We start from the raw sequence: 57,671 nt of genomic DNA, 5'->3' as shown, positions 1-57,671 counted from the left end.
ATTCATCTTGTCATTGTAGTATCCCATCTTGGCTCCGCACCAAGGGCAATTGTTCACGATGAATTGATTGTCTTTCTTGTTTCTACCCTGAAGTTTGTTCAATTGCTTGATTGCATCTTTGTTTCTATTTGGCGTGGTCGCCGACCCTACCCAAATGCCTATAGAAAAAGGGATTTTACCCAGATCTTTCTCATGTCGTCTTCTGATATATTCCAATGCGCACATGAGTCTGGATGACCTTTGGAACTGGTCTGCCGTCAACAGACGTAAGGTATATCGCATGATGACGTCCACTCCAGCGTCATCAGGATTCTTAAGTCTTCTATATATCATCTGGAAAGCGGCCACTCCCAGATAGGCTTCCGTTTTTCCTCCGCCGGTTGGGAACCAGATGAGGTCGACTATATTTCTCGACTCGCCGGTCTCGTTCACGAACGAATCGAGAGACATGAGAATGAACGCGATTTGAAAAGCTCTCCAAGAGTTATCACTCTCAGCGAGTCTATGTAGACTGTTTTTTTCTACATCGATTTCCTCATCAAACACCAGGGAACTCTTGTCGATCACACCATCTCGTTTTTCTTTGCCGTTTCTCTGTTGTAGCAAGATTGCGAGGTTAGCCAACTGAAAAGCTTTAAGTGCCTGTGGTTCTTCTAGGATATCTAGTCCTTTCAGCATACGGTCGTGACTTTCAGTACACAGCTTTAGATGTTTTTTTGCAACAGGTTTCAAGTGTGCGGGTATCAGGTCTAGCTCTCTTTCTTTAGATATGATCCAATTCTGATATCCTTTGATTAGCGATTCTAATATTTTTTTAGGGTTTCTGTTTGCTGTGATCCCAGCCAGGTCCGCCATCAGTATCTTCAACTCAACCATTTTCCCATCGACCATGACTTGTATGTCTGGTGTCATGCTCATCGCTTGGTACTCTGGTAAGAATGTCGTTTTCAAAGAAGTGACACTCTCGACATTTTGGTCCCAATGAACCGAACACCCATGTCCAAAAGCATAGTTCCCATTCTTCCTGTACAGTAACTCCATCGATAATTCTTCAGACTCAAGCTCGATGTCGGGAATTTTTTTCGAGGTCAGGTCATATCTGCTCGGATAAGTTGAGAATCCGCGACCTTCCTTCACACAGACCTCCATCATTGCCTGGAACAATATCAGTTGTTCCTTCCTATGATACGTCTCGTTCGATTCATTTTGACCGATTGCTTTTTCGGACCTATTGGTCAAACTGATTGTGGTGATGTATTTTCCACCGACATCCCTTATGACGATTTGGATTTGCATTTTGAAACGGTTGACCTCTTGCGATGTGGCATCATACATGCGAACATCGCGTATCAAGGTCCCCTGCTTCAGAGCCGTTGCGATATCAACATCTTCCCCCCCTCGAAGTGAAGACCTTAGCCACAACGTGCTGTTTTTGTCCTTATCTTCCACCCTAATGTTTTGAGGGTCGTATGTCCCTCCGGTGACATTTACATGGATGGTCTCGACGTCCTTATCCAAACAAAAAGTGATTCCCATAGAAGAGGGCATGTAATCATTTTTCTGAGGAAGCAACTCCATTTCGCCCTCTTCCTCGGTGATTGATTCCTCGTCATCTGCATGAAAAGATACATCCTCTTCTTTACTGGTGGCGGCATCTTCCTCTTTTTCTTTATCTAGAAGTAACGTTTCTAGTGACTCCATTTCATTTTCAGAAATTCCTAGCGGAAACAACAATCCGCTCACATAACGTTGTGTTGGGGTTTGAAATTGTAGGATTTCCTCTTTGAGGCCTCCCTTTTTCCAATATAATGGAGCGTCCATCTTTGGAACGATTGCGTTCCCGATTGGATTGAACTCATGCCAATGCTCCATTATAGTCGAGGGCCCAATCATTTCTTCTCTTACACCGTCTATAATGGATTCTCTGTTCTTCAGTGATTGTTCAAGTTGAATTCCCATGGTATCCCCCTTATCCCTCTATATAAGTTTATACAGTTTCATAAGCTGGCTTGTTGCCACCTCTCTGACTTCATTATCGATGTATATGACCCTTTCTATGTTAAAGGTGACATCAGTGAACTCTTCAGACTCGAAGGTATGGAACCCCCTCTCCTTCACGATTTCTATCATCTCAGGGGAGATGGCGTCCATGATGCTCTTAGAAATCAATCTGCCAGCTTTTAGGTGTGCGCTTCGGATTTCCTTCGTCGCAATCAGAGTCTCCTCTATTTCTGCTTCGTCATATTTCAAAGCTGGCAATAGTTTCTCGATGGCCCTAGGTGCAATGGTCTCTTCTTTAATCCATGTCTTTATTATGATTGGATTGGCATAAGTGATTGAGTGTTTTGTTCGTAACAAGTAAGAAAACCGATCCACCCCATATTCTTTTATTGACTCTATGAGTCGCTCTTTCCATTTAAGCTGCAAGTCCCTGAACTCATCTCTTCTGTCTTTCAGGAAAAATTCATCCGCAACCTCACCTATTAGTTTGCTCTCGCTTTTGTTTCGAACTATGATGTAAGAGCCTTCATCTATACTTTCTACCTTGGTATCGTTCACTTCCCCTTCAGATGTCAGTGTTTTCATCTTCACATCCCTTGGAATAAAGATGAAATGGTTGTTCTCAAGATATACCACCATCGCTTCAATCAATTCCGGATCCTCATCCTGATTTTCCTTTTGAGCCTTCATTATAAAGCGATTTAGCAGTTCTGAAGGTTCCATAGTAGGTGGCATCAACAATGTTTTCTTCCTCATTGAAGGCTGTTCAATCTCAACATCTTCATACACCGTACTAATCGAACGATCCTCCCCAAACCTGTTGAGGGTTTCGCGTTTCACAAACGAATTGTCATAGAAGTCATAGGTGATGAAAGTAACCGATTCCGATTTGAACGTATTGGTCGCGTACATGCCACAATGATTTGGACTTCCTATGTAAATGACTTTATCGTAGTCTTCCGTGTCGACCCTGAAGCCGTTTTCAGTAAAGAAACTAACTGATGTTGTGAGTCTTAAATGACTTGCCACTCTGTATCGTTCTTCTTCAATCAACGATTTTTTGGTGACGACGGCCACACTCATATCCCTCATCTCGAATCTTTGGTCATTGATTGAATCAATAACCCTTTCGATGAGTGGATTCCCCTCTGTCTCCAAGACACTTTTCAAACTATTTCCGACCTTCTTCAGATGGGCATCAAATAGTGAAGGATAAGACTTATGGGCCAGGGACAGGGATGCGCGCAATTCGTCCTTATCTTCACTCCTCAAGATTTCATTGTAATCCAAAAGACCTGTCGTGATTTTATATAAGATTTTTCGAAAAAGAAACACCAAATCCGTTACATCTTCATGACCTTGATAATTGGCAACCACTTCGGATTTAAGTTCCCTGATACTCATCGCCAATCGTGTGACCGGATCAGAAGAAACCTCTTCCACCTTTATACTAATGTCTGTTTTTCTGTACAGTCTGTTAACTTCTGAAATCATACCGTCACCTCCACACTATCAATTCGATACCCCTAGGTAAGTCTACTCTTTTTTCATTCAGATAACGTCTCATGTGGTCGGTCATATATTCGTGGCCTCCATGGACCATCTCTCGTTCGACCTCGTTCAGTAACTCATCAATTCTGCTCTCGTTTTCGGTTCTGCTAAAAATAGTAATGGAAGGATTGCTTTTGAAATGATGCCTTTGTCTCAAGTAACTATCACATCCCCAATAAATAACTGGCACACTCTCCATCACTTTGAAATCAATGTCTCGTTTTTGAGAAGAAATCACCTTACCATTGGTAAAACTGTTCTCGTCATCAGTATATAAGAAGTCCTTCGGACTCCCGTATACATCGTCCGTATAAAAGAGATGTTCATTCATTTGATTGTGAACCTTTTTAAGATTTCCTATCATATAAAAGGCGTCTTCTGAATAAGAAGAGGAGTTGAGGAGATTTTCTAGGGGGTATATTTTCTTTAGAAGTCCGTTTCCTTTTATTCCGAGTGTCTTTTTGTCGCTCACTTTTCTTGAGCGCTTTACTATCCCCTCATCTCCGTTCGTCAATATTATGCGATCGGACCACTGCCTCTCTGGGATGCCAAACTTCATGCCCTCTATCAAAACATGTAACATCATCTCATTTTCAGTCACGGGACTAGTACCGACCTCAATGACGGACACATTCGTCGGTTTCCCATCTTTTAAGTAGATAATACGGTGCCCTTCTTGAAGGCTCAGAATTTTCTCTTTGACTGACTCTCTATCCTCATTCAGCTCAAAATTCCCATCAGCGATTCCGATGGCAATCAATAGCGGTATGTAATCATTGTTGGGAAGGGAGATCAACATACGGGTCGGCTTACCTTGTGAACGGGTATGTTCCTTTAAATATCTTCCAATCGAAAGAGAAAAGACGACCCAGTCAGGGAGTTTAACGATGCCTTCATTCAAATGTAGTTTCAGTTTGTTCTCAACCATGAAATTCATCCTAACTTTTTATCATTGCTATTTAATAAATTTTACCATATAAACTGAATTTAAATGATTGATTCCGAACAAATATCGTTAATGGAAAAGTGTGCGCCGGCGCACACTTTTCCATTAACGGTATTTGAAATAAAATTAATTTTTGATTTTGAATTTTTATCTCAAGGACCTGTGCTATATTTAGTTGAGAAGAGGTGATTAACATGGAGAACCACTCATCCTCCAACGGCCGCACCCAGCAACTCATTATCTCGCAAGCGGTCAATACGATCAAGCGACACGGTATGGAAGAAATCCTCCATAGCGTATCCATTTTCGACATCAATGAATTTGTCGCATCACTTTATCAAGCACACTACGCGCTTGAGAATATCGAAAGTGCCTATAAAAAGATTCGCTATTATTCCTTTATGAAATTAAAACGTCGGTGGGTCAAAACAGCCGTCCGGAATTACCAAGAGTCCCGAGGGTACAATAAAGAATTACGAGCCAAGCACGATATGATCTCAGCATATGTAAAAGTCGCAGGGCTCGAAGGACTGTACAAAGAGTTTCACGTGAAAACGATTGAAGACTATATGACTCTCTGCATCACCGAGATTGAGGACTGGGCAGAAGACCCAAACCAGTTAATCCATACTTATCCGTATTGGTCCCAAAAGACCCTCAACCAAAAAACAACGACGTTGAAAACAGATGTGCTCATGATATTAGGGGAAGTCGCCAAGGAAATCGATTCAACCAAGCGTGTTGCCCACCATTCACCGACACTTGCTGTTGATATCCCGTTTTTCGGGATGTCTGATCGCATCAAAAATAAAACCGAGCAACTTGATGAAAAACTCAATGACGCGTCACAGCTAAATCTTGAACTGCTAAATTATGACTCCGTCGTACCAAAATATAAAGAGGGCGTCCCACAGAATCTTTCCGTTCTAGTCAGTAAAGAGTTTATCCAAGAGTTAAATGGTAAAGTGCCTGACCTGGACGCGAAAGACTTCGAGGCCTTCACAGAGATCTTGTCTTACCGTGACATCTCGTTTCAGACGAGTCGTAAAATCATCTTCCCGCTCGTTCAATTGGTTGAAAAGCTCTATGCCAACAAGAGCGGCAAAAGTTATGATTTAACGACAAAGCGTCTCATGAAGCTCGGCTATTACCGAGTTGCAGGTCACAATGATGAAGGGGACTTCTTCGTCCGTGGACTCTTTTCTTCGGTCACAATCAAGAATGCGACAACACTCGCGGATAGCCAGGTCATCGTCACAGTAACCGAAGAGGTGTATGACGATCTACTCAAGCAGCAAATCGTCAGTATCTATGGCGAACAGATCGAACAGTTGAAAGGGAGTTTTGCGTATCACCTGGCCTTCGTTCTTCAAAAAGAACGTATTGCGTCGATTCAGACAGGGGAGCAAAGCCCGGTACGTCGACACTGGCGTCAATTCACTTATTCGATTCGTTTCAACAAATCTCGCAAGTCAGAGAACCTACGCGAGCTTGAGACAAACTTAGACCGTATTAAAGAACATGAATTCATTTTGAAAGACTGGCACCGTTCCGGCGACTACTATTTCTTCACCTTTTATCCACTCGAGTCATGGGAACTATTAAATCATACCGATACTTTGCTACTTTAAATAGAAATGAAAAGAAAGAGGCCTTCGATATAACGGGCTTCTTTCTTTTTGTACTTAATCTTCGTTATATGTTTCACATGGAACGTTTTTTAGTGAGCGATTATTCAATATAGGTGAACGCCAGTACTTAACTACAAGTTAGAGCCTCCCAAATTACAATTACGTGATGTGGCCAAATATTTTTTCGTAAATTAGTTGAATGAACTCCTCGTACTAAAATGACACTTTTGTTTTTATTTAGAGAGAAACATTCCTAGCAAATTGTCCGCTTTTGGTGAAACTGGTCGTACAAATACGTACTGGAACGACATTTTAATTGAATTTAGTCGCAAATCATTGTACCGAAACGACATACCACTTAATTTGGTCGCAATTCATCGTACCGAAACGACATTTGATTAGTTTTTGTCGCAATTTGTCGTACTGGAACGACACTTTTCAACTTTTTGATGAAAAATTAAAAAAAATTAAAGTGTCTGTCCCTTAAAAATGGTCGCAATTCATCGTACTGAAGCCGCATTTTTAATTGTTTTTGTCGTGAATCGTCGTACTGAAACGACATTCTTATTAAAATGGTCGCAAATCGTCGTACTGAATCAACATGTTGAATACTTTTTGTATGAAATTTCTACTCTGAATCACTCTAAAATGGCTTTATTAAGCAATCCCTCCTAATTTGGTCGCAAATCGTCGTACTGAAATGACACATTTTTATAGTTCTAGAATGGCTTAACATCAACGTTTTATCAAATTTGGTCGCAATTCATCGTACCAAACCCACACTTTGACACTATCTCGAAAGAACAAGATACTGAAACTAGCATATTTTAGGATAGAGGAGGTGTAAGGTACGTGGCTTACAGAAACCGTCACATTTTAGTTGCAAACAAATTACTCGTCGCGATGAGTGGATTGACTCGTTGGACGAAACGAGCTGATCACTATCGATATGAACAGCATCACTATAACATCCCTACATGCTTTACTTCTTTTAAATGGACAAAGTCACGGATTCGCCATGTCCTAACACTTCTTTCTTATGCAGATGATCAAGGTAAGATTGAATTTATAGAAGATAAAGAGCTTGCTTCTTTCGCTCATACGTCTGTCCGTTCCTTACATAACAACTTGAAAACATTTGAGAGCCATGGCTTGTTACGACTTGTCCGGCATTTCCCTGGAGTACTCTCGATTGAACTAACCGATTATCTTGAGAATTATCGTGACCTTTATGTTGACGGGGCCTCTGTCGTTTCGAAGACCGGGTACACGTCTATTTGGCATGATCTTCTTTCCGAACTTCTCACGCTTGATAACGTGAACGCTTTGCGTCTTGCGTTACGTGCACTCGTACAAGTTGAGAAAGATATCCATGTTCAATCACGTGACCAAGCCATCCTTACCTATGACGAGATTAAAGGCTTCTTGCCTAAATATTGTGGCCACAAACTTGCCATTCAAAAGATGATGGATCGTTTGAAGTTCCTTCAAGTGTCCCTTGTAGAAGGCAGCCGTCATTTCTTAAATGTGGTGAAGCAAAATCTCACGCTTAAAAAACGCGTTCAAGATATTACACGTCCAGTCCTCGTTGAATTGACATTAGACAAGTCTCAAGACAGTAAAGTGATCCGAGAAGAAGAGCGTTCAGATGCTCAAATTGCTTGGTTCGAGTTGCGTAAGCGCGTTGGTGAGTTCTTCGATTTCGATGCACTAAAAGTAAGCCGTGAATCTCTCTACTCAATGAGTGATACGTTCGGTGCATCAGCGTTCCGTGAAGTCTTGGCTGACTTGAAACAAGCGTTTCTTCACCATCGTGAAGACTTAATTCATTCAAGTGAGAATCAACTCTTCTTCAATGAGCCGATTCTTTATCTTCATCAACAACTAAAACATAAAGTGGAAAAATTGACGATCGCATGATGGTCTTTTTGGCATGCCTCATTTTGAAAAATTGTATGAAAACATCCCGAATCTATATCCATTGTTGATTCATTCGATCAAAAGGCATCGTATATGACCTGTGTTTCATCAGGTCATTTTTATATTTTGCGTTTTTGGAAAAAAATCAAATATGATTGATTTAATTTCAAATATATAGCGAATAAAATTGGCTGTTGAATATGATTTATCAAAAAAGAAATGAAAAAAAAATAGTCCCTTTGAATAAAAGAAACTATAGCTGACATATTTACAATCTTCTAAATCTCTCGAAAACGTTGGTGTCAAAAGGATTTTCGGACTTTCATTTTTCCTAATTCTTTTAATCTATCTTTAATTCTTATTCATTCTATTTAATCTTTTTTATTCATAAGAATATGGTTTTGTATTCTTCTCTTAATCGATTAGATCTGAGCGTTTGATTACATGTACATTCTCTAACGACTTAAATCATAGTAATCGTTCAAGAAACCGTCCATTCAATATCATGAAGATGTCACATCCCTGATGACTTAATCCTATATACCCCTCATACAATAAAGTATATATCATCTTCTAGGAGGTCTTTCCTATGAAACGAATTATTCGCTATGTAGTTGATTATGTATTCGCTGGTTTTGACAATATTAAAAGTATGGACATTGGACATATCGTGATGAGATTACAGATTTAGAACTTAAAAACGCAGGAGAAGATATTGAGAATCTCGTATTTACGGGTCAAATGTTAGATGAAATTTTTTGCAACTGAAATTTTCTATCAGTACATGACACAAATACTCGGTGCCCCTTGTGTCACAACCAATGCGATATTCGAACATTTACATAACGAAGATGACGGTGTCTATACACTAGGATCGCTCTCTGTTTCGCTGATGGAACCAACCTATCAATTTGACATGGAATGTATACATCATTAGAGCTACACGATTGTCTTCGCTTTTATTTGATTCATCTTATCTATCCATGTTTCCATGTTCGGTGTTTTTAACTTTAATTATGTATGGCCAGAAATTGTGTGTTCTTCTAGTATCCACATATCCTTATGAGGGCTTAGCTCAAGTTGCTATGTATTATTCATTCACTAATTTCAAATTCGAAGACTATAACCCAAGGTTGTAGTCTTTTTCTATTTCAAATAGTAAAACACTCTTGAGGTGAGAGTCGAAAGTATACATTTCGACGTCGAAATGTATACAAATCAGATGATAAATTTAAGAGTATAAAACACGTATACAAACTATTTTTAATTTGTATACAAATTATTTATTTGAATATGTCAGTTGTTCATTATTTTTAGTTGTTCCATAAAATAGAGTGTGGCATTATAAGAACTAGAAAGGGGAGAGGACATGAATATATTAACGTTTTACATTTCGAAAGGTGGATCTGGTAAAACTACCTGTTCCTTGAACATGGCCTATGCATTAGGAGAGTTAGGGGAACGTGTTCTTCTCATTGATTTAGATCCTCAGGGTTCTCTTAGCAAACTAATGTTAAAAGAATCCGATACGATCAAATACATGACCATGTTTGATGTACATACACGAAATTTAGATATTAAAGATATTTTGTTTGATGACGAAACGTATCATGTCAGTCTTCTTCCTTCAAATGAACGAAATGCAAGGTTGATCAATCTACTTTCTGAGCAAGATAAGCTCTTCCTATTAAAAGATATGATTGCACCGCTCGAAGATGAATTTGATTGGGTCATCTTAGATTCAGTTCCTTCGATCAACGAACTCTCAAAAGTTGTCTTGTCGACTGCCAATACGACCATTATTCCATTTATGCCGAAAAAGCTTGTCTTTGATCAGCTAGGAAGTACCATTCGAACCGTTCAAAAGGTGAAAAAGTTCTATAATCCTAATTTAGAGATTGCAGGGGTCTTGCCTGTGGCGATGGACCATACGTTAAAAGCCGATAAAGAATACTTCGAAGCAATGGAACAAATTGCGTTGACTGAATCATTGACTATTTTACCTGTCATCAAACGATCGACATTTATTGAAAAAGCAGCGGATAGCGGAAAAAGTGTCATTCAATACCGCTCCAGAGAATCAAAACAGTTATCTGAACCGTTTCGAGAGTTGGCACACATGATCCGAACAGCCAAAGGTGATTCTGTATGAAGGCCAGAAATCGTAACATTCATAAAATCAAACCGAGTGAGCAACACCCTTATCAGAGCGGTTTAACGAATATCAGTTCACTGGTTCAAAAGCTGCCAATTTCAAAGGAAGTTGAAGACCTCGTTCACGAAATCAATGAACTCGCCAAAGTACAAACCATTTCCGTATTTGAGATTGGCAAACGTCTAGTGATCGCCCGTTCTGAGATGCATGATAAAAAAGAGTGGGGGACGTTTTTAGAAGCGGTCTCCATGTCCGCTTCACTTGCCTCACGATATATAAAAGCCTATGAGACGCTGCATCCACTCGAGTCATCGCTAACAAGTCTACCAGCATCCAAAATTTTTGAACTGATGTATCTCGATAATGTCGATGAGGTCGTCGAGCAAGGCCTATATATTAATGGTGAAAGAAGACCGGTCAAAGAACTCACGGTCAAACAGATCCGTGATCTTCGAAAAGGGAACACCAATACACCCCTTAAAGTGAAACCTTTTCAGCAAGAGAAAAAGTCATCTTCGATCTTGTCCGCGCGTATTCCAAGTGATCTTTCGGAACAATTTCAACAGTATGCCCATGCACATAATCGTAGTGTCAGTGAGTTACTAGCTGAAATGATTGAACGAACTGTATCAGACAATATAATTGAAGCCACAGATGAACAAGGAGAACAGTCATGAAGAAAATCGCATTGTACAATCGTAAAGGTGGAGTTGGAAAATCAACGACGACCATCAATTTAGCTCATGCCTACGCACGGGATGGCTTACGTGTACTCGTGATTGATGCCGATGATCAGGCGTCTTCAACGAATGGATTAGGTCTGACGAACGACTACGAAGGAAAAGTGCTATTGGATTGTCTACTCGAAGACAACGATCCATTTTATACACCGATTGAACAAGTCATCGTCACTTGTGAATATGAGACTGGAACGATTTACTTAGTTCCGACAAGACGGTCTGCTTCACCGAGTGATTTAACGAGTCAAATTGGTTATGAGTATCGACTCAGTGAAGAGTTGGCCAAACTAGATGAACTATTTGATATTTGTTTAATTGATTGTCCTGGTTCGACGTCAGCGTTGAATCCTTATGCGCGCTGCGCTCTTGTCGCACAAGATCGAATTATCATGCCTGTACAAATGCAAAAGTTTTCGATGGATGCGGTATACTCGGCTCCTGAAGAGTTAGAGGAGATGAAGCGATTCCGAGAAGATATTCATATCGCAGCCTTTATCCCGACAATGGTCAGCGCACGCTCTAAAGGGGATACGACGACGGTAGAGGAACTTGAGGAACTCGGGAAAGAGGTCGGGATTCCTGTCCTTACAACAATCCCGTATGCTGTTAAGGTGCAAACTCTACAACGTGAATCTAGACCTGTGATCGATCATAAAAGTCCCGCAACGGATGCTTATTTACAACTTGCCCAGGAGGTACTTTCTTTATGAGTCGCCCTCGTAAAAAACATACGCCTAAAATTTCGACATTCAGTGCTAATTTACCGGTGAAACAAGGAACACAATCTAGTGAAGATCGTACCGATCAAGTGGAAGCGGTCAAAGAATTTTCTGCAACAACGACCATCACGAATCCGTATCAATCCTTACCAGCAACCGGGCTTTCTCGTATTATTACAAAAAAATTGCCCGAAGACATGGAGGGCATTGTTCAATACTATAATCATATTGATGCGATTCAGGCGACAAGTTTTGTCGAAAAGTGTCGTATTCTTGCGCATGCAAATAGCCTGTTCCGTGATCCGGAAACAAAAAAGGAATTTAAACAAGAAGAGGGAAATTGGAAAGACTTCTTAGCGAAGATTGGGATGTCTCATTCCCAAGTGAATCGCTTTGTTTCTTTTTGGAATACGTTTGGTCCGAATATTTTAGAAAAAACGATTGAACAAGATTTCAGTGCGACCAAGTTAGCGGAACTCTTATCATGGCCGGAAGACCCAAAGCTCGCATTACTTGAGAGTAAGAAATATTACACAGCAAATGGGGACAAAACAGTTTATGAAATGACACGTGAAGAATTACGTGAAGTGAAGCGTATGTTGATCGAGCGTCAAGAGCAGCGCGTCATTGAAGCTGATTCTCCCACTGTGAAACCTATGAAAGTCCATATTCGATTTTCAGATTTAATGGACCCACTGTATGTCGGATTAACACAAGCTGCTAAAAAAGAGCATGTGTCTGAAGATGAAATTATTCGTCGGGCTCTCAATGCCTATTTGAATACAAAATAAGCAAGACGTAGACCCGATATGTTGACGGGGCTTACGTAAGGTTTTGTGAATCGGGGGGCAATCATGTCTTATTCCAATCAGTACAAAGATGTTGAGGATATCATCGACACCCTGCTCGTCCTTGATACGTTTTGTGCCGCGAAAAAAATTAGCGTCGAATTTGTTGTAGTAGGTGCTTCAGGTATCCTTCTCTTCATTGAAATGATGAGTAAGGAAATGGAGTATCGACCAACTCGAGATATAGATATTCGAGTAACAGAGGGTGTCGTGACAACAGAATTGAAAGATGCACTTCAAGAATATGAAATTGAAATTGTCGAGGGTGTGATTCAATTCCCTCCACGTGAAGATTTTCAGGAAGAAGAATTTCGACATAAGATCGAAGGGTTATTTGAAGCAATTGATGTGTATATCCCAGACATTGAACTGTTGGCGTGTACGAAAATCTTTTCTTCTCGTCAGAAGGACCTGGAAGATCTCGAGAACACCAATTTGTTGAAGCTCTGCGATAAAAACAAACTCCTCGAGCTTGTAGAGGAGTACAAGTCAAACATGACCTGGAACGACCCGTTTTGTAATGTACATGACTTAAGTCGAATTTTTCAGGAAAAGGGTATATAATAAAGAAAATAAACGAAGAGGAGGGTGACCGATGACAAAGAGGAAACATGAGCGACTTTATCAAGAACTATTGCGTGAACAAGATCGTATGCAATTTGGTGGGACAAGTTATCGTCAAGAGACAGCTCAACTGGCGCTTGTTCTGAGTCATGATGTTAAGGTCCCCGAATCGCTTTGTAATCGAGTGGAGGCACGCAACTTTGTCGGCTCTTTGGCTAAAGAGTTATCAGAGGACCGGGTAGAGGATGTGGCTAAAATGCTCAGCATGGCTGCACGCCGAGCCTATACCAATCCTGAAAGTGCGTTCTCTATCGATATGAAAGTAAGGTTGGAAGAAAAGCGTAAAAGATTTAAGTCTCGTGGAATAAGAGCTAAATCCTAACGCTTTAAGAGTTCAATTGAATTCCTAATCTAAATAACCCTATAGGTAAAGAAAAGGTATCTCATTTATTTCGAAATGAGATACCTTTTTTAATGATTGGTAATTTAAAATTCCTCCTTATGACTAGGGAAAATTGGATTTTATATTGATTTAAATAAATAATCAAGTTTTTAAAGCTAATAGGACTAGTTAGAAAGTAAGAGGATTTTAGCCTGAAAGAAAAAAAGAATAAAGGGTATAAAATACTAAAAAAGGTAAAAAGCAAAAAAATAATTAAAAATAATGGTTTATTATGCTAAATTTATGTTGTAAGGAAAATAATAAGGAGATGGTAAAAATGAAGAAAACGAAAAAAAAATTTTTAACAATGTCTGCCCTTGCTCTTGGAGTTACAACTTTAAGTAGTGTAACAGCATTTGCGGAACAGAACAGTTACATAGAAGATGCTACTGCCGCAGCAGAAGAAAATTCTCAACCAAGTTTACTCCCTAAACATGGAGTAGAAGGAGCGGCCAGTGGTTTTGAACCTATGGCGAACAATTCGCGCTCTACTACATCTTACACAGGTGGGACATTAAAAAGTAATACTTGGTTAAGTAGCCTTCACTCAGGGGGACTAATTGATTATCAAGTATCTGCAAACTATACAAAGACAGATCATCAATATATTCAAACTAAATGGCATGCAACTATCGAAGCAATAAGTACAAGTAGTACGGCTAAAGTTACACTTTCTACTACTGGCGGATCGGTTGAAGCTTCTACCACATCTACAGATACTATTAAGAGTACGTCATCAAAGTATTACCAAAATACAAAATCACAAAAAGACGCATCGTATAGATCTAATTTAGCTGTCCAAGGAAAATGGAAAAAAGTAACTTTGACAAATGAAGCCTCTGTTTGGGGAAATAAAGTTGTAAAGAAAGCTGCAATCAATAGTCAAGTTTCTGTTTCTAAATAATAAGTAATTAAAAATTTATGTGATGCCATAGGCTTAAAACTTATGGCATCACTTTATAAATGCTGAGAACAATTTTTAATTGATTGATATGAGGAAAAAATGAACACTAAAAAACGAGTTTATTTTATAATTTTTATACTAATAGTTCTAAGTTTTTGTACCTTGAATTATTTTAATACATCGTATAGATCTAATATGGTTATGCCACTTGAATTAGAACTTATTGATTATGACAAAAAATCACCAAACGAAAGTTCTTCTAAAGAAAAAAAAATATACTCTTTTCTCAATAAGATGGTATCTTCTGCAGGATTTGTTTCTACACGTATTGATACGTTCAATGAAAGTATCGATCAAACATATTATTATATAAAGATTTTAGAGTTATTAGATTCTCCTGTAAATGAAGAAATAACCAATAATTTTATTAAACAAACTTTAAATAAAGTGAAAGAAGATCCTTCAAACTATATTTATTTAGACATAATAAAAGAATATAAAAGCAATTCTATTAATGATATTCATCAAATGATAAATAATGATTTGCAACAACAATTTACATGTAAAAATTGTTTGACTGAAGCAAATCCTTACTTGATATATTATGGTTCTATAAGTACTAATGATGCTGTTAGTGCAGAAGCGACCAAAATTATAGGAGATTTTATTTTGAATGAAAGTGATTCAGAAACTTTGCTTTACTATTTAAAATGGTATTTTGATTTAGTAAATATGAATGCTCCACTGCATACGAATCATAAAAATATTCGTGATATCGGATATGAAATAATAGATAATATTGACATCGGAAATATTACTGATTCAGAAACACTTTATTATGCATTTTCATTGAGCGTTATTCTACATAAGCAGTTTAATCCAGATTCGATTATAAAAAAAATAAATGCTCAGAAAATTGATTATACATTTGATTTACGTGTTATGTATTACAACCTAAAGTTAGTTGAGTTATCTGGTGATCAACTCGAAGTAAAAACAAGAAAATCATATTTACAATATCTTTATTCAACTCAAAAAAATGCTACGTCACTTTATCCCTTAGTAGTCTTCGAAGAAAACAACTTAATTGAAATGTTTCAATGGGAAATAATAATGACACACTTAAGAGCCAAAAATATCAGCTCACTTACACCACTCTTAACAGAGCATTTAAAAAACACTAATTTACCTGAGTCCCAGGTGGAGATTTTTTATCAAACGCTATTAGCAGTTGAACAAAATATTGAAATGCCAGGTATAAAATCTAGAAATATATTGAAGAAAGTATCTGGTGAAAATAATATCACTGAAAACTATTATTTATTTCAAGCAGCATATTTACAAGGCTATCGTTTGACATCTCATCAACAAAGCCGTTTAAAAAAAGAGATTAACCAAGCCTTTCAAAACAACGATTATCGCTCTATTATGGCAGGAATAGATTTAGATTATATTTTTAACCAAGACAAAATTCATCATAGAAAGTTGTGGAACAGATTACAGACAGGCATAGAAAATCATCAAGAAAATATGACGTGTGAAGAATTTTTTATGTACCAAATGTTAAAAAATCGAAATGGAGAAAAAATTAGAGAAGAAGAAATAAATTCCTTTTATGAGATGCAGGAAATTGAGAATATAGTCTTATTGAAAGGTGATTATAATATTTTAAGTGTCGAAACTATGTATCAATATCTTCTATTACTGCGACTTACTAAATAAAATACGAAAGGATGAATCAAAGACATATGAATAGCTCTATATCAAAAAATGAAAATAATGTAACAATTTTTTCTAAAAAATATAAATATTTTATTATTTTTGGGTTAATGGGAGCTTTTCTAGGATGGTTAGATCAATATGCAAGTGGTTCTTCATGGATTAGCTTTGATACTACACTTGAGTTTTGGCTTTTCCTTGTAACATTAATTGCAATTTTTAGTACTTCACGTAGAAAAGCTTCGATGTATACAGTAACTTTACTTGTATCCTCGGTATTAGCATACTATTTGATGTATTATTTGAATTTAGGATTTTTTCCTTATCAATTTTTTTGGCTCTGGTTGATCATCGGTCTTTTTTCATTCATTTATGGCTTTATTATTTGGGGTGCTGGCCAAAGAGGGGTAGCGGGTGCCGTTTTGGCTTCAATACCAACGGCATATTTATTAAAAAAAGGTTACTATTTCTTGCCGGATCTTTTATTTAATCCTGAAGCAACTCAAATACGTATTAATTACTTTGGAATTGATATCCACAGTGGATTTAGTTTTGTAGCTGCGGTTGTTCTATATTCAATATTTTTTAAAATAACAGATCGACGAATAATTTTAACTGTTTCAACAATTATAATATTCTTTATTTTTAAAGAAACTAGTATACTTTCATTTCTTCCTTTTTAAATGTACAAAGAAAAAGTACCTGCTTCATTCGTGTCGTAATGAAGCAGGTACTTTTTGTGTTGATTTAAGAATTATGGTTTCGTTCCCGAAGAACAGCAAGCTCCACCTGTTCTTGTAGTCGATGTTCAAACGTTTCTTTCTCGCGTCGAAGAAGTTGCACTTCTAAGTGAAGTTTTTGATTCTCCTCTTCGAGTTGATCACTTCGACGTGATTTGCTTTTTAATTCATCCACCGCATCCATTAAATTTTGGTTTTGGCGATTTAATTGTTTTTGACTCTCTTCTAACTTTCGAATAGTCCCTTCCAAATCAAAAATCGTCTTTTTATGAACCTTCAACTCTTCTTTCGCTGATTGTTTCTCCAACTCCAGTGTGTTTAGTAAGTTTTGTTTATCTGTATGTATTTGGTCCAATTGCTGTTGAAGTTGTTCTAGCTCTTCCTGATGTTGCATGACTTTTTCTTCATATTCTCGATGAAGGTCTTCACTTTCCTTCACAACACTGTCTTCGAGTTCTCGTATCGTTTCGGTATATTGAATTGTCATACGTTGAGTTTCTTTTTGTTGCTTCTCTAAGCGAAGCGCTCGTTCTTGAAAGAGTGAAGTAATCTGATTAAGTGTAGTTTCAAGTACACCATTTTCTTCATCGATTAATGGGTCTGGTGATTGTTTATCAGCCAATTGAATAAATTCTTCGAACAATTGATTCGTCGTTAGTTGTCGTTCTTGCATTAAACGTTGAATATGTTCTGTCACTTCTTCAGAGACACGAAATGATTTTACTTTTGTTTCGTTTGAGGTCATATCCTATTCACTCCAGGTCATTTTTTTTAGTATACCATACCGCATGTATCCCATTATAAACTCGAAATGCTATGAACCAAAGGTGAGAAAAGGGTTTACCTAGTAAAAAAGGTAAAATTATACTTATAGTTAATCTGAAGGCTACATATAAAATGATTAAGTTGAATTATAAAAAGAACGGATCACGATTGTTTCATATTTCATCTCCATTATGTCCCCACTGAAAATCGCGTTATTCAGCACTCTGTTTATCGTCTTAAACACCAGCTTTACAAAATTCCTGCGTCATCATAACATTGCTGAGTTACTTCTTATTCCATTTTCTCATTGGTTAGTTCATCGTCACTAAGGAAAATATCAATCACTATAATGCCTGACAACATCCACAACCCTATTGCGAGTACACGAACCCACGGTTTAACAAACTTTTTTCTCTTTGCCCCTTTGGCATTCGACATACCTCATATACCGTTATTTTACATATATAAGTCTGCTACAAGTTCAAAACGATGCGGAGAATCTAATATAATACCAAAGGCGCACCAAAAGACAACCTTCTCTTTTGGTGGGGCGTCCGATCTCAATCGTTTCCGAGACCGGTATATGAGATTCCAATTACTAGAAGAAGATAGGGAGCCGCCTCCCTGCCTTGTCGTCATTTCACTAGAGAGACGCAGATTTTGAAAAGCTCCTCACGCTTGGGGCATTCTCCGGAGTTTAATTCAACAAGTCAAACTAGCCATAAATCACTTATTACCCCTCTGAAGCAGGAGTTCTCGCAGTGATTGGATAATTCTTTAGAGAGGTTTCATCGCGGCCTAGATTCGATGCGAACCATATGGAATGTCATTAGAGGTTAAAAAAATTGTGGAGGCGATACATATGCTCTTTTCACAGCGAAACAACCCAAAAGATATCGAATTACTCCCATATGACGGTTACTTATCGGAACGCCTCAGAATACAAATTCATCACTTTTTGAATTCTGTATATAAAGTGTATTCAAATGGGAGTGATCTTTTCTCTAAAGCGCACACTTCTCCTGAAGTTGAAAAAGTGTTCAAAGAAATTAATACTCATATTTGTGCTGAACATGGGTTATTTAATTTTTCACAGGCTCCGGGTCTCATCCGTCACCACTATAACCCTATAAATGCTTCACAAGACTTTATTCGAATGTGTGAAGTGGGGGATTGGGTGGTTGACATACTCGAATTGTTAGTAAGGTCCTCTCTCATATTAGGTTTATCTAATCAACAAGATATTGAAAAACTAAATCATAGATTTCGAGAAAATGGAGTGGGTTTAGAGTTTGTAGAAGATCGCTTCGTCAAAATTAACTCCACCATCCTCCACATCGAGGCTGTCAAGCCCGCGCTGATCCTCATGCACAGTACAGGATTCTCAGGTCCCCTTGATGAGTATCTGGAGGCACATGAGCAGTATCGGAACGGAGACAACAAGGCCGCCATCACTTCTGCCGCCAAGGCGTTCGAGAGCACGATGAAAACCATTTGCCAAGCAAAAGGGTGGTCGACAGGTAAAGGGACGGCCGTCGCACTCATAAAAACGCTTTTCGACAACCAGTTCCTACCGAACTATTACCAGACCCAGCTTAACTCGCTAAGAACAACATTGGAGGGTCTTCCGACCGTCCGAAATAATAACACGGGACATGGGCAAGGGGCGAACGTTATTAATACGCCGGACTATTTGACCCAATATGCCCTCAACCTCGCAGGTGCTAACATCACTCTCTTGATTCAAATCTACAATGAAGCACAGAAATAACCCTCACCTGTTCTTTCGCTCTGTGCTTCTCAACGAAGGTCACTACTGTTCCTTTCCTTTGAGGTAAATGGAAGGATAATACTCCAAGACATGAAGAGGGGAGAGTATATTTCGTATCTGCGTTCATCCGAACTTCGCCTCCGGTTTGAAGTTCAAGATTCCGACATGTCCGTGGCGGAATCGGAGGTCTTAGACATCGGAGAGTAGCAGATATCGCACCCATCCATCCTAACTTGTTGTAAACGGTTCCGACGTACGGAGTCGTACATAGGTCCTCAAAACGGATCGCCTCGATGCACGCCATTCATTCGTGGATGCGCCCGTCACTGAGCAGTACCCGTACTTCAATCCCGTCTCGCTTCTCCTTGGAGCTGTAGGCGAGATGAACGAGCCCAAGTCGGAGGAGGAAGATGGTCGTCCCGGAGCTCATATCGACGGATGCCGGCAATAGCTCTACCAGACCCCATTCTTCCTGCGAACACAGTCGCAACCAGTCAGGCAGGTTCAACCCGGTGACGGGGAAGCTCATGACGTCCTTTCTTTCTGTCTCACTGTCTCATGTACTTGTAGGAGGTGGATTGCGAGATACCAAGCGTTTTCGAGATATCGAAGACGGCCATCTCTGCCTCGTAAATCAACATAGTTCGAGTCATGACCTCCGAATCAATCGGCTTCCTGTCCCCAATCCGTCCTATCACCCTCGCTGCGCTCAGTCCGGCGTTCGTTCTCGGATCAGTTCGCGTTCCATCTCGGTCAGTCCGGCCATCAGCGTGAAAAAGAGCTTGTCCGCGGGCGTTGAGGTGTCGACTCCCAAGGTGAGGATATGGAGGTGACTCCCGCTCATTCAGTTCGTCGAGCTGCAACTTCAGGTTCTGCTCGATAGTTGACCTGCGGACATATTCGATTCTCGTCATCACATGATCCCATCCCTTGGGTTTGTCTGTTTCCCGTCAATCATACTAAAAAAGAGGCATTGATTAAAAGATGGGTTTATGGACATGCTCCCGAAAAATAAATGGGCGTCACCCCACCCTTCGTGAATCGGGTGATTCATTCACAAATATGTCTTTTAAACGTTCGTTTAAAAGACAAAACTAGATAACTTTCGAATTGACCAATATTTTAAAATTATTTTTAGATCATAGCCTCATTCTACTATTTAATTGGTTATAATTTGAATATAAAAAGGTGAGGAGTGGTTCCCTTGGGAGCGAATGTAGAATATTTTAAAAAAAGGTTAACTGAGGAAATAGGAGAAGTAGCAAGTAATCAAGTGTTAAAGACGGCTTCAGAAATTTTTGACTACGCGCCTAAAGAAGATCAGCCTGAGAGAGTTTTAGGATTATTATATGGATTAGTACAAAGCGGAAAAACAAATATAATAAATATGACAACAGCTATAGCAATCGATAAGTCATTTAAATTGTCCATCATTTTAACTGATAGAAACAATACGCTACAAACCCAAACTGTCGGAAGATCGGAAGATGCTTTATCCACACCTTATATAAAGAAAATTTCAGAATTAGAAAAAGACGACATGGGTTTACTAGATATATATGTGAAGACTGATGGACTAGTCATAATATCTAAAAAAGATCCGAGGGACTTGGAACAATTAAATCTAGTTTTATCGAAACTTAGTGATATTGCAAATGTTCCAACATTGATTATTGATGATGAAGCAGATGCAATTGGATTGAATACAAAACAACGAAATGAAGATTCAGAACATAAAGTGAGTACTATTAATGCTGCATTAGTAAATTTACGAGAAGTTTTTTCAAGTCATCTTATGTTACAAGTAACGGCTACACCTCAAGCTATTGTTCTTCAAAATGACGTTGATGGTGGTTTTCATCCTGAATTTGTAGTTTTGTCTAAAGCAGGAGAGGGATATGTTGGTATTGATGAGTTCTTTTCCGAAATCAATTCATTGAACTATATTCGAAACGTGAATCTAGAAGAAGTTCAAGAATTGAAAGAAATATTTGATGAAGATGTTTCGATTTTGCCTGATGGACTACTATCTTCACTAAATACTTTTATTGTAGCTGGGGCTATTAAAATCCTTGAAGAACCAGATTCTCAAAATAATCAATTCACTTATTTAAGTCACATAAGCCATTCTCAACAAGTGCATGAAACACTTCGAGTAATGATAAAAGCTTATATAAGGGATTTAACTCATGCTTTGAAAATACCAACGGAGCATAAAACTAGAACTGATATACTAAGTGGTTTAAATAGTGCATATGAAGACGTAGTAGGAACATGTTCTAGTGTTCCTGTTTTTTCAAAAATATTAGAAGCTATAGACCAAAATATTGCTTCACATGATGTTTTAGTTGTAAATTCAAGCCCGAACGGTGTTCGTGAATTAAATTTTAATAAAAAGTTTAATTTTGTTATTGGAGGAAATCGCTTGAACCGAGGTATTACATTACCTCGATTATTAGTAACTTACTATGGAAGATCTTCTAGTCGACCACAAGTCGATACTTTATTTCAACATGCTCGTATGTGCGGATATAGATCTAAAGACTTAAATGTTACCCGAATCTTTATTCCTCAAGAGTTGGCTTCTATTTTTGCAACAATTAGTGACCATGATAGTAGACAACGAGAGCTTATTGAATCAGGTGAGTTTAAAAGCATATTATATTTAGAACACGACGTAGTGAAACCAACTAGACCAAACGTCATTCCTACCACTGTTGGGATCTATAAACCAGGAAAATCAACTTTCCCTAGAATTCCAGAGTTTAATAAAAGTAAGATAGAGCTTATTACAAATTATATTGACACTAAGTTACACGGATTTCCTCATAAACAAGTAATATCAATAGATATATCCTTAGTATCTGATATTTTATCGAGAATACCATTAATTTCTACAGGAAGTTGGAACGAAAAAGTCATTTGTTCGTATTTAAATACGTATTACATTCAAAAATATTCGAATGAAAAAGTTAATTTGATTATTACTGAAGCGAATGTCGGATTGGCTTCTAGTAGGGGAAGCCAAGCTTTGGGGTCAATACTAAGTCCAGCTACCCAAGATTTAGCTACTTCATCTGATCCGTCAATTCCATTGGTCATCTTAACTAGGAACCCTGGGGTGAAATCAGAGTGGGATGACACACCATTTTGGATTCCTTGGTTCCGTTTTCCTGTGGGGGAATCTCACGTCCTATTCAATGTTGAAAACTTTTAATCATGATTTTAAAATTTACGAAAAAGGAGCCGTCTTATTTAATAAGAGGGCTCCTTTTTCGCACTTTGTTGAAGAACTGAATTTTAAAAACGATGCTACATTTAATAAGAATTACTATAAACAATTTAATAAAACTTACCCGCTCTTACTTTGTTAGTAAAGCATCTTTAATAGCGACAGCTTTTTTCCCTTTTAAATTGTTGAGTTGAAGTTTAGGAGTAGGTTCAACTGATTCATATTCTATACCAGCAAAGGTCTTCAAAATCGCCTCGAAAACAATTTGAGCTCCTGCAGGGGGAACGGCCATGCCGATTTGTTTGCGTACCTGTTCTTTGCTCCCAATAAATACGAAATCATCCGGGAATGTTTGGAGGCGGGCCCGCTCACGGTTTGTCAAAGCACGTTCTTCTTCCCAATGATACATATGCGTACCGCCACCACCGCTACCAGTCACCGTATACGCTGGACGGTTCGGGTCTAATCGTTTATAAATCGAGCTCAGACGTGCACCTTTGACGTTTAATCGCAAATGTTCTGGAATCCCTAAGTACCAAGCATTTTCGCCAGGTGGAATATGTCCAAGCATCTCCACCACTTTACTAGAATGTTTGGTCAGTTCGTTATTCATCGCATCTTCTGGAATCGGAGGGTTCAAGATTGCTTCACTTGCTGTTTTGACATTGTCGAGTGTGTTAAGTGGCGCCGGAACTTTAAATTCGATTCCTTGCTCTGCCAAATCTTTGCGAATCCCAACGATGATGATCCGGTGACGAGCCTGAGGGACGCCATAAAGTTCAAATTTATAGAGGTGAGGCGTCAATACATAGCCGCACTCTTCAAGCTCAGTCAAAATCTGAATGAACGCTTTACCTTCGTTGGCACTTTGAAGACCACCGACGTTCTCTGCGACGAAAAATTTTGGTTGATACTCGTTCAGTACTTTAACTCCATAAGAATAGAGAGGGCCGAATGTACCGTTCAATCCATGCTTTTCACCTACTTGGCTGTAGTCATTACATGGGAATCCGAATGCGAAGCAATCGATGTCACCCAGGACAGACTTGTCTCCGATTGGAAGTTGTTCGACGGGCCCATGATGGACGGAATTATCATCAATATCATCACAGATGTTGAAACGGAATGTTTTACAAGCTTGCTCATCGTAGTCGTTTGACCATTCATGTACAATCCGATACTCCTCGTTTGTCTCTGGATGAATCACGTGTGCATTTTTCGCACCAAGAGAAAGGCCACCTGGACCGTTAAAAAGTTCACCTTTTTTAAATATCATAATAAAACTCCTCACTATTAATGCTAATAAAAACGAAAGTATGTTCTTGCTTACTCATAAGCCTATTCTACATCTCTTTTTAACAAATAGCAGCCCTAAAGCTCAAATTACAAAAACTATAAAATACAGAAGGTTATCAAAGTAAAAACATTCAATGTCGAATGATTTTACTTTGATGGCTTATTGTAATCTGGATTTAGCAACGGATACCTAAGAGGGGGAGGAACAATTGAAAGATAAGCGCCTTAGAAACTTAAGAGAGTTATGTGAAATGTACCTCTGTTCGAGTTTCATCACAGAAGAAATCATAAGTGCGTTCAAAGAACATTTGGCACAAAAAGATATCAGAAGGATCTTATCGGAGAAGACAGGGCGAGAACTCAATTCGATTTATCGAGACGAACGTGCCGGGAACGTCTTCAATGCGATCACGTTGATTCGATACTGGAAGGCGGCGCTAGAAATGAAAAAAGAGTTGATCAATGGAACCATGTCTTCTTTTACAAAAAACAGTGATCCATCAAATATCTCGATTCTCGACATCGAGGAAATCATTAGAAAATATGCAGAGACTATCGAATCGGTATCTGAACTCGATGGTGAAATTGAGTTTGATGAGGCAGTCAAAAATCATTTTGATGTCATCTATCGAGTCGTCGAATATTATGACAAAAATCCATTGCCAGGAAACCGAATGGTCAAAAAACAACTATTGATTGAATTGAATGAACGACCAGACATACGAGAACGTAAAAATAAAATGAGAACCGAAAGGATGAAACGATATGGCTGAACGTAAAGTATGGTTTATCACACGACCGGAGAGGGATCCTCAATTCCACTCGGAGGCTGTCACTGCATTGAAAGAGGCGACAGACAATTTTACGAAGAAATGGGAAGGGAACCGAGAACTGCACAAGCACTATGAATCGGTCCTCGCTGCACATGGATTAAAGCGTAACAACGTGAGCAACGACGGGTCAGGTGGACGTACGTGGTGCGCGATGTTAAAGACGTTCTCGTACTGTTACATCGACAAAGAAGGATTCGTAAAACCGACTAAGGTAGGGAAAGCTTTAGTGGATGGAGTCCAACCGTATGAAAATGTTAAGAAACAAATCCTTACGCTTCAAATCCCGAATGCCTATTTCATGGAAAAAGGTTTCCGCCCGAAATTCGAAGAGGGATTCCGTATTCGCCCGGCGCGCTTTCTAATCAAACTCGTACAGCGAGCAGATCTTGAGTATCGTCTATCTAAAGAAGAAATCACGTATTTTGTATTAACTGCACAAAAAGATTCACAGGAACAAGAGGTTGTCTCAAAAATCCTATCGTTCCGAAGTGCGTCTCCAAAACAAAAAGAAGCAATGAAGCAAGAGGTGGCGGTTCACTACGATCATCGTGCCCGGAATGATAAGGCCGCTCGCGATTACTATCAGGCTCATTCAGACGTTGCACACACATTCATGTTGCTATGTGAGTATACAGGACTAGTTGAATATGAGAGAGGAACGTCGATTCTGAAAACAGATCTGTCTTTGGTCGAGGCAGCGATGAAGAGTATCGCTTACTATGATACGCGTTACCCGTTTAACACTCGTTACCTCATATCAGTGGAACGGATGGCCCAGAACAGCGGTCTAGACATTGACAGCTACAAATCAAATGAGTTTGGTGACATCAAACCTGCCAATAACTCGGCTAAAATGGCCAAAAAAATTGAAGCCGCTTTAAGTAAAATCCCTACTCCCACAGAATGGACAGATGAAGAGCTTCTATCTTATCTCGAACCTATCTTCGGGAAACGCGATGCACTGAAAGCTGTGAGTGCGGTTCGAGCCGGACAAGGAACGATGAACCACCTTTCTGAAGATTTTGTAGAGAGATATCTAGGGGACATGACGCACAATGAATTTGAACGAACGACCACTGACATCTTGAAGGCGATCGGTTTCGAGACAATCTATCAGCCTAAAATTCAGGGTAAGCAAACAGAAATCGAAATTCTAATTCGTTCAGGTTCCATTCATGGCATCATCGACACCAAACATTACCCGAATGGATTTGGCTTAACGCAACAGCTCGCGAATTACATGGCATCAGAGTACATTCAAAACTATATGACATATGACGAGAGTAAGCTTGAGTTTTATGGATATGTCACCTCTGGAGGCTTCACGGGTGACAAAAAATTAAAGTCAATCACGTCTCTTGCGGAAAAATTAACAGGTGAAACGATCGAAGGATTAATGATCACGCGTGAGGTGTTGATTGGTTTTCTAGATTATTGTTTGGAGAATCAAATCCCTCGAGAAGAACGGGTCCGTTTATTTATTGAGAATGCTAAAAACAAAGGATTCAATGATTTAAAGCAATTCGTATAAATCAAAATACAAATCCAGTTATATAAGTGAATCGTGCCGCGAAGGGAAGAACAATTGTGTTCTTCCCTTCTATTTTTGGAAAGTCGAGGAGCGACACTTCGTTTCGTAACGCAGACTTCGAACAACCGCCAGGGCGTTAGTCCATCGATTGTTCCACGTGAATGATTGCCTCGAATGGAACATGGATGACTCCGTCACGCTGATTAGCCAGCTCGACGGTCCGCTCCATGTAGTCAGTTCGATGCACGAACCCTCTGAATCGGTTTATCTCCCGCTTCTCCACATACTTCACCTCAACTATGTCCCCACTGAAAATCGCATCGTTTAACACGTTCTCATAAACCGATAGGACCTGTTCGTCGACGTTAGGCATCTCAATTTTTTGAATTTCTTTATAGTATTTCGTCAGCAGGGCTCTGTGTTCGGGCATGAGAAATGGGACCCATTTCAATTCGCCCCGGTCGCGATACATCGTCATCAAAATTCTCCTTTCATATAAACGAACATTTGTTCTTATTTTATACCCGTTTTATCTCGTTTGAACAGCCTTTTTCTTTATCGGTGATCCGTGCGTCCTGTTTCCGTACTCTAGCTCGCTGGTCGTCGGTGCAAGGGACGTCAAAAAAAATGACGCGCCCTTCGGTCTGTCTTCCTTCGCTTTTGGCTCAAAGCAAGGCTTTTCGCTCGTTGGCTACGGAAGCCTGGTCCTACGTTTGCTCTACGCATTTTTTTGAGGCTCTCCCTGCGGTCGCCCTTGCACCGTCTCCCGACGCTCGCTTCGTTCCCGTCAACAGGACGCACAACGGTGTTCGTTCTGAGGACAGCTTATCCGAAAGGGGACAAACCAACATGGAACTTTCGTCAATCATCGAGGTCATCCGTATCAAGCAAGAGGTTCGAGAGGAAATGGTCGCGCTCGAGCACGCCATCATCCAATCACCCGACAACGCCCGACAAATCGGGGCATCTTTCATCGGGGATGATGACCGTGAAGTGTTCCTCGTCATCATGCTCAACACGAAGAATCGGGTCATCGGTGTTCATCGGGCGCACGTCGGGAGCGTCAACTCGAGCGTCGTCCATCCGCGGGAAATCTTCAAATGCGCCATCTTGAACAATGCCTCTTGTATCATCGCCTGTCACCAACACCCGAGCGGGGACCCGAGCCCGAGCCGAGAGGACATACTCGTCTCAGAGCGCTTACATGAGGCGGGCGACCTCATCGGCATCCCGGTGCTCGACCATCTCATCCTCGGTGCGGACGAGTCATATGTCAGCATGAAACAGCGAGGTTATATGGGTTGAATGGAAAGGGGCGGGGCCGGGGGACCGGTCCTAATCCTTCCGGTAAGGGCAAGGAGGAAAAACATACGTTTTTCTTTTACAAGATTGGCTACTCGCTTTGCTCTCGCATGGATCCAGAATTCGGATCCGGGAGAAGGAATGTTTTCGCGTGACGAGAACAAATGATTTTTGTGAGAAGTCAAAGGCATAAAGAAATCCCGGTGCTCTGTTTTTTCATGAATGTGTATTTGCGATGTTTGGATTAATGAAAAATGAGTGCTTGTTTGGTGAAAATGGTCGTTGTTCCTACGTAAGCCCTGGGCTTGTTTCAAACAAGCCCAGGGCTTATATGAAATAAGCCGAGATGTCGAGTGGTCCGATTCGAGGTATCGTTGAGCTATCAACAGGAGAGGATGATTCAAATGAATCACACATTGGACCAACAAACGATTGAAGAGATGAAAGCGGTATTGCTTAAAAGACTTCCTGAACGGATGGACATCAATCCTGAGGCATTTGAGTTAGTAAGCATGGATATCCTTTGTGAGGTGAAAGAAGGAGAACGATTAAAACAAATGACGGTCTTCTTTAATACAAACACGCTTCAAGTACATAACTGATTGTTTCAAAATGTATACATGTATACTTGTAGATTTGTATACGTGTATACATTTATTTTTCTCACGTGAGTCTTTAACGAAGCGTGAATCACATAAGTATCGGGAATCGGTCTATAAAAACTGAAAGGGATGAGGTGTGATGGACGAGCGGCTACTTGATGACTATGCGTTCGATGGATTAGATCCGTTCGTCCAGACCGTGTTCTCTGAATTGATGGAGCGTCCCGATTGGATGCGCGTCGTCGACAAGGAACATTGCGTCGAAAAGGTCGTCCGGTTCGATGAAGGACGAAACTCTCCCTATTTCCGTGTATTGATCTATCTGGATGCAGAAGAGCGTCCAATCAAGATTGTATATCTATATGGGACATGGGTGGTGGGGAATGGAGGCGTCAGTTTTGTGGTCTCAGAGCTCTCCAAGGGTGTATTCGAATATGAAGTGATGCATGTCCATTGGCTCATCAAGTATCGGTTCGAGGATTGGGGTGTGTCCGAGAATGGGGCATGGGAGAAGGAATGGTGATCCGGGCTCATGCGTGAGCGTCTAGCGCCTCTTGGCGAAGTCGCTCATCGCACCGCTGCCCCCCTGACGGTCCGATAACAAGAGCTGCTGGCTTACCGCCGCATCTCTATGTTCCTGGGCCTTTCTGACGGGAGGCACGGAGCGTAAGGATAACGTCAAAAGCAAGAGCGTGGGCGCGTCTAGCGTCACGCAAGGAGCACCATTCGACTGAATGATGTTTTTTATTTGGAATCAATTAGCTATTAATTTTTTGAAACTATTGAATTTTAGAAAAAACCATAAGAATTATGGGAATACGAAAAAATACAGCAATATGTTGTTTACGCCACAATTTTATAGCAGTTAGTTTTTTAAATTTTCATTTTATGATATGTGATCGAACGGATAAAAAGTTGAATAAATCAGCTGTCTGTATATTGAGAGTCGTTAGACATTTTGTTAATTGAACGATTTCATTAAGGGACGAAATGTAGTCGATGTGTAGGCACTAAAAATTGCTAATGAGATAGATTTATTAGCAACCCATCCAAATAATTACCAACGTTGACTTATTTTATTTAAAATGAAAAAGTATTTAGTGAGAAATTTGAAATATAAACAAAATAAATATGTAAAAGTAGTTGAAAATAAAGTTTTTTAATGTTATTTTTTTACATGTAATAAATAACATATAACATAAAGGGAGAGATTTTAAATGTTTTTCAAAAAAGGTTTAGTTGCAGCTATAGCTGTAACAGCACTTGTAGTTCCTACAACAGGTTATGCAGCTAATGATAACGGAGAAGATAAATTGCCTGATAGTGCAAGACTTTTACCTTCTTCAGGAGAATATAGCCCTATTCCTGAAGCTTCTTCTTTAAGAGCTATGGCAACTACAGCGTCTTCAAGTTGTTATCCTACATACAGATTCAACATTAAACTAAATAAAGGAATTTTTGGGTGGGGAGAAAAATCTGCGTTTGCGACTTCAGAAGCGTTTGAAACATGCAATGGTGTTATTAAAAAAAATAATATTACCTTAGTCTATGCAAGAGCGAAGCTTTATAAAAATGGTGCTTTTTTAAATGACAAAAAAGATACTACTAACTATGGAAGTTATGCAGGTGCTAAAGCAATATTTACTGGTAAAAACGAGAATGGTCTTGAAAGCTATGGTGAGCATAAATTTAAAGAGAGTGGATACATGGAACATAACTTCAATACTTATGATAAATAATAATATTAAAATATAAAGCAAATAAGATACAACGTTAAGTGTTGTATCTTATTTGCTTTATAGGAGTGACTATAAAATGAGGACTAAAAATAAATTTCGCTTCCTGAAAGGGCTATTTTTCTCAACGGTTATCTTGCTCATCGCATTGATAATATTAGAAATAAAATATGTGGATGAAAAAAAATCTCCAGAGTTGGATAAAGAAATTAGAGAGCACTTAATTGTCTCTCAATTTAATGAAGAATTAAAAGATATGAATGATTATAAAGTCGGTAGGGCTAGTAATTATTCTTATGTTCCAGGCGCTAATGCTGGAACATCTTTGGGATTAGTGGATAAATCATATCAATCTTTAGATGAGAGAAGGAACTTTGAAACTTCCTCTGGTGATCATCAAGGTACGATAGCTATAGTAAATCAAAATAAAACAAATGAAACTTATTTAATTCTACCACTCATAAATTATCAACAAACTCCAATCAAGTTCAATGATACAAGAAAAGATAGTTTAAAAATTGAGTTAGCGCCTGGAGAAATTGGATTTGTACCTTTTAAAGTTCAAGAACTAAAAAAAGGTTTGAATGATTTACTTTTTTTAGTTGTACCTAATCCATATGATGATAATTTATCTGAAGAATATCGATTATCGACTTCAGGATTTAATATTTTAAGCATCAGATCGACTGTTGAGTGCTTGAGAATAGAGTCAGAAGAAAAAACAGAAATAAACCTTGAGAGGATTAATGAAGTTTCCAGTATACCTCTAGAATTTGAAGGAATTTTTTTAACAAAAAAAAGTTTGATGAATCCTTGGATAACTGAAAATATTGCTATTGATGATGACACTTCTCGAATATTCTATAAAATGAATCTCAATGTTCCTTTAAATCAAGAGTTTATAGCTTTATCTTTTTTAAATTGGGAACAAGTTTCTATTAGTTCGAAAAGAAAAATCGTATATAGTGAACACTTATATAACCCAACATCTGTTGTTGAAGGGGAAATTGCAACCAAGCAATTGATGGATAGAAAGGTGAATAATTTTTCTGCTATACTTATAAAGTCACCATTTAAAAAAGTGAATCCACTTAGTGAAGAATTTATGCTAGAGTTTTCTGCCAGAGTAGCATTAACTACAAATTAGTAATGAAGGGATGAGAAAATATGAATAAGAAATGGATTATAACTTTTCTGGTAACATTTTTTATAATTATAATGATATCTGGTTTTTTTGTAAGCTATCCACTCGCACTAGGCTTAGAGATTTTTGAATGGATTACGAAATTCATTTTGCCTTGGTTATTTTTACACTATGTAATTAAAGTTAGTGATTATTTTTTAAAAAAGTGATTACTGAATTCATTTTTAGATAGTATTACTGAAACTAATCCTGGTTCATTTTTAATACTTTAAGATAATGTTTTATTGATATTGTATGTCAACATTCTAATCTTTGATTATTCTACATTTTTAGAAAACGTTTTAATTAGATTGTTTAGGCACTTCAAAAATATAAAAGAGTGAGTTAGCATAGAACTTTGAATAGTCCTTTGAATAGTCCTATGCTAATAAAAACTAGATTAATCGTTCTATATTTAATAATGCAGTTCTTGACGAAAGTTTTTTTCTTCTTCGAGCAACACATTATGCCAACTATCTTCAAGATTTTTGAGGGTTGGTTTTTCAACCTTATTGTTCTTTTCTAAATCATGTAAAGGATGCACGGTTCTTTCAGGGTCGAAGTGACCACTGATCAAAGGTTGAGTTGGTAGCGCGACAGTGTAGGCAACGAGTGCATCTTCATTGAAGTCATGACTATTTGCAATACCGAACTGTTGAAACCCGAATCCTTTACCATGAATATACATGAGCGGCTCATCGACACGATCCATCTCCAGGTTCGTCTCGAGAGCCGCTTTTGCGTTTAGATAGGATCCCACTTCTTCAGGAAACACACGCTGTACGGCGTGAACCCGTTCGTAGAGTGTCAGGTCGGTGTCTTTCCATCCCATACGCCGATCTAGCTGCTCGATATATTCGAGTGGGGTCTGTTCCTTTTCTGGCTCCAACGTGCGCACCTTTTCTAAGTGTAACTCGATATGATTAAGAAAGGTTGAGGATGTCTGATGGACCTCCTGCAACAGTTGTTCCTTGTCGATTAGCTCTTTGTTTTTCGTCCAACCGGCCAAGTAAGAGAGCGAGAAGTCGTCCGTCGGGAACCCGAGTTGATGTGAGACGACGTAGGCGACCATCTCGGCCTGGAATTCCTTCTCGGGTGCCGTGAGAGGTTGGTCCCGTTCGAGATTCCGCTCTTGGTTGTGTAGCTCCGCGTGAGCGAGCTCATGGATTAAGACGCTGATGTCCTCAATCGGTGTGTTCCGCGGGTTTAAGGCGATTGCATGCAACTCCGGATAGTAACACCCCTTCGCTGTTCCGATCTCGTCGAGCGGTTCCTCCAATAGCGTCACATTTCGGGCATCCGCGAGCGTCGTCAAGGCGTCACGGATGTCTTGCTCGTTCTCGAACCCTCCGTCCCGGTGATACCGTTTGAAGATGTCCGAGACCTCGATCCCTTTTTCGCGCGCATCGGTCTGCGTGTATTCGAACACGTGACCGATTTTGAAATACATCATCTTGCGTGACGGGATGCGACCTTGTTTCACGCCTTCCTTGATCGACTTCTGTGCCTTGCTGAGCGGTACCCATTCATCTTTGTGCAAGGCATACGTCACCGGGTTAGGGATGAATACCTTGATGCCACGCTCGCCTTTTTGGACCTGTGCGCCTTGCTTTTCCCAGAACGGATAAGAGCCGACTGCGACCGCGCCGGGGAACTGGGACTTGATCAAGATCGCGTTTCGCATCGAGTATTGATGGAACTTTCCGAGGAACTGCAGATGTTCCCGAATCTTCTCAGGACTCTCGAAGTAGCTGTCGATCTGTTTTCCCGTTTGTTCCGTCAAGGCCTCGAGCTCGGCCTTCCGTTCTTCGTTCGTCTTCATCTTAGCCATCTTGTCAGACTCCTTCCTTCAACAAGTCGGTGACAGATTCTTCAGTATCCGTAAACTCGTTCAGTTCACGTTCGAGTTGTGGCGATGATTCCGGGATGTCGAGTAACAGCCGTGTCCGCTTGAAATTGACGGGAAGCAAGACAATCTCGTCTTGCGCGATGGCGGTCAAAAGTTGGTGCTCGGAAACGGACACCGGAATGTCGTACCGTTTTCCATAAATAAGGACCGAGACAGTTTTCTGTTGAAGCGTCAACAGTTGTCCCATCGTAAAGGGACGGTCAAGTGGTCGCATAAGGTTCATCCTCTCTCAAAAGTTAGTGTGTCCTTCTTCTGTTTTTGGTGTTCGATACGTTCCTGGACGACACGTTCCGCCGTCTCGAGGAACGTTGGATTGAACTGGTCCGTCGTCATGATGTCCTCGATGCCCTCGGTCTGCATCAGCGCCTGCAAAAGCTCTGTCAGGATCTGTCCTTGACGATCGGAACGGTTCGCGGCGAGCCGGATCCGCTCGAGTTCCGTCGACACCTGCTCGTTCATTAACTCCTCGATATGACGCGAGACCTGAGTGCTGATCGAGCGGGTGAGGAACTGCATGTCCCACTTCTCGTCAGCCAATTGTTTATGTTCTTCTGCGATATGATCGATGACCTGACCGAGATGGCCGAAACGTTTGTCGTCGGCGAACTCTTCTAAATACGTGACCGTCTCCGGTTTCAAGCGAAGGCGGATCTGTCTCAACTCTTCCATCGTCCTCCCTCACTTTCCATATTCGATGTCCCGTTCCAACTGTTCGAAAGCGCGTTGGTTCTTCAAATGTTCGAACTCGTCATTCATGTGCCTTTCGATCCGGTAGAGTGATTCGTTGAATATCTTTTTTTGGTTGAACGCACGTCGGACCGGATGTTTGGGGTCTCCATTTTTCTCAACTATCGTTTGTTCTTTTGACAAGTCTCGCATCTCAGAGAGTATGGCGTTCCCCATCCGGGTGTAGAGGTCCTGTCGCTTTGTCATCCGGTACCAATCGGCCTTCTCCGTGTCGCCGTAGCTGCGACGATGGAACGACACCTCCTGTTCAAGCCGTTCGTTGAAGGTTTGAAACTCTGCTTTGAAGTGAATGTCGATATAGCGGTCGGTCAGACGATTGAGCGATTCACGGAGCGGTTGCATCCCGTTCATGTTGTAGCGCCACTGTCGTTTGTCTTCCGGCAACCGTTCATAGATGTCCTTGAACTGACGCACAAGATCGGGATGCAGGACACGGTTCGGGAGCGTTGGAATCTTCCGGTTCCGTTTATGGGCGATCAGTTCGTCTCTTATGAACGCATTCAGTTTCTCCTGTTCTTTCGTCCGGTCGGCGAGGGAATGGATGACCTTCGACTTCATCAGCTCGATCGATTTCGGTTTGCGTTTGCCGCGCTCGCGCATGTGGCTCGTCTCGACGATGGCGACATGCACGTGGATGTTGTCGGTGTTGTAATGCACGGCACCGGTCCAATAGGCATGGACCATCTTCTCTTTTTGGAGCATCGCCTCGACCGCGTTCCGCGTCGCCTGGATCAACCGTTTCTCGTCGACGAGGTCATCGTGGAGCACCCCGGTCTCGCGTAGCCAGGCGTTGTCGAACGAGATGACGTCCTGCCAGAGAATGCTCCCGTTCTCTTGCGCATGCTTGAAGATGTCGCGGACGGCGCGACGTTTTTCGTCGTTCAACCGATCGTCCTCGCGCGTGAACAGACCGCTCGATTTCGTCTTATCTTCCATATAGTCGTGATACGTCTCAAACTGTTCGCGGCTGTCTTTCGCGTCCGGACGATTGATGTAGTCGAGGTACGTCGTGTAGCGACGCGATTTCTTTTTCGTGCCCGGCACCTTGAACTTCGACTTGATGACGACACCCGGCGTCTCACGCATCCTGCATCACCTCACTCAACAAACGGGTCACTTCGGCGAGCTCGTCCGCACTCCGTTTCAAGTGGAGCGTGTTCGCCTCGAGCTGTCGTTCGAGCCGCTCGACCTGCGTCGATTGGATGCCGTTCGCGCACCAGGAGGCGAGCAATTCTTTCAAATATTGTTGCCGGGAGCGGTTGTGTTCCTTCGCCCATTCATCGATCTGCTTCACGATGACGGGGTCGATGTCTCGGAGTAACAGATCCATTTGACTGACCACCTTTCTAGAGGCTACATATTGCCGACGTCCTAAAAGTTCGTTCAAAGAGCATAAGGGGAAACTGCTATCACTTGTCGTGATAGCCCAGGCAGAGCCTGGGGTTTCCGTGATATCACCAAAAGTCCGAAAACGGCACGAAATGTGCCAGTTAAATCAGCGATTTGGCACGAGATGTGCCACTTAAATCGATAGTTCCAGGAGCCGGACGCGCAGTTTATCGTGCTTTTCTTCGAGCGCTACGACCGACTGTTCGAGCTTTTCAAGTTCTAGTGTGAGCTCGTCACGCTTCCGGCCGAGGTCGAAAATCTCGTTCTCCTGTTCGACCTGTTCGTCGAGCGAGAGGTAGGGAAGTTCGCCTTCGAGTTCCTCTTTGTCACGGTCGAGTCGCTCGATTTTTTGCCGTTGTGCTTCGACTGACTGCTGTGCTGTTTCCAAATGCCGTTCGGTCTCCGCGAGCTCGTCCTCGACGAACAGTCTTGTGAAAGTTGTCTCGTCAGATGAGGTGTGGCTCGCCTGTTCGATGGTCCGACGGTCGGTATAGAGTGACGTCAAAAGACTGTTCTCTTGTTCCTCGGGTGTGAGTGCATCGACTGATTGTGACTCATCCAATCCGTAGATTCGGACGGCGAGTTGGTCGAAGTCGTTCGGCACATCCTTCAATTCGAGCACGTACTGGTCGTTCCGTTCATACAGCAAATCAACTTCCTTTTCAGAATCTGGACGTGCCCTATAGACATAGCGGAAGAGATGATTGTTCGTGTTACCTGGTGCGTCATCGAGTGAGAGGCGGACGCGCATCGTCCGCTTTTCCGTGTCATAACCCCAGGCATGAAGCGTCACGGTCTCCCCGTTCGAGAGACGGATTGCCTCGTTGATTGGCGTCTCATTGACCGGTGCCTCCTCGGCGAAGAAGAAAGACGAGATACCGAAGAAGAGGAAACCGACGACAAAGAACACACCGAGTCCGAGGTAGAACCGGGAGACGTTCTGGGTGAGGCGTCGTCGCGTTTTCGGTCGCATCTAGATCCCTCCTTCCGGTGTCAGGTCTGCCATCGCGGTGACGACCAAGCGTCCGTCGATGGACTCGAACGTCAGGGCCAACAGTTCTTGCGTTGCCTCTTCATAACCCGTCTCGGTGATCACCAGGTCCTGTGCGAACCGGACGAGACAATCTTCTCCGGAGACAGAAGGGAACACCTCGATGTCGCGGACGGTCGTCTCGAACGTGCCGACATCGCTCCCGTCAGCGGCGAAGAGCATGGCCGCGAGTTCTTCCGACATGACGTCTTTCGCTTGTCGTTTTTGGGTCGTGTAACTGTCCTTCGTGATGGTAAAGGCGTACTCGACGAAGCGTGTCGCCTGTGTCGTCAGCTCCTTCATCCGTTCCGTCTCCGTCGATGTGTCGGTCGGGGTTGCCGACCCAGGGGACGTGATGGTCTCGGTATGAGTCTTGTTATCAATCGAAGTGCTCGCCACGGGTGGAGTTTGCTGATAGAAAAAGACGTTCGCTGCGAACGAAATGAGGAGCAAAACCCCAAACAGATAAGAGAGATGTTTGCTGTTAAAATCCATGCACAATCCTCCTTCTGGTGTTCGAGTAATAAAAAAAGCACTTCAACATGGTAATGTCGAGTGCTGGTGAAGTAAATTTTTATTTGGTTTACTTACAGTGTTTTTGAATGATATAAGATGCTCGTTCATCCATATTGGTTGGCAGGTCGTGGAGCGAGAAGTATCGAATCTCCAATCCTTCTTCTTCTTGATTTAATAATTCACCTACAGTTTCTTTTACGCGAAACACATGGATGACGTTATAAATTTCATCGCCATTTGGATACTGGAAGTAGAAGTCTTTTCCGGACAAGACATCTATGAGTTCCAGTGTATTCGCAATTAATCCCGTTTCTTCAAACAGTTCACGGCTTGCGTTTTCCTCTATCGTTTCCCCAATTTCCATGGCTCCGCCAGGAAGTCCCCACTTCAATGTATCTGATCGAAGCTGCATTAATACTTGGTTTTTATTGTTCATTGAAACCACTGATGCACCAATCATGATGAAAGGTCTCGATCCAATCAAATTACGCATGCTCTTGACATAGTCGGCCATTCAAAATCTCCTTAACCAATTCGTTTTATTTAGGTTGATAGTATCATATACGGTAGATTCAAATAACTTTATTGAAACAAAGGTCCAGGATCAATATGACCGGACCATTCACCCGTCTTGATCTCGAAATGCAGATGGTTCCCGCTCGATCGGCCGGTCGTGCCGCAGTACCCGAGCGCTTGCCCAGCGTCGATCTGTTGACCCGTTTGGACGCCAAGACGACTCAGGTGCGCGTACGCCGTGATGTAGTTGTCGTGCCGGACTTGGACGAGATTGCCGTACGGTCCGCGGTTCCCGCTAAAGATGACGGTGCCGCTCTTGACCGCGTGAATCGTGTCGGACGGGGTGCAACTGAAGTCGATGCCGGTGTGGTTGTCACGTTGTCCGAAGACGACGCGCCACCCGAAACGCGATGTCACGTTGAGCGGGATGGCGAGCGGGGAATGTAACCCCGACAACAGTTCTTTCGTGATGACCCCGTCGGCGACGACGACCGGCGCGAGGTATTTCAACACCGCATCGACATACTCGATGTCCCCGTAACAGGCGCCGTGCTGGACCGCACTCGGGCGATGACAACGATAGATACCGGTGTGTTTCACGCGCTGGTACATCATCTGCGAGAACGAGATGGCGAGCTCTTTCGAGTAGCGTCCGCCGTTCTCCTGAACATAATCGATGAATCCGCCGCCGAAGTTGTAACTCTGTAACGTGAGCTGCACGTCGCGGTTCGTCCGTTCGAAAACGGAGGCGAAATGTTCGACGCCGTAGACGATGCTCTCCTCGGGGGAGGTGATGCATCCGATCCGTCCACACTTCGATTCGCTCGCCTGCATCGGGTCGTTCCCGCGTCCGCCACTCTCCTGCATCATGAGCGCGAGTACGAGGTTTGTCTGTTCGACCAGCCCGTGCTTCGTCAGTTCCGATTCGACGAGACCACGATATTGAAGCACCTGGTCTCTCACCTGTAGACCTCCTGCGGTATTGAACGTGACGTCGGTCGGTTGTTCGTTCTGGACACCTGTGAGCGTGTCGAGGATTCCGACGACGAGGATGACCAGGAACAAGACGAGTGCCGCGATGCCGAGCAGGATGAGTCGCCACTTGAGCGTCGCGAGTTGCCATTTCGCTGTGACGGCGAAGCGCGCCGTCCGTTTCGCGGCCGCCCACATCAGGCACCTCCACCGAACAGGGCGAGCTCCTCGGGTGCGACATCGACGTCAAAGATGAGGTTCTGTACGCCCGAGATGCTGAGGACGACACGCCCCGTCTCGAGCGAGGGGATGATGCGCATCTCGGAGTTCGAGAGCTGTCCGTCGAACACCGTCTGGATGATTGGGATGCTCTCCGCGTCCTGTTCGCCGATGATCTTATATTGGGTGAGCTGGAAGAGCGACTTGACGTTCTCTGCGTTCTCAGACTTCGATCCGGCCGGCACGAAGTCGGTGATCAAGTGCGACACGAAGAAGATGCCACCGAAATATTTGCGCGCCTCGCGCATACAGCGTTGCAGATACAGGATGGCCGGTTGCGCGATGTCGCGCGTGTTGATCAAATGGTGCGCCTCGTCGATGACGATGAGATACTTGCACGCCTCTTCGGTCCGGAGCACGCCCTGGTTGTAGGCCTTCAGTTGACTCGAGCCGTTGGCGATCATCCCGTCCCACAGCATGTTCATGAGCGAGAACACCTGCGCCTGGAATACCTCGTCCCGTAGGCTTGTGAGGTTTCGGAGCGGGAACGAGACGATGAGCTCTTCGTCGAACCGGTCGATCGAGGAGTGGCCGTCGAAAATGTTGCCATAGTTATGGACGAGGTTCGTGACGGCGAGCTCGATGTTCTCGAGACGTCGGACCCGGTTCGGGCTGATCGCTTCCTTGATTGAGGTGCGCGTGTCGTCCGTGTAGAGCTCACGACGCACGAGATGCAAGAAGTCGGAGAACGTCGGGTACCGGTTCGCCGGATGCGTCGTGATCGGCAGCTCGCCCTGTTCGTTCCAGAGCCCGTGCCGGACGTACAGGTCCCGAAGCAAAATCTCGAACTCGTTCGTCTCTTCCTGCGTCGCTGCCGGGTTGATGTAGTGATAGAACACGGCCATCTTTGACAGGTGCTGCATGAACGAGAGTGCCTCGTTGGCGCTGCCGTCGTTGTTCGTCACGGTCTTATAGACATGGAGCGGGTTGATGAGCCCGGCCGACCCGTCGAGCGCAATCTCTTTCCCGCCGAGCTGGCGCACGAGGTCGGAGAACTCGCCCGTGACGTCGAGGATACGAATCTTGTTGCCCTTGATCGCCTGGTCGAGCACCGTCTTCTTGAGAAGTGTCGATTTGCCGGATCCCATCTTGCCGATCATGAGCGCGTTGTAGAACTTGCGTTGCTTGTCCTTGTGGAACAGGTCAAAGATGACGCTGCCGTTCGTGTCGGTCGTCCCGTAATATGTTCCGGTCGCGTCCTGGAGCGACGTGAAGTGGAACGGATAGCCACCGGCGATGGAGAGGGACGGGATCTCTTTCCCACGGCGCCGATTCGGGAGCTTTTGTTGTTGATCATAGCTCGTGAACAGGCTCTGCCATTCCCATTCCTGTTCGTTCAGGAAGATCGTCGAGCGGAAATTCCGGGCCTCGAGCTCTTCCATCACTTCCTGCACTTTTACCTCGAGCGCGTCGAGCGTCTTCGCCTTCACATAGAGGCGCAGATGCAGATATTTCATCATCTCGCCCTGGGTGATCTGTTCATAGAGCTCGTTCAGCTCCTTATATGTCTCCCTAGCGTCGATGCGGTCGATGTTGTCCTTCGCATTCTCGAAGCGTGTGTTCTGTTCGGCCATCGACTTGTTGATGGTCTGGATGATTTCACGCTTGTCGGCCGTCCCGATGTCGAGCGTCGTCAAAACGCCCGGCATGTTCAGGATTGGTTCGAGCCAGTAGTCGTAGACGAGCGACTGATATTTATAGACATGGAGGCACGACAGATAGCCGTCCCCGAGCCGGACGAAGTTGGCGTCGAACTTAATGCCGCCCTGTGGCTGAATCTTGGCGATGACGTCGGGGTTATAGCCTTTCTCGACTTTGACGGTCTCCGGGTTCTGTTGTTTGACTATTCGCTTAAGCAGGCGCTGCCACATACGCATTACTCCTTTCTTCAAGCGTCGAGTTGCGGTTTCGTGTTCGGGTTGTTCAATTGGTAGAGCACATGGACCTTCTGGTCGAGCGTCAGCTCGCGCATCGGGTTCGAGCGACGGAGCAGTTTATAGAGATGTGTCTTCCGCTCGCGTAGTGTCCGTTCGTCATCGGCATAAAAAAAGAGGAGATAATCGCGATTGGTGCGATGCTCCTCGAGGTATTCAAGCTCCTGTTTCTTCTTCAACAAGAAGGGCAGGTAGGCCGGTGTCTGATTTTGTCGAATCTGTCGTTCGATGCTGATCTTCTGCCGCTCGAGATTGAGCGGTGTGTTCAGTGGCACCACCTTGAGCGGGTGCGTGTACGCTTGCAGAAGATAGGCGAGCGAGAACACGTCATGGTCTTTTTCCTCCTCGTTCAGTGAATAGATATCTTTCGAGGTGAGCTGGACCATGTCGAGATAGGTCCCGTCTCGCATTTCAAACGCCTCGGTATCAGTGACATCGACGATTGGCATCAGCTCGGCGATCGTCGGTTTGACGACGACCTTATCTTTGACTTTCCGTTTCTCGACCACGTCCTGTTCGTCAAGCCAGGTACCCGTAGGTCTCGGTCCCTGTAGCGTGTCTTCAATGAACGCCATCTCACTCACGTCCTTTCGTCTGCGCGTCGAGTGCGAGATAGGTGTCTTTGCGTTTGATGAGCGCGTAGTAGAGCGCGTGGACCATCCGCTTCTGTGGGTTCGTCGCCGGTCTGAGCACCATGAATAGACCGAAGACGACGAGGAAGACCGTGAACGGGATGTGCAGCACCGACGGGATGAACGGGAGCGTCACGAGCCGGAGCACGATGAGCCCGACGAGGAACAGGAAGTCGTGCAGATAGAGCATCTTGTTGATCTTCAGTTCGGTCGTGACCTCATTTGGTATTCGATAGTTGCGCATGGGTCATCACTCCTTCTTCTCAATATGGTCAGGACGCGGTGGCGAGGTCGGATAGATCCGTCGCGTCTCTTCCTGGTGCTGGCTATGACGGTGTGTCTGATTCTCACGTACCTGTTCGATGACCTCGGTCTCTACATCAATCACGGTGTCCTGATGGATAGTTCGTCTAGCGTGTCCTTGACGTTTCTCTGATACCGTGTCATTTGAATCCGGCGCAGATGACGAAGACGAAGATGAGCCGTTTGAACGTGGTACGTCATGGTGTGTCGGTGACGTCTGGGCTTCTCCGGCTACCGATTCGCTTTGACGATTGTCAGGTCCGGATGCGGTATAGATAGAACGAGTGATCGGTTCGATAGGCGACGAACTAGGGCTTGGAGAATGACCAGAGCTTGAATGGTCGTGAATCGAGTCCGGTCTTTGCGTCTCGGATGACGTCGTTCGATGGTCGGGCCCACGTTCGGTATTTGATTCAGGGTTCGTCGCATGGATCGATTCTGGAGACGAAGTACGCTCTGATACTTCTTTTAGGTGTGTAGAGTCTTGCGATTCCGGTTCTGATTCTTGACCACTGATTGGTTGCGCAACGTCTTGCGGGCTTGTCGGTTTGTCTTGATCAGGTTGAGTACGACTTGCGCTTTGATTCGTCTGAGTAAAACCATCTGGATCAGTTTGTCTCTCGGCGTCCATCTGCTTTGAAGCTTGGGTCGCCACACTAAGCGGTGAGTCACTTTGTGGCATAGCATTCGAATCCATCCGAGCCGTCGCAGCCTCATGAAGCGATGGCATTTTCGGTGCGCCCTGTGTGGCACGCGCGACCTTCGAGACCGCGTGGGCACCGGCCGAGGTCACACCTTTCCCGGCGGCATAGGCGCCGAGGGCGACACCCCATCCCCGTTTAAGTCCCGCATCGATCCCGAACAGCCGCTCGACCATGTTCGGCCCGTCGATCAACGCGACCGAGAAGGCGATGAGGGCGATCAGATAGGCGAACCCGTTCAATGTCTCCGCGAGATAGGCGGTCCCGATTGTGTACAACTTGATGGAGACGAAGATCAGGATGGTCACGAGGAACGTGTTCAAAATGCTCTGGATGACCTTCTTCGTCTTTTGGCCACTGTGAAGGTCGGCCGGTGCGACGAGGATCGCCAAGACATAGTTGAAGGCAAGCTCGAACGAGAGACGTGCCAGTTTGTAGGCGATCGAGAACAGCGTGAAGCCCATAATCCCGAGTGTCACGAAGATGGTCAACCAGTTCGGCTGATAGCGGTAGTAATACTGGTTGTTCCATTCGACGCCACCTTGGTCGAGTTTTGAGGTTCCCATCGTTTCACCATTCCAGGTTAGTTTGGACTGAGAGATTTGTTCGCCAGTACTTCCCAAGCGAAATTCATTACTATCGAATACCTCATTGATGTCGATATTTCGTAAATGACTTCGAGGCAGCGAGTTCAAAGCCTCTCCTTCCAAACCGGAAAAATCGTTTCGGTCATACTCAATCAAATCATGAATGTTTTCTCTTAAAATCTGATTTGATATCGATTCACCGGAAGAGTTTTCTCCAGAGTTTTGAGTTGTGAAATCAATCGCGGTATCACTGAATTCACTTACTTGCGTCATCGTTGGAGATAATAGTCCGAGAATGAGCAACGTGATAAACAGATTGATTAAAAATCCTTCTCGATCAAATTTCTTTTGAAAAATGATGAGGTAACCCGTGAATAGGAAGCTAGCAGCTAAAAGAACGTACAAAAAAGGTTGAATCGTAGAAACGAATTCAACCACTTGAGAGTTATTAAAAAATGTTTTCGTTAGTAATATGCTGTCAGTGACTTTTTCAAGTCCATCAATCAATACTGCTAAGCCACGTATTAAAATCCAACCCATTGAGCGGAGGGCATCCAGTACCAATGTACTGAGACTAAGGATATCAGTGAACTCTTGTAGCTTGTTTACGACTTCGTTATCACCCATAGAATCCCTCCATTCAGAGGCTATTTAATGAAATTAGTGACTTGATCCTTTAATTCATCTTCTGTAAGGGCAGATACATTTAATTCACGACTGATTTCACCGTCAGTCATCTCGTATAATCTGCCACCTTTAAGTTCAGGATGTTCTTGGGTAGAACGTTCTTCAAGATCTTCCCCATTAGGCTGAAATGGATTGAATAAGAGAACGTCTTTCTTTTTTTCCGTGGCGACTTCTCGCACAGTATCAACGTAAGCCCCTTCATTACCTTGACTATCGCTGTCTACAAGAACGTATGCACTTTCTTGCTCAGTTTTAATATCTGCAATTTCTTCAACAGAAGTCGTAGAAAGATAATTCGAACTTTCGGCACCACATGATGCTAAAAGTAACGAACTTCCGAGTAGGACACCAATCAAGATTTTCCTCATAACGTTTACCCCTCCGTCAGACGATTTTCCCCTTTAGTAAATCCGCGATCTTCAGGTTGACCCTGAAATCGAACTTATCTATAAGTGTAACAGTTTTCGGGGTGTCTGAGGTGTCGTCCTGATAGACGGTCAGAAAGCCGTCGTTCGTCTGGATATTGAGTACGTCGCCCCGTTCGAGACGGACGCGCTGCGTCTCGATGATCCTTGCGACGACACGCAGTTCGTTCTGGATTCGCTTCTCTCTCGCACTTTCGGCCATGGGTTCGGCCTCCTCTCTACGGTGTGCCTTGCTTCAGTTTCTCGAGTCGCTTCGCGATCATCGTGCTCAAAAAGCTCTTCTGGCTGTCAGTGACGTCGTAAACTCCTAAGTTCAGGTTCGTCTCGAACTCAGGGAGGGAAAGTCCTCCGATGTCATGACCCTCGAACATCGAGCGGAGGATGCTATCCTGCAGCACGTCTCGTACCGTCAAGGACTTGTCTTCCTGATTCGATGGCGTGTTCGCGTCCGTCTCGTCTTCTTTCTTCGCGAAACAGACGCGAATCTGTTCGAAGTCGAGACCGGCGTGACGACAGGGGATATCGATGTCATGCAGGGAACGGTCCGTGTCGAAGTCGTCCGCCAGGTATTCATAGCGGTACTTCATCGCCGTCTTGCCGCTCAGGAAAATTGGATACGACTGTATGCGTCGCTTCTTCGTGTCCTGACGCTTGATGACACGGATGATAAGCATCTCACCTTCTTTTAACCCCATGACTTCGGTCGCCGTCATGAGCCGACGCCCGTCCACGTTCTCCGTCTTCGATTTCTTGAGCGAAAACGTCTGACCGGACCGGGATTTCGTGACGATGGTCGCCTCACCGAGCTTCTTCGAGATCAGTTCGGCGGTCGACTCGTCCGCGGTCAACAGATAGTGCGTGTTCCCACAGTTGCCGTCGATCGTCTTCCAGTCCTCTCCGTACAGGTTCTCGAGTTGGGAATAGGCTTGGATGACAAGATTGAAGCGCATGTTCCGGCCGAGACAGACCGTGATGATGTTGGCCATGCCCTCGATCGGAGGCATGTTCCCGAACTCATCGAGAAGGAAGACGACCTGACGCTCGCATTTGCCCTGTTTCGTCTGCGAGGCGACACGCGCGAGCGCGGTGTACACCTGTTTGATGTAGAGCGACGCGATGACGTTGAATGTCGGGTCATAGTCTGGGACGATGAGGAACACCGCCACGGGATGGAGTTGATGCATCACCTCACGGATCTGTATCGTCCCGTCGATGGAGTAGCGGAACCGTCCACTATCTTCGTCATGCGCTTCCAGCTGGATCGTCGACGTGCTTGAGTCGGTTGAGATCTGAACGACGTCCCCAATTTGGAGTGGTGACGTATGGTATACGATGAAGCTGCCGTCGTCGTCCGTCGTGAGCGCATGGGTCGTCCCATCGGGGAATCTGAACGTGATCCGTGTCAAAGGTTCAGTCCGTCCACTGATCCAGCGGTTGAATCCGATGCGTCGCATGTCGAGCGAGTTCATCGACGTCAGCTTCCCGGTCCCGTTCAATGTGAAGATCCCGAGTTTCGCATTCGTATTGGCTAAAATACTCGCCCGTGTCTGGCCACCCGAGAAGTGGAGCGTCGCGAACTGGAGCCGGGCGGGATGGTTCTCCGGGAATCGCTGAAAGAATTCGTCGAGCGCGGAGATTTCCTGTCCTTGCCGCGTGACCACCGTTCGTGAGCCGAGGTCCGAGAGCATGAGCGCGACGTTGTACATGTTGATCTTCTCCGGCGTGTCCTTCGACTCCTCGCAGAGTCCGAGGATGAGCGCCGTACACAGGTCAATCGATGAGTTGGCCCAGAACGGGTCCCGCGCCTTCGGGTCATGGTACAACATGAACGCGACCGAGCGTGCATACTGTTGGGCGAGCGAATAGTTCTCCTCGAGAAATGCGTCGATCGTCAGTTGCAACAGGTTGTACGACATCGATTGGAGCGGGTTCATCAGGTTCAACACCTCGACCTGATAGCCGCGTTGCTCGAGCGTCTCCTTCGAGGCGGCAAAGAGCTCACCTTTCGGGTCGTTGATGATAAGACTGGCCTGGTCACTCGCCCGACTGTACAGGTCGATCGTCGAGAAGACGAACGTCTCGCCCTTCCCGGATCGGGTCGTCCCGATGACGAGGTTGTTGACGGGCGAGTCATCGATGAACAGCTCGTTCTTGACCCGTCCGACGGGGACACCACCCAATCCGTCATAGCGCTTCTTCCGGTCCGGGACACGACGGTACTGTTGCTTCAATTCATCGAATGAGGTGAAGCGGGCGCTCCCTTTCTGATTCTTCCGCAGGTCACGGAAGTTCAGCCACACCTTGCCGAACACGATCAGTCCGATGAACAGACTGAACGCGATCAGCCCAATCAAGACGATCGAAGAGGGAAGGCTCACCTCCAAGAACAAGGAGGGAGAGAGCATCGGGATCGTCGCCCCGGCCAACAGCCCTTCTTTTAGAATTGGGGTCATGATTTGTCGAATGATATTGTAGACCCCGTTCAACAGATAAAAAATCCCGACCGGCAACACCAACAGGAAGAACAAGGCGGGGAAGATCAGACGTATCGGGAATCGTGGTGATTGGGACGGAGTTCTCAATTATTTCACCTACCTTAATCTGAATAAAGAATTGTTTGCAGTTGAACTTCTTCTGTAGCGATAGCGGCTTGAATCTTCTCTCGGGCGGAAGTGTCTTTGCTAGAAGTTTTCTTCAATTTATCGTTTAGTCCGTTGATCGTGGCCGCAATGTCTTGGTATTTATCGACCTTTACTTGTACGGTAGGGTCGTTCGTTTTGGACGTCCATTCCTTCGCGGACTCGATGTCTCCGAGATAGAGGTAGGCAATCACTTTCGCCGAGATACGTGGAGCGGTCCACTCCACGTCATCCGTTTTAGCCACGGTCTCATGGTCCCGTTTCAGCACGGCAAGATCGAACGCGCCCTCATCGGTCGGATATGACGCTTGGAAGTCCTGGAGCCGTTCCAATTTCTCCTGACCGGATAGATCGAGTCCGTCCAGCTTCGTCTCGATCAGGATGGGGTCATCCGTGAGCTCGAGCGCTTTCTGGTCTTCTCCTTCCGCCAGATAAAGATCGACCAGTAAAGCATCCTCTTCCTCGGACCGGACTTTCCGTTCCAGTAAATCGATGAGCGAGGCTTCCTCACCTTGGAGCGCCTGTTCGTAGGCATCTAGCCACGCCTGTTCGCCACCGGTCACTTGTTCGGCGTGCGCTTCTTTATCGATGAACCATTGCGCGGCAGTGAAAAGTGAGGTGAATAGGATTCCGGTCGTGGCCGCCCCGTAGATAAGGCGGCGCTGTAGTCGGGTCAGCCGTGACTGATAGGTCGACGATACGATCGGGTTCGATGTAACGGACTGGCGCTTATAGTCATCCGGTGTCTCGATCTCGATCTCATCGAGGAGCCATATCTTCTTCGCGTTCTCCTCTTTCTTTGTCCGTATCCGTTGAACCCGGTCCTTCACCTGATGGTACAGGTTCGGATAGGTTCCTCCGGTCCCGAACGTGAACGTCCCCCGATAGAGTAACTCATCTTTCTGGTCGAAGATCCGGAAATCACCGGAACAGCTCGTCCCTTCCTCGCTACATGCCTGATGCAGGTCATGGGTCGCGATTACCGCCTCGACGAAAGTGAGCCGTTCATAGTTCTGGATCCGTGTGTCCGGCACGTCGGTGAATCGTACAAACAGCATCTTGTCCCTCCTCTCGTTTCAAGCAACAAAAAAAGCCTTCCGATTGGAACGCTTCGTGAGTGTGCATTAGAATTTGATGTTCTGATCGACCATCTCGGCGAGCGTGAACGCACCCATGACGATGATCAGACCGACGGCGCCCCCGACGAGCCATCCGACGGCCTTCGAGCGGCCACGATCCCCACCGAAGATGAAGTAGAAGCCCCCGATCGCGAAAGCGATGGCCGCGGCGATGACGGCGAGCCCCTGGAAGAACTGAAGCAAGCTGAGCCCTGTCTCATTGAGTCCCATGTCGTTCCCTCCTTAGTCCTGGTGCGCCGAAGACTTGAAGCTGAGCTTCGCCTCGAGCGCCTCCAAAATGAGTTCCTGGTTGTCCTGGATGACCTGTTGATGCTGTTCGTCGAGCCACTCCTCGTAGTCCTTCCCACGGATGCGTAAGAGTTTCTCGGCGAAGCTACGGTTCTGTTTCTGTTCTTTGGTTGCCACGGTACACACTTCCTTCCCTTGATCTCGTGATGTGCAGCAGCACATCATTAAGGACAGTCGGATTCGGTGCGGTGGGTTTTTAGCCGTTCCCCCACGAACTCCGCTCCTCATGAATTGGAGGAGTTGTACAGGGTTTTTCGATGACCCGGAACGATGCGGTGACCTTGTGGCGAGTTTTAGGCGACTCTCGCCGAACCATCTGTGCGTAGATCCCGCCCACCCGGTCACTGATGAGGGACACGCCGGTATGTGATTGGAGGAGACCATCCTTAAGGATGTGCTGCTGCGTCGATGCCGGTTACTGTAAGACCCTTTTCCGCTTCTTGACATGGATGAGCTCGTCATCCGGATTTTTACGTTTGGCGAGCACGTGGGCGTCACAGACGACCGTCCGGATTCGATAATAGAGTTGTGTTAACTGGACCGTCTCGCCGCTTCCTTTCTCGATACCGATGAAGCCGTGCAGTTCATAGGTCTTCCCGTCGAAGGTTCGGACCGAGTCGGCCTGCGGTAGTTCCTTTAGGTCGAACCGACGACGCTCGAGCTTGGAGACAGAATGTTTTGCCCCGTAGCCGTATCCAAATTCGATGGCGTCCCATGGAACCGTCGCGAGCGTGTGTCCGAATGCGCGAGCCAGATGATCGATGTCGGCAATCGATGGCATCGAACGATTCTGTTCGTATTGACTGATAGCGGGCTGTGAAATCTCTCCAAATGTCTTCTCTGATAATTCAACCTGTGACCAACCTGAGAGTCGGCGGTTCTCCTTCAACCACTCACCGAATCGATACATAAGCCTTCCCCTTTCTGTAAACCAGAGCGGCGACCAAACAGATGTTTCCTTTTGTTGGTTCCAATATAACAGGATTAGATTTAAAAATCATCAGTTTTCTGATATGTCAGAATTTTTACAATTGACGGTTCTTGTCGAATCCGCTCTGTACAAGGGATGAAGAGCAACAGTAACTCAATATTTTTTGTTTTGTCGCACAACTGTAAAAAATAAAGCTTTAAGTATAGAAAATAATGACAAGTATTTTGATTTCAAGAGATTATGGTAGGGTAGAGGAATAGAAGAGTTAATAAAGAATAAGGATGAAGAGAGTACTACGATCGTGGGGTGAGCAAGTGGAGCTGAATGAGGCAATTGTTGAGCGGATGAAGGAACTCGCGGCAGAACATAATATGACAATCCATCAAGTGATTCAAAAAGGCGGGTTAAACCAGGCAACAATTTCGGAATTGATGAATGGACGCACAAAACATCCTAAAATTAGTACTATTCAAAAATTTTGTAATGGAGTAGATATATCTTTAAATAAATTCTTTGATAGTGAAAAATTTAAATTCTGATTTCCTTGTTCACATTTAAATTAAAAGGTAATCAAGAAAGTAGGTCTAAAATGAAAGCCGCTAAGAACTCAATTATTGGTTATTCATATCAAAAGCTAGTTGCTTTTTATTTTTTGGCGATTATGGATACTAAAAGAACAATTAATTCGATTGAAGTTGAAGCTGATGTTAGTCATAATTTTGACGACTTGAAAATTATTACAGATGACAAAGAAATCTATTGTCAGATAAAAGATTATAAGGACGTTGAAATTTCTCATATCGTTATAGATTTAGAAAAAGATATTGTAAAACTAAAATCAAGTCCTCACCGGATGTCACCTTATAGTAATATCATCTTTATCAAAAATATAAGTATAACTACAAATTCGACTTTTATGGGCCTACCTAGTTATTTGAAAGATAATGTTCATGTTATTTCACTTTCAAGGAACGAAATAAGACAAAAAGTAGAGGATTTGTATTCAATAGATCTATCTCGTTTATATTCGATTGAATCATTCTTTGAAAAGAAATTTGATACAAGGGAGTTATTGATAAGAATTAATGAATTACCTCCAATCAAATCATTTTCTATTGAGTTAGTTGATAAAACAGTAGAAGTACAACGAATTGAAATTGAACAAACAGGTATAGTTTTTATTGAAGGGAAGCCAGGGGTCGGGAAAAGTCACTTAGTAAACAATATAAAAATTAATCAAGATAGAGCTATATATCGTTTTTGGACTTCCAGCCAAGATCCTCAATATCAGGAGCGATTAAAATTTGATAGTTTTTTAAACAATCTTATTAAAGATCTTTTTAAAACACTTGAAAAAAGGACTGTTGAGGAAATTATACAAAAAATTAAAACAGATTCAATAACATTGATTGTTGATGGATTTGATCATGTAGAAAACTATAACCCACTTGACCTCGACAAGTTTATAGAGCTTTTTAAGCTTATGGAAAGTCAAGGCATCAATATTATTCTTCTATCGCGCCCTCTAAAAACTGAAACTCCTTGGCAGAAGATTCAAATAAGTAATTGGAATAGAGTACAAACAACTTTTTTCTTAGAGACCAAATATCACATCAAAGATTTATCTGTAATTGATAGCATTCAAAGAATAACTAGAGGATACCCCATTTTAGTAAAGTTTCTAGCTGAACAGTTTTTAATAACTGATGCTATTGCTGACTTACCCGAATTGGATAGTGTCAACGATTATTATGATGTTATTACTAATGATTATAGAAATAAAGAGTCTCTAGCTCTATTTTTATCATCTAATTCCTTTTTTATGAAATCTGAAATTGAAGAACTATTAGGTACATACGGTGGAATGTTGATTCATCAAATACTAAACGATCATCCATATCTTTTTGAAGTAAAGTTAAACCGCATTTCTTTAATCCATGATAGTTTAAACACTTATCTTCGAAGTTCATTAATGAATCAAGCTAATGTAAAAAATATTATTGAACAGATAACAAACAAAGTTTATTTGTCCATTTTAGAAGGTGAAAAGAAATACATTAGTAGATATTCTTATTTTGACTTTAGTTTAGAACAGAACTTTAATATTTTTTATAAGTATTCAGATATAAACTATTTTAACGAGTGGATTAAAAACACAATAGACATTGAAGCAGTACAAGTTTTTTACGAAAATTTAAGAATAACTTTGAATGTATTAAATCCCGAAACCATTCCTATTTATAATTATTATGATTTCACACTGATATTAAATATTGTGGAAAGAGATCATATTTCTTCTTTAAATAGTTTTTTATATCTTTATTCAAAGTCTTTACTTTCTAATGGGTATTCCGCAGATGACATTACAAGTAGTGGATATTTATTTGGAATGATTTTATTTGTGATTGAAGGGCAATCCAGTCAATTAGAAACTGTAACCGCTAATAATTTTTATAATATTGAAAATTTTTATATGGAATTAAGTTCTGAAATTGAGAATGAGGATAAGTATTTTTTAACACCATTCCAAAAACTAGATATCGAACAAATCAATAAAGTACTAAGTAAAAAAATGAGTGACTTTTCCTTTAATACCTATTTTTCTGATCTCCTAGTAAAGCTGTATATACATGAAATAACCTTTACTGATGAGCGGTTGTTAAATTTAAAAAAATTAATTCATAAACACATAGACCACCAAGAAAATGTTATGAGAGATCTTAAAAAATATATTATACATTATGAACAAAATGCTTTTTTCGCTCATTCAATATTGATGTCTACTAGTCATAAACTAAAATCATTAGGGGTGATAAAAAATAATAACGAATTTTTAGAATTTGACCTAGAGCATTTTATTAAACATCACCTAAAATATGATTCGTATTATCTGATTTCTGTGATAGAAGACTACATAAGATTAGCACTTTACACTGATAGAAAAATTGACATATCTTCAATTTCACTTGCTTTCACTAATTATTATGCTAGAAAGGATTACTCAGTACACAACATTGGGAAAAGTCTAAAGCTTTTTCAGCAGACTGGTCAGTTAACCATTGAAAATTCTGTTAAAATTATCAATGGTTTTCAATCAAAATCTGAAAAAGGAATAAGACATATTTTAGATGACTATATAGATCTACTTACTATTGAAGAATTCTTATACTTTATCAATAGAGTTTACTCTTTTAGGAACGATTTAAAGTTAAATATTCTACAACTTTCAACTGAAAAAATTAATCTATTAGACGAAGATTTGGTAAAAGAAGCTTTTTCAGATTTATTGCGTAATCATCAATATAATAAAACCATTGAATTCTTCGAACTAAAGAGGGTTTTAGCATCAAAATTCGAGCACAATATTCTTCAAACTTTACAAGTTTATAGTTATAGAATAAAAATATCGTCAAATGACGCTGATAAAATTCCATCTGAATATCAAAATTTAATTGTTCATGATTTCAATAATAATGATTACTCTAAAGAAGCACGTTCAATTCACGAAAAAGGTTACGTAACTAACAAGGACTATTCATTTTTAATTGAACACAGTTGGGATGCTATTAAAATAGCAGGTTATCCTGATGGAAATCACAGTGCTTTTAGTAATTTGGAATTGTATGATCATTTTGATATTGACTACTTAACAGATACAGTTACAATAATTTTTCACAGTGCATTGTGTAGTAAAATCTTTCAAATTGATATGAACACGAATTTACACGAAATGGTCGGAAACATTCCACTTTTTTTAAGTGAATATACCAAAGTCGATGTTGACTATGAAAAGCTGTTTTCAAGTTTTAATCATTTTATCCAGTTATCAGGTGTTGAATTTGACTAAATACTAAAAAACTCTAATTCTACTAAAATGTTTTAAATATAAATAGAATTAGAGTTTTTGAATAAATAACTTGTGATAATATAAGGTTATCACAAGTTGATATATATTTAAAATTTATTCATATCAATTGTAATACATTAATTACAATAGTTTTCAGTCATTCATTTTCTGTAAATATAACTTATTACATATGTAATACGAATATATCGAGTGGGATATGACAAGATAATTAAAGTCAGAAAAAATACACTATAGAAAGAGGGAGAAGCATGGAAATCGATAAAAGGCAGGAAATGTTCGAGATGGCGCTAGAGGAAATGGCCGGTGCGAATCCGAGGATTGTGGACGCGCTGAGGAAAGACCATATAGACCTCGAGACACTGTCAGCCATCGAAATCATAGAGGTGTTCTGGGCGACTGAGCTCTTCCCGATCTATGCTGAGAAGAGTCCTCACACTCGCCGCGCCTATAAGCAGGACCTCGAGTTCATCCTGAACTTCGTGATGACGAATTCTGAGGGACTGAAGCGACTGACGGTTCTGGACGTTCATCGCTACCTGTTCGAGGTGAACGAAAAATACGCGCCACGAAGCGCGAAGCGGAAGAACAACATGCTGAAGAGGCTCCTGACGTACCTTCATGTCAACCATTATCATCAACATAATCTGGCCTTCCATGTGAAGAATCAGAGACGACCTGAGCCGATTCGTCGCGAGATTGACTTCGAAGAGGTCGAGCGCATCGCCAAGGCTTTCCGCCACACCGTCAAACGGACAAAGAACAAGGAGCTCATAGAGCTCCGGAACGAGACGATAGGATATTTGCTGCTGACGACCGGGATGCGGGCGACAGAGCTACTTTCGGTCAAATTCACTGATGTGAGAAGAAACCAAACCACGTTCTATCTCGAAGTCAAAGGGAAGCGTGACAAGTGGCGACGCGTCCCGCTCACTGAGAAGGCGAGCTATCTAATCAATCGTTTGCAGACCCTCATGATGATTGAGGAGATTAACTCTCCTTTTATTGCTTTTAGCATGAAAAAATCAGACAAGGCGATGACTTATGAAGCTCTTCGCCTAATGACACACAATGCGGTAAACCATGTAGAAACCGAAGAAAGTACACCACCCCATTGGTTTCGTCGTTCTTATATCACCAAGCTACTGGCCAATGGCAACCCGTTGATCAGTGTCATGCAAGTGGTCGGTCACGAGTCAATCAACACGACAAACGGTTATTTGCAGTCCATGAATAAACTATCAAACATATCAAACACAGTTTTGCCTTATGAATGACTCAAAGATTCAATGCGGATGAAGTTCAGATGTAGAAACCTTCTGAACATGAATACCTTCACCAGAAATAAAATCAAAAAGTTCTCAAGAATCGTGTCGATGGGAGAAGGGATTCCTTTTGGATGGCTCAGCTTCTCCCTGAACTCCGTTTATCAAGTCCATAAAGCCCTAAGAAATATTCGATTGTCGACTCGATTTCATTTTCACCTTCAGTGTAAGGAATCTCAATCAAAGGAATACCTGCTTTCCAAGACTGAACCCTTTTAATTTTATCCCTCTCCACCCTTTTTTTATATCCTTCTCTCCCCCCAAAAAATTCACGGTTTATTATTTTATAATGTTGAATACCGTGAAACTCGATAGCAAGCAAAGGAAGGTTGTTCTCTACAATCAAAAAATCCAATCTATGGTCATTCTCACATCCTAGCCTTCTCATTGAAACGCCTCTCACAAATTCAATATTTTTTGCAGCCAACACTTCGGTGATGAACTTACCTCCTTTGGATTCCTGGGACAAAATTTTACACTTTGGACACTTCTTCCCTTCCATGATCGCTGATGGGGTCTGTAAGAACTCATGCCCTTTATTGCATAGATGTAGGGATTTTCGTCGTTTGGACTTATATGGCGATCTCAAGAGGATATCTGGCCTATGCTCATGAAGATAAGAGATATACTTTCTCTCATTGTGGCCAAGTTCTCTGTTTAAATCATCCCTGAACATTGAAGTCCCCCACATATAATTATATCCGGAGTGAGTTTCTTCGAAGACGTATGCCCTGACCAAATTATGTTCCTTTTGAACGTCCTCTAAAAAACCCAGGTACTTTTCCATAGGGTTGCTATCTTTTGATTTCTTCATGTATAGATGAATGCAATCGTGATTATCTTTCACGAGCATGATGATACCACCTTTGAAATTCATAGAAATCCTCCTCAATCACGTTAAATCAACAAGCCTCAAAATCTGTCCTACAGATTCATTCATAATCTGATAATATATGAATATATTACCAGATTATGAATGGGCGTTTGCCCTTTTAGATGTTGTTTGGATGGTTCGAATAGAAGCCGTCTGGGATATAAAAAATATCCATGTATTTTCACAATGAACGGGGATGTTATTGAATGGCAAGACTTGAATTCAATCGGAGCGAGTTGCATAAGATATTAGAAACCTCCATCGATAAAACGTTAGAAGAGGTCGATACGAATAAGGTTTTTAACAGGACACTGACACACAAGAAGATTACTGGCATTGCAGGGGACGTCATTGAGCAGTCTCTCCTAGGGAGTCCGGCAAATTCGAGTCGCAAGCCAGACTTGATTGTGGATGGGGTTGACATTGAGTTGAAGACCACCGGAATCAGAAAACCTAAACGGAACAAACAATATGAGTACGAGGCCAAAGAGCCTCTTACAATAACTGCGGTCAGCCCTGAATCGCTTATCGAAGAAGAGTTCTACACATCACATTTTTGGAAAAAAGCAGAAAATCTATTGATGGTTTATTATGAGTATGCCTCAGAAGTGAAGGTCGATGCCGCCGGCTATCGGTCATTCCCCATAAAAGGATATGACTTTCATCGTTTTTCGAATGATGAGATTGAGACATTGAAAAACGACTGGGAAATCATTCGAGACTATATACGTGACCTTCATCAAAGTTCAAAGAATCCGAGAGAACACTACCATACGCTTTCTTCCGCTCTCCGTGACCGGCTCATGTTCCTAGACACGTCTCCGAAATATCCAAATCCTCCTCGCTTTCGAATTAAGAGGGCTGTCGTTTCTAACATGGTCAACAAGAGGTTAGGAAAACAATACGATCACATCGATAAGAAGGTCACTACAATCGAACAATTCAAAGAGGAATTGAAGCGCCTTTCCAGTCTCTATGGAGGTATGAAGGCCAATGACCTGATGACCAAGTTCGGTATCAGAACTTCGAGCGAGTCACAGAAAACAATCTCTAAATCCATGACGGAAAAGATTATCATTCATATGTTTGAGGCTGATAGTTCTCGATTGAATGACATAGACCTGTTTTCGAAGCTAAATATCACAGCCAAATCGGTCACATTGACGGATTCGGGTCTGAACACCGAAGACACCAAACTTTTTCCTGTCGATCTTCAAAACCTCGCCTACGAGGAAAGGTTCGAGGAGTCCGACTTTTTCTCTCAATTGAATGAGATACATTTTCTTTTTGCGATCTTTAAGATTCCTGAGAGAGGATCGAATCGTTCAGACAGTACATTCGTCGGTTTCAGACTACAGAGTCTATCGAGTGAGTTGTTTGACAGAGAACTTAAAAGGACTTGGACAGACGTTCGCACACTTATGATTGAGGATAAGTTAGAAGTGAGAAAGATGTATAAGAAAAACGGACAGCTGAAACTCTCCCCCAAGACCAATGTCCCTCAAACCGAGACGAACCTCCCAAAATCAAAAGATTACCTCTTCTTTATGAGAGGGAGCGGGTCAGACGCCACAAAGAAAACGCTAACCATAAACGGATTGGAACTATATAGACAAGACATTTGGATAAGAGGGAGAGAACTATCTAAATTACTAATCGATAATCCATCCCAATGATGTTCATCGCTCTAGTTCGATGGAGTAATCAAAAACCGTCATAGCTTCAGTAGATAATCCTAGCCACATCCTTATCCGACCAACCAAAGTATAGAACCTTTTTCTTAGTACGTACTCTACTAATTGACAGTCTGGGGTGTAAAAATGCAAAAAGAACAGTTAAATACGAAAATAAGTGTCACGGAGTCCGAGGTGAATGCAAGCTTCACTTTCGCCGAGGAACTATATAAAAAGATGGCTGCAAGTCCAAAACAGTTCGGAAGGCGAGACATCATACGGAAAAGGAACGACTATATCGCCGACCACGTGATTGGAAAAGTGGTGGAATTTGGTTTCAAGCGCTTTTTAGAAGAAAACTTCAAGATTAGCTTCTCCGTCGATTTGACGGTTTGGGACGACCAACACGTTCATGACAACGGACACGACATGGCTACGGTAATCATAGACGGGGAAGAGAGGGATTTTCATTTCAAGACGGACATCAAAGGAAGCAGAAGTTCTTCAAAATGGCTCCTTGTCGAAAAACAAAAAATGACTGACTTCGACACCAAAATATATGTTATCGGAATACTCACGAACATGCCTGATGGTCAAGATTTCGAAAACGATCCATATGCATTTAGAGGACATGACTGGCAGGTCAGCATACTAGGGTATGCATTTAACAAAGACCTGGTCGATCCCGAAACGAGGAAGGGGTGGATAGAATATAAGGCTGGTGAACGTCTATATAACCCCTGGTTAATCAGAAATCTTCGAGGCAAGAACAACAATGTGATTTCTAATCATCGTTCGTTCCAGGAGAATCTGACCAGACTGATAAACAATGCGCCTGGAAATTCTCGCAAACATATTGGGCCAAAGTTGGACTGCACTCTCAATTACGGGTTACCCATAGGATGGTTGAGGAACACCCCAGAAGATTGGATAAAGTTTGCAGATGTTGTCCGAGGTCATTCTTCAGCTTAAAATAGTCATTCCCCTCATCGATTATGCGATACAAATCAAATCTAAATAGTCGACCCAGGTCACATCATATGACCTGGGTCGTTTTAACTTTCTTCCATTTGTTTCAAAAGTCATTTTCTTATCGATAAGATAAAAATATCGATTCTAAGGGACTTACTCTCCTAGAAATCACTTTTTCATGAGAAATATCCTATTTTCGGGTCAATC

General features: G+C 42.6%; 54 protein-coding genes (1 of these 54 running past the window's edge). 25 read left to right on the top strand and 29 right to left on the bottom strand.

Translation table 11 applies throughout. From position 1 onward, the window contains the following. The 3 genes in view from KNO66_RS14040 to KNO66_RS14030 are tightly spaced (at most 18 nt apart) and all read right to left on the bottom strand, a layout consistent with a single transcriptional unit that may run on beyond the window. Nucleotides 1-1,959: the 5' portion of a helicase-related protein gene (locus tag KNO66_RS14040; protein ID WP_214743059.1), read on the bottom strand. The gene continues 1,611 nt to the left of window position 1, outside the view; the window shows 1,959 of its 3,570 coding nt (coding positions 1-1,959); the start codon lies at nucleotides 1,957-1,959; its stop codon lies off the left edge, out of view. A gap of 18 nt (nucleotides 1,960-1,977) precedes the next feature. Further along, entirely contained in the window at nucleotides 1,978-3,495 is a 1,518-nt protein-coding gene (locus tag KNO66_RS14035) for a DrmE family protein (RefSeq protein ID WP_214743058.1), read from the bottom strand. Nucleotides 3,496-3,499: 4 nt separating this feature from the next. Continuing rightward, the gene (locus tag KNO66_RS14030; RefSeq protein WP_214743057.1) at nucleotides 3,500-4,480 is read right to left on the bottom strand and encodes a hypothetical protein; all 981 of its coding nucleotides are present in this window, start codon (nucleotides 4,478-4,480) and stop codon (nucleotides 3,500-3,502) included. A 212-nt stretch (nucleotides 4,481-4,692) separates the two neighbouring features. On the opposite strand from KNO66_RS14030, the gene KNO66_RS14025 reads away from it, so the two are divergent. The 11 genes from KNO66_RS14025 (at nucleotide 4,693) to KNO66_RS13975 (ending at nucleotide 16,823) form a co-directional block, all read left to right on the top strand. Further along, nucleotides 4,693-6,129: a hypothetical protein gene (locus KNO66_RS14025; RefSeq protein WP_214743056.1), complete on the top strand. Its 1,437-nt coding sequence runs from the start codon at nucleotides 4,693-4,695 to the stop codon at nucleotides 6,127-6,129. An 852-nt stretch (nucleotides 6,130-6,981) separates the two neighbouring features. Continuing rightward, entirely contained in the window at nucleotides 6,982-8,049 is a 1,068-nt protein-coding gene (locus tag KNO66_RS14020; protein ID WP_214743055.1) for a hypothetical protein, read from the top strand. A 1,369-nt stretch (nucleotides 8,050-9,418) separates the two neighbouring features. Further along, the gene (locus KNO66_RS14015; protein ID WP_214743054.1) at nucleotides 9,419-10,201 is read left to right on the top strand and encodes a ParA family protein; all 783 of its coding nucleotides are present in this window, start codon (nucleotides 9,419-9,421) and stop codon (nucleotides 10,199-10,201) included. Beyond that, a complete protein-coding gene (locus tag KNO66_RS14010) occupies nucleotides 10,198-10,881 on the top strand; it encodes a DUF3102 domain-containing protein (RefSeq protein ID WP_214743053.1) in 684 nt (227 codons plus the stop codon). Before KNO66_RS14015 ends, KNO66_RS14010 begins: the two co-directional genes overlap by 4 nt. Further along, entirely contained in the window at nucleotides 10,878-11,654 is a 777-nt protein-coding gene (locus KNO66_RS14005) for a ParA family protein (protein WP_214691631.1), read from the top strand. Before KNO66_RS14010 ends, KNO66_RS14005 begins: the two co-directional genes overlap by 4 nt. Next, nucleotides 11,651-12,454 carry a hypothetical protein gene (locus KNO66_RS14000; RefSeq protein WP_214743052.1) on the top strand — a complete coding sequence of 268 codons (804 nt, stop codon included), beginning with the start codon at nucleotides 11,651-11,653 and terminating at the stop codon, nucleotides 12,452-12,454. The genes KNO66_RS14005 and KNO66_RS14000 overlap by 4 nt, the downstream gene beginning before the upstream one ends. Before the next feature lie 63 nt (nucleotides 12,455-12,517). Further along, on the top strand, nucleotides 12,518-13,075 hold the full coding sequence (locus KNO66_RS13995; RefSeq protein WP_214743051.1) for a DUF6036 family nucleotidyltransferase: 558 nt from the start codon (nucleotides 12,518-12,520) through the stop codon (nucleotides 13,073-13,075). Between the two features lie 31 nt (nucleotides 13,076-13,106). After that, nucleotides 13,107-13,457 (top strand): hypothetical protein, encoded by a 351-nt coding sequence (locus KNO66_RS13990; protein ID WP_214743050.1) that lies wholly within the window; start codon nucleotides 13,107-13,109, stop codon nucleotides 13,455-13,457. A 337-nt stretch (nucleotides 13,458-13,794) separates the two neighbouring features. Continuing rightward, a complete protein-coding gene (locus tag KNO66_RS13985) occupies nucleotides 13,795-14,421 on the top strand; it encodes a hypothetical protein (protein ID WP_214743049.1) in 627 nt (208 codons plus the stop codon). 201 nt (nucleotides 14,422-14,622) lie between these two features. Then, nucleotides 14,623-16,143, top strand: a complete 1,521-nt coding sequence (locus tag KNO66_RS13980) for a hypothetical protein (RefSeq protein ID WP_214743048.1) — start codon at nucleotides 14,623-14,625, stop codon at nucleotides 16,141-16,143. 26 nt (nucleotides 16,144-16,169) lie between these two features. Next, on the top strand, nucleotides 16,170-16,823 hold the full coding sequence (locus KNO66_RS13975) for a hypothetical protein (protein WP_214743047.1): 654 nt from the start codon (nucleotides 16,170-16,172) through the stop codon (nucleotides 16,821-16,823). Nucleotides 16,824-16,887: 64 nt separating this feature from the next. Here KNO66_RS13975 and KNO66_RS13970 read toward each other — a convergent pair whose 3' ends face one another. After that, nucleotides 16,888-17,625 carry a hypothetical protein gene (locus KNO66_RS13970; RefSeq protein ID WP_214743046.1) on the bottom strand — a complete coding sequence of 246 codons (738 nt, stop codon included), beginning with the start codon at nucleotides 17,623-17,625 and terminating at the stop codon, nucleotides 16,888-16,890. An 843-nt stretch (nucleotides 17,626-18,468) separates the two neighbouring features. On the opposite strand from KNO66_RS13970, the gene KNO66_RS13965 reads away from it, so the two are divergent. Further along, a complete protein-coding gene (locus KNO66_RS13965) occupies nucleotides 18,469-19,416 on the top strand; it encodes an STM4504/CBY_0614 family protein (protein ID WP_214743045.1) in 948 nt (315 codons plus the stop codon). A 304-nt stretch (nucleotides 19,417-19,720) separates the two neighbouring features. Here the strand turns inward: KNO66_RS13965 and KNO66_RS14965 are convergent, their stop codons facing one another. Then, a complete protein-coding gene (locus KNO66_RS14965; RefSeq protein ID WP_285800764.1) occupies nucleotides 19,721-19,846 on the bottom strand; it encodes a hypothetical protein in 126 nt (41 codons plus the stop codon). Nucleotides 19,847-20,125: 279 nt separating this feature from the next. Beyond that, the gene (locus tag KNO66_RS15020; protein ID WP_353048575.1) at nucleotides 20,126-20,260 is read right to left on the bottom strand and encodes a recombinase family protein; all 135 of its coding nucleotides are present in this window, start codon (nucleotides 20,258-20,260) and stop codon (nucleotides 20,126-20,128) included. A 360-nt stretch (nucleotides 20,261-20,620) separates the two neighbouring features. On the opposite strand from KNO66_RS15020, the gene KNO66_RS13955 reads away from it, so the two are divergent. Then, on the top strand, nucleotides 20,621-22,633 hold the full coding sequence (locus KNO66_RS13955) for a Z1 domain-containing protein (RefSeq protein WP_214743043.1): 2,013 nt from the start codon (nucleotides 20,621-20,623) through the stop codon (nucleotides 22,631-22,633). A gap of 145 nt (nucleotides 22,634-22,778) precedes the next feature. Here the strand turns inward: KNO66_RS13955 and KNO66_RS13950 are convergent, their stop codons facing one another. Continuing rightward, nucleotides 22,779-23,924: a DNA cytosine methyltransferase gene (locus KNO66_RS13950; protein ID WP_214743042.1), complete on the bottom strand. Its 1,146-nt coding sequence runs from the start codon at nucleotides 23,922-23,924 to the stop codon at nucleotides 22,779-22,781. A gap of 229 nt (nucleotides 23,925-24,153) precedes the next feature. Between KNO66_RS13950 and KNO66_RS13945 the strand changes: the two genes are divergently transcribed. Both KNO66_RS13945 and KNO66_RS13940 read left to right on the top strand, forming a co-directional pair. Continuing rightward, nucleotides 24,154-24,717, top strand: coding sequence for a hypothetical protein (locus tag KNO66_RS13945; protein WP_214743041.1), 564 nt, complete (start codon nucleotides 24,154-24,156; stop codon nucleotides 24,715-24,717). Then, nucleotides 24,710-26,308, top strand: coding sequence for an AlwI family type II restriction endonuclease (locus KNO66_RS13940; protein ID WP_214743040.1), 1,599 nt, complete (start codon nucleotides 24,710-24,712; stop codon nucleotides 26,306-26,308). Before KNO66_RS13945 ends, KNO66_RS13940 begins: the two co-directional genes overlap by 8 nt. A 136-nt stretch (nucleotides 26,309-26,444) precedes the next feature. Here the strand turns inward: KNO66_RS13940 and KNO66_RS13935 are convergent, their stop codons facing one another. Further along, entirely contained in the window at nucleotides 26,445-26,786 is a 342-nt protein-coding gene (locus tag KNO66_RS13935) for a YolD-like family protein (protein ID WP_251128162.1), read from the bottom strand. 371 nt (nucleotides 26,787-27,157) lie between these two features. Here KNO66_RS13935 and KNO66_RS13930 point away from each other — a divergent pair, with 371 nt between their 5' ends. The 5 genes from KNO66_RS13930 (at nucleotide 27,158) to KNO66_RS13910 (ending at nucleotide 31,095) form a co-directional block, all read left to right on the top strand. Continuing rightward, on the top strand, nucleotides 27,158-27,613 hold the full coding sequence (locus tag KNO66_RS13930) for a JAB domain-containing protein (RefSeq protein ID WP_159563828.1): 456 nt from the start codon (nucleotides 27,158-27,160) through the stop codon (nucleotides 27,611-27,613). Nucleotides 27,614-28,014: 401 nt separating this feature from the next. Next, a complete protein-coding gene (locus tag KNO66_RS13925) occupies nucleotides 28,015-28,212 on the top strand; it encodes a hypothetical protein (protein WP_214743039.1) in 198 nt (65 codons plus the stop codon). A gap of 139 nt (nucleotides 28,213-28,351) precedes the next feature. Further along, nucleotides 28,352-28,735, top strand: coding sequence for a hypothetical protein (locus KNO66_RS13920; RefSeq protein WP_214743038.1), 384 nt, complete (start codon nucleotides 28,352-28,354; stop codon nucleotides 28,733-28,735). 694 nt (nucleotides 28,736-29,429) lie between these two features. After that, the gene (locus KNO66_RS13915; RefSeq protein ID WP_214743037.1) at nucleotides 29,430-29,951 is read left to right on the top strand and encodes a hypothetical protein; all 522 of its coding nucleotides are present in this window, start codon (nucleotides 29,430-29,432) and stop codon (nucleotides 29,949-29,951) included. A 76-nt stretch (nucleotides 29,952-30,027) separates the two neighbouring features. Continuing rightward, nucleotides 30,028-31,095 (top strand): hypothetical protein, encoded by a 1,068-nt coding sequence (locus tag KNO66_RS13910; protein ID WP_214743036.1) that lies wholly within the window; start codon nucleotides 30,028-30,030, stop codon nucleotides 31,093-31,095. Nucleotides 31,096-31,546: 451 nt separating this feature from the next. On the opposite strand, the gene KNO66_RS13905 is transcribed toward KNO66_RS13910, so the two are convergent. The 20 genes from KNO66_RS13905 to KNO66_RS13810 form a co-directional block, all read right to left on the bottom strand. Continuing rightward, the gene (locus tag KNO66_RS13905; RefSeq protein ID WP_214743035.1) at nucleotides 31,547-32,962 is read right to left on the bottom strand and encodes an ImmA/IrrE family metallo-endopeptidase; all 1,416 of its coding nucleotides are present in this window, start codon (nucleotides 32,960-32,962) and stop codon (nucleotides 31,547-31,549) included. Nucleotides 32,963-32,966: 4 nt separating this feature from the next. Further along, a complete protein-coding gene (locus tag KNO66_RS13900; RefSeq protein ID WP_214743034.1) occupies nucleotides 32,967-33,254 on the bottom strand; it encodes a hypothetical protein in 288 nt (95 codons plus the stop codon). Nucleotides 33,255-33,259: 5 nt separating this feature from the next. Further along, entirely contained in the window at nucleotides 33,260-33,709 is a 450-nt protein-coding gene (locus KNO66_RS13895; protein ID WP_214743033.1) for a hypothetical protein, read from the bottom strand. Between the two features lie 9 nt (nucleotides 33,710-33,718). Further along, the gene (gene mobP2, locus KNO66_RS13890; RefSeq protein WP_214743032.1) at nucleotides 33,719-34,873 is read right to left on the bottom strand and encodes a MobP2 family relaxase; all 1,155 of its coding nucleotides are present in this window, start codon (nucleotides 34,871-34,873) and stop codon (nucleotides 33,719-33,721) included. Then, on the bottom strand, nucleotides 34,866-35,117 hold the full coding sequence (locus tag KNO66_RS13885) for a hypothetical protein (protein ID WP_214743031.1): 252 nt from the start codon (nucleotides 35,115-35,117) through the stop codon (nucleotides 34,866-34,868). Before KNO66_RS13885 ends, mobP2 begins: the two co-directional genes overlap by 8 nt. A gap of 192 nt (nucleotides 35,118-35,309) precedes the next feature. Then, nucleotides 35,310-36,149, bottom strand: coding sequence for a hypothetical protein (locus KNO66_RS13880; protein ID WP_214743030.1), 840 nt, complete (start codon nucleotides 36,147-36,149; stop codon nucleotides 35,310-35,312). Beyond that, nucleotides 36,150-36,701: a hypothetical protein gene (locus KNO66_RS13875; RefSeq protein ID WP_211782988.1), complete on the bottom strand. Its 552-nt coding sequence runs from the start codon at nucleotides 36,699-36,701 to the stop codon at nucleotides 36,150-36,152. A gap of 88 nt (nucleotides 36,702-36,789) precedes the next feature. After that, on the bottom strand, nucleotides 36,790-37,236 hold the full coding sequence (locus KNO66_RS13870; protein ID WP_214743029.1) for an NUDIX hydrolase: 447 nt from the start codon (nucleotides 37,234-37,236) through the stop codon (nucleotides 36,790-36,792). 68 nt (nucleotides 37,237-37,304) lie between these two features. Further along, on the bottom strand, nucleotides 37,305-38,408 hold the full coding sequence (locus tag KNO66_RS13865; protein WP_214743028.1) for a lysozyme family protein: 1,104 nt from the start codon (nucleotides 38,406-38,408) through the stop codon (nucleotides 37,305-37,307). Continuing rightward, on the bottom strand, nucleotides 38,408-40,360 hold the full coding sequence (locus KNO66_RS13860; protein WP_214743027.1) for a VirB4 family type IV secretion system protein: 1,953 nt from the start codon (nucleotides 40,358-40,360) through the stop codon (nucleotides 38,408-38,410). Before KNO66_RS13860 ends, KNO66_RS13865 begins: the two co-directional genes overlap by 1 nt. Before the next feature lie 17 nt (nucleotides 40,361-40,377). Further along, the gene (locus tag KNO66_RS13855) at nucleotides 40,378-40,998 is read right to left on the bottom strand and encodes a hypothetical protein (protein WP_214743026.1); all 621 of its coding nucleotides are present in this window, start codon (nucleotides 40,996-40,998) and stop codon (nucleotides 40,378-40,380) included. A 1-nt stretch (nucleotide 40,999) separates the two neighbouring features. Next, on the bottom strand, nucleotides 41,000-41,299 hold the full coding sequence (locus tag KNO66_RS13850) for a DUF5592 family protein (protein WP_214743025.1): 300 nt from the start codon (nucleotides 41,297-41,299) through the stop codon (nucleotides 41,000-41,002). 6 nt (nucleotides 41,300-41,305) lie between these two features. Then, nucleotides 41,306-43,273: a pLS20_p028 family conjugation system transmembrane protein gene (locus KNO66_RS13845; RefSeq protein ID WP_214743024.1), complete on the bottom strand. Its 1,968-nt coding sequence runs from the start codon at nucleotides 43,271-43,273 to the stop codon at nucleotides 41,306-41,308. A gap of 20 nt (nucleotides 43,274-43,293) precedes the next feature. Then, entirely contained in the window at nucleotides 43,294-43,701 is a 408-nt protein-coding gene (locus tag KNO66_RS13840) for a hypothetical protein (RefSeq protein WP_214686122.1), read from the bottom strand. 16 nt (nucleotides 43,702-43,717) lie between these two features. Beyond that, nucleotides 43,718-43,960: a hypothetical protein gene (locus KNO66_RS13835; RefSeq protein WP_214743023.1), complete on the bottom strand. Its 243-nt coding sequence runs from the start codon at nucleotides 43,958-43,960 to the stop codon at nucleotides 43,718-43,720. Nucleotides 43,961-43,976: 16 nt separating this feature from the next. Then, nucleotides 43,977-46,340 (bottom strand): VirD4-like conjugal transfer protein, CD1115 family, encoded by a 2,364-nt coding sequence (locus KNO66_RS13830; protein ID WP_214743022.1) that lies wholly within the window; start codon nucleotides 46,338-46,340, stop codon nucleotides 43,977-43,979. A 14-nt stretch (nucleotides 46,341-46,354) separates the two neighbouring features. Beyond that, nucleotides 46,355-47,455 (bottom strand): hypothetical protein, encoded by a 1,101-nt coding sequence (locus KNO66_RS13825; RefSeq protein WP_214743021.1) that lies wholly within the window; start codon nucleotides 47,453-47,455, stop codon nucleotides 46,355-46,357. 66 nt (nucleotides 47,456-47,521) lie between these two features. After that, nucleotides 47,522-47,746: a hypothetical protein gene (locus KNO66_RS13820; RefSeq protein WP_012390467.1), complete on the bottom strand. Its 225-nt coding sequence runs from the start codon at nucleotides 47,744-47,746 to the stop codon at nucleotides 47,522-47,524. 12 nt (nucleotides 47,747-47,758) lie between these two features. Beyond that, complete coding sequence (locus KNO66_RS13815) at nucleotides 47,759-47,941, bottom strand: hypothetical protein (protein WP_214743020.1); 183 nt, start codon at nucleotides 47,939-47,941, stop codon at nucleotides 47,759-47,761. Nucleotides 47,942-48,239: 298 nt separating this feature from the next. Beyond that, nucleotides 48,240-48,734, bottom strand: a complete 495-nt coding sequence (locus KNO66_RS13810; RefSeq protein WP_214743019.1) for a helix-turn-helix domain-containing protein — start codon at nucleotides 48,732-48,734, stop codon at nucleotides 48,240-48,242. Between the two features lie 302 nt (nucleotides 48,735-49,036). Here KNO66_RS13810 and KNO66_RS13805 point away from each other — a divergent pair, with 302 nt between their 5' ends. From KNO66_RS13805 to KNO66_RS13795, 3 genes are all read left to right on the top strand, one after another. Beyond that, entirely contained in the window at nucleotides 49,037-49,294 is a 258-nt protein-coding gene (locus KNO66_RS13805; RefSeq protein WP_214743018.1) for a helix-turn-helix domain-containing protein, read from the top strand. Nucleotides 49,295-49,344: 50 nt separating this feature from the next. Beyond that, complete coding sequence (locus KNO66_RS13800; protein ID WP_214743017.1) at nucleotides 49,345-52,602, top strand: hypothetical protein; 3,258 nt, start codon at nucleotides 49,345-49,347, stop codon at nucleotides 52,600-52,602. A gap of 269 nt (nucleotides 52,603-52,871) precedes the next feature. Next, the gene (locus KNO66_RS13795; RefSeq protein ID WP_214743016.1) at nucleotides 52,872-53,897 is read left to right on the top strand and encodes a tyrosine-type recombinase/integrase; all 1,026 of its coding nucleotides are present in this window, start codon (nucleotides 52,872-52,874) and stop codon (nucleotides 53,895-53,897) included. Nucleotides 53,898-54,024: 127 nt separating this feature from the next. On the opposite strand, the gene KNO66_RS13790 is transcribed toward KNO66_RS13795, so the two are convergent. Beyond that, nucleotides 54,025-54,822 carry a DUF2726 domain-containing protein gene (locus KNO66_RS13790; protein ID WP_214743015.1) on the bottom strand — a complete coding sequence of 266 codons (798 nt, stop codon included), beginning with the start codon at nucleotides 54,820-54,822 and terminating at the stop codon, nucleotides 54,025-54,027. A 203-nt stretch (nucleotides 54,823-55,025) separates the two neighbouring features. On the opposite strand from KNO66_RS13790, the gene KNO66_RS13785 reads away from it, so the two are divergent. Next, nucleotides 55,026-56,495: a MutH/Sau3AI family endonuclease gene (locus tag KNO66_RS13785; RefSeq protein WP_214743014.1), complete on the top strand. Its 1,470-nt coding sequence runs from the start codon at nucleotides 55,026-55,028 to the stop codon at nucleotides 56,493-56,495. 144 nt (nucleotides 56,496-56,639) lie between these two features. Beyond that, a complete protein-coding gene (locus tag KNO66_RS13780; RefSeq protein WP_214743013.1) occupies nucleotides 56,640-57,464 on the top strand; it encodes a hypothetical protein in 825 nt (274 codons plus the stop codon). Nucleotides 57,465-57,671 lie beyond the last annotated feature (207 nt).

The sequence above is a fragment of the Exiguobacterium sp. s48 genome (assembly GCF_018617395.1).
Taxonomy (GTDB): domain Bacteria; phylum Bacillota; class Bacilli; order Exiguobacteriales; family Exiguobacteriaceae; genus Exiguobacterium.
Note: the sequence above shows the minus strand (reverse complement) of the source record. Positions and strands in the feature narration are given on the sequence as shown.

Bases quoted from the DNA above. Each gene is read 5' to 3' on its own strand.
- KNO66_RS15020 (WP_353048575.1), bottom strand. From the start codon at position 20,260: ATGAGCGGGAGTCACCTCCATATCCTCACCTTGGGAGTCGACACCTCA.
- KNO66_RS13940 (WP_214743040.1), top strand. From the start codon at position 24,710: ATGGCTGAACGTAAAGTATGGTTTATCACACGACCGGAGAGGGATCCT.
- KNO66_RS13880 (WP_214743030.1), bottom strand. From the start codon at position 36,149: ATGCGACCGAAAACGCGACGACGCCTCACCCAGAACGTCTCCCGGTTC.
- KNO66_RS13820 (WP_012390467.1), bottom strand. From the start codon at position 47,746: ATGGGACTCAATGAGACAGGGCTCAGCTTGCTTCAGTTCTTCCAGGGG.
- KNO66_RS13910 (WP_214743036.1), top strand. From the start codon at position 30,028: ATGAGGACTAAAAATAAATTTCGCTTCCTGAAAGGGCTATTTTTCTCA.
- mobP2 (WP_214743032.1), bottom strand. From the start codon at position 34,873: ATGCGTGAGACGCCGGGTGTCGTCATCAAGTCGAAGTTCAAGGTGCCG.
- KNO66_RS13985 (WP_214743049.1), top strand. From the start codon at position 13,795: ATGAAGAAAACGAAAAAAAAATTTTTAACAATGTCTGCCCTTGCTCTT.
- KNO66_RS14030 (WP_214743057.1), bottom strand. From the start codon at position 4,480: ATGGTTGAGAACAAACTGAAACTACATTTGAATGAAGGCATCGTTAAA.
- KNO66_RS14965 (WP_285800764.1), bottom strand. From the start codon at position 19,846: ATGAGCTCCGGGACGACCATCTTCCTCCTCCGACTTGGGCTCGTTCAT.
- KNO66_RS13810 (WP_214743019.1), bottom strand. From the start codon at position 48,734: ATGTATCGATTCGGTGAGTGGTTGAAGGAGAACCGCCGACTCTCAGGT.
- KNO66_RS13990 (WP_214743050.1), top strand. From the start codon at position 13,107: ATGACAAAGAGGAAACATGAGCGACTTTATCAAGAACTATTGCGTGAA.
- KNO66_RS13835 (WP_214743023.1), bottom strand. From the start codon at position 43,960: ATGGCCGAAAGTGCGAGAGAGAAGCGAATCCAGAACGAACTGCGTGTC.
- KNO66_RS14010 (WP_214743053.1), top strand. From the start codon at position 10,198: ATGAAGGCCAGAAATCGTAACATTCATAAAATCAAACCGAGTGAGCAA.
- KNO66_RS13875 (WP_211782988.1), bottom strand. From the start codon at position 36,701: ATGGATTTTAACAGCAAACATCTCTCTTATCTGTTTGGGGTTTTGCTC.
- KNO66_RS13950 (WP_214743042.1), bottom strand. From the start codon at position 23,924: ATGATATTTAAAAAAGGTGAACTTTTTAACGGTCCAGGTGGCCTTTCT.
- KNO66_RS13800 (WP_214743017.1), top strand. From the start codon at position 49,345: ATGAAAGCCGCTAAGAACTCAATTATTGGTTATTCATATCAAAAGCTA.
- KNO66_RS13895 (WP_214743033.1), bottom strand. From the start codon at position 33,709: ATGGAAGAGTTGAGACAGATCCGCCTTCGCTTGAAACCGGAGACGGTC.
- KNO66_RS13805 (WP_214743018.1), top strand. From the start codon at position 49,037: ATGAAGAGAGTACTACGATCGTGGGGTGAGCAAGTGGAGCTGAATGAG.
- KNO66_RS13870 (WP_214743029.1), bottom strand. From the start codon at position 37,236: ATGGCCGACTATGTCAAGAGCATGCGTAATTTGATTGGATCGAGACCT.
- KNO66_RS13855 (WP_214743026.1), bottom strand. From the start codon at position 40,998: ATGGCGTTCATTGAAGACACGCTACAGGGACCGAGACCTACGGGTACC.
- KNO66_RS13840 (WP_214686122.1), bottom strand. From the start codon at position 43,701: ATGAGGAAAATCTTGATTGGTGTCCTACTCGGAAGTTCGTTACTTTTA.
- KNO66_RS13930 (WP_159563828.1), top strand. From the start codon at position 27,158: ATGGAACTTTCGTCAATCATCGAGGTCATCCGTATCAAGCAAGAGGTT.
- KNO66_RS13865 (WP_214743028.1), bottom strand. From the start codon at position 38,408: ATGTGGGCGGCCGCGAAACGGACGGCGCGCTTCGCCGTCACAGCGAAA.
- KNO66_RS13795 (WP_214743016.1), top strand. From the start codon at position 52,872: ATGGAAATCGATAAAAGGCAGGAAATGTTCGAGATGGCGCTAGAGGAA.
- KNO66_RS13970 (WP_214743046.1), bottom strand. From the start codon at position 17,625: ATGACCTCAAACGAAACAAAAGTAAAATCATTTCGTGTCTCTGAAGAA.
- KNO66_RS13780 (WP_214743013.1), top strand. From the start codon at position 56,640: ATGCAAAAAGAACAGTTAAATACGAAAATAAGTGTCACGGAGTCCGAG.
- KNO66_RS13995 (WP_214743051.1), top strand. From the start codon at position 12,518: ATGTCTTATTCCAATCAGTACAAAGATGTTGAGGATATCATCGACACC.
- KNO66_RS13965 (WP_214743045.1), top strand. From the start codon at position 18,469: ATGTCATTAGAGGTTAAAAAAATTGTGGAGGCGATACATATGCTCTTT.
- KNO66_RS13975 (WP_214743047.1), top strand. From the start codon at position 16,170: ATGAATAGCTCTATATCAAAAAATGAAAATAATGTAACAATTTTTTCT.
- KNO66_RS13885 (WP_214743031.1), bottom strand. From the start codon at position 35,117: ATGGATCTGTTACTCCGAGACATCGACCCCGTCATCGTGAAGCAGATC.
- KNO66_RS13785 (WP_214743014.1), top strand. From the start codon at position 55,026: ATGGCAAGACTTGAATTCAATCGGAGCGAGTTGCATAAGATATTAGAA.
- KNO66_RS13825 (WP_214743021.1), bottom strand. From the start codon at position 47,455: ATGCTGTTTGTACGATTCACCGACGTGCCGGACACACGGATCCAGAAC.
- KNO66_RS13900 (WP_214743034.1), bottom strand. From the start codon at position 33,254: ATGCGACCACTTGACCGTCCCTTTACGATGGGACAACTGTTGACGCTT.
- KNO66_RS14035 (WP_214743058.1), bottom strand. From the start codon at position 3,495: ATGATTTCAGAAGTTAACAGACTGTACAGAAAAACAGACATTAGTATA.
- KNO66_RS14025 (WP_214743056.1), top strand. From the start codon at position 4,693: ATGGAGAACCACTCATCCTCCAACGGCCGCACCCAGCAACTCATTATC.
- KNO66_RS13935 (WP_251128162.1), bottom strand. From the start codon at position 26,786: ATGACGATGTATCGCGACCGGGGCGAATTGAAATGGGTCCCATTTCTC.
- KNO66_RS13915 (WP_214743037.1), top strand. From the start codon at position 29,430: ATGTTTTTCAAAAAAGGTTTAGTTGCAGCTATAGCTGTAACAGCACTT.
- KNO66_RS13845 (WP_214743024.1), bottom strand. From the start codon at position 43,273: ATGGGTGATAACGAAGTCGTAAACAAGCTACAAGAGTTCACTGATATC.
- KNO66_RS13920 (WP_214743038.1), top strand. From the start codon at position 28,352: ATGGACGAGCGGCTACTTGATGACTATGCGTTCGATGGATTAGATCCG.
- KNO66_RS13905 (WP_214743035.1), bottom strand. From the start codon at position 32,962: ATGGCTAAGATGAAGACGAACGAAGAACGGAAGGCCGAGCTCGAGGCC.
- KNO66_RS13850 (WP_214743025.1), bottom strand. From the start codon at position 41,299: ATGCGCAACTATCGAATACCAAATGAGGTCACGACCGAACTGAAGATC.
- KNO66_RS13860 (WP_214743027.1), bottom strand. From the start codon at position 40,360: ATGTGGCAGCGCCTGCTTAAGCGAATAGTCAAACAACAGAACCCGGAG.
- KNO66_RS13925 (WP_214743039.1), top strand. From the start codon at position 28,015: ATGAATCACACATTGGACCAACAAACGATTGAAGAGATGAAAGCGGTA.
- KNO66_RS14015 (WP_214743054.1), top strand. From the start codon at position 9,419: ATGAATATATTAACGTTTTACATTTCGAAAGGTGGATCTGGTAAAACT.
- KNO66_RS14000 (WP_214743052.1), top strand. From the start codon at position 11,651: ATGAGTCGCCCTCGTAAAAAACATACGCCTAAAATTTCGACATTCAGT.
- KNO66_RS13980 (WP_214743048.1), top strand. From the start codon at position 14,623: ATGCCACTTGAATTAGAACTTATTGATTATGACAAAAAATCACCAAAC.
- KNO66_RS14005 (WP_214691631.1), top strand. From the start codon at position 10,878: ATGAAGAAAATCGCATTGTACAATCGTAAAGGTGGAGTTGGAAAATCA.
- KNO66_RS13790 (WP_214743015.1), bottom strand. From the start codon at position 54,822: ATGAATTTCAAAGGTGGTATCATCATGCTCGTGAAAGATAATCACGAT.